The sequence below is a fragment of the Streptomyces sp. WM6378 genome, assembly GCF_001279695.1.
Lineage (GTDB): Bacteria > Actinomycetota > Actinomycetes > Streptomycetales > Streptomycetaceae > Streptomyces.
Map to the genome: position 1 here is coordinate 1 of NZ_LGDD01000326.1, position 57671 is coordinate 57671.

Sequence of the window (57671 nt, forward strand, 5' to 3'; positions counted from 1 at the left end):
GTGGACTTCGGCAACTACCAGCCCATCCATCTCGGTGAGCCGGTCGAGCACCAACCCGGGCACCTTCGGAAAGAGCGCCTGCTCCAGCCTGGACAATTCCCGCATGACCAGGGCATTCCCGTTCTGATCCGTGATCGCTACGGGCGGCGATCGTGACCGTCCCGAGATTTCGACCAGACCCGTTTCCAGGAATCGTCATCACCAGCTGATCGTCCGCTCAACTCGCCACCTCCTTGGCAGCACCTTGAACCCCTTCTGTCCCTTCGGCTTGGAGACGACCTTCACGGTGAGGTGCAGGAAGGACTTCGCCCAGTCGATAAGTGTGCCTCCGTAGGCCGAGTCGCCCCAGATCATGGTGAGTTGGGGGTGCATGAGGCGGAGGAGGAAGTCGCGGGCCGGAACACTGTCGTGCGGGCTGGCAGGAGTGACCATGACGGTCAGCAGAAGCCCCCGGCTGCCGACCGCGAGGCGGCGCTTGCGCCCGTTGATCAGTTTCCCGCCGTCGAAGCCGCGGCTGGCTTTGGCGACGGTCTCAGCGGCCTTGACCGATTGGGAATCGAGGATCGCGGTCACCGCGCGCGGGCTGCGGCCCGCGCGGACGCGGACACGGTGCCTGAGCTGGTCCCGGATCCGGGCGACCGCCCCGGAGGCGGCCCACCACTGGTGGAAGCCGTAGATCGTGCGCCAGGGCGGGAAGTCGGCCGGCATCGCCCGCCACTTGATCCCGTTGTCAACCAGATAGCGGATCCCGTCGACGACCTCCCGCCTCGGGTGTTTCTCCGGCCGGCCGCGCCCGGTGTCGTGGGCGGCCGGCGGCAGCAGCGGTTCCAGGAGAGACCATTCGGCGTCGGTGGTGTCGGAGGGGTAGTGGCGTCGGCGCATGGCAAGAGTGCCGGGCCCGGCCAGGCAGAGTGTGGGCGGCCGCCGCGCCGGGCCCGGTGGCTCCTTCATCGCCTTCCAGCACGGCGGCCGCCTCGGGGTAGGGCTACTCGTACTGGTCGCGCAGGTCGAGGTTGGACTCGATCGCGTTGAGCTGGGTGAGCGTGTACTGGGCCCAGCGGCTCTTGGGGAACATCGTCAGGTGCCCGGCGCGCTGTCGCCAGAACCTCACGGCTGAAGACGTCCGTGCCGAAGTCGGCTGCCCACAGCGCCTGGCGGCCCAACCGGCGCAACCCCATCGCCAAGGTGAACGCCCCGCCGGGCACCATGTCCAGTCCGCTGGCCCACACCTCGGTCCCCGCACGCACTGGACCGCGCAGATCCGTGAGGACCAGGTCGACCGAGTAGGCCCCGTCGACGAGCACCGCGTCCTTCGCGCGCTGATACGACACGGGCGTCACCCGTTCAGTCGGTAGGCCACGTATTCCACCAGTCGGCCGTCGCGCTCGCGCTCCAGCCGGTCCACCACCGTGCGCCGCAATCCGCTGCGGTCCATCAGCATCCGAGCGAAGTCCAGATCACCGCTGCTGCCGAAGAAGAAGAGAAACCGGCCCTGGCCCCCTTCCACAAGATCCGCGCCCTCGCGACCCTGCTTGACCGACAACCAGAACTGCGCGGACGACTGCGCTTTCGGCTCGTGTGTCCGCCACCCGAGCCCGGAATCCGCTCCTACGAGACAACCCGCGTCGAACTCGAACAAGCCATCACCACACTTAACGCCCGCTGGAGCGCCGGTGAATGGCAGCCAGTGGAATACATCCCGCGATCGCTCCCCTTCACCGAGGTCATGGACCACTACCTGGCAGCCGATGTCTTCTGGGTGACGTCCCTGGCCGACGGGATGAACCTCACCGTCCAGGAATACCTCACCGCTCAAGCCGCCTCCGGACACGCTGGCATCCTCGTCCTCTCTCGGCATACTGGTGTCGCCCAGCGGCTCGGGAACGCGGCAGTGCTCACCGACCCCTGTCACCCGCAAGACCTCGTAGATGCCTTGCACACCGCGCTGACCATGCCCCCATCTCACCGCAGGGCAAACACGGCCAACCTGATCCGCCTGCTCGACGCGGCACCACCCTCCGACTGGGCCCGCGCCGTCATCGCGGCCATAGCCGACCAGGCCGGACATCCGCCAAGCCCGCGCTCCCGGCAGTGAACCGGGCTTCGAGGTCTCGGATCTGGGTGGCGGGGAGCTTTGGAGGAGGAGGTGAAGCCGAACTCCTCCAGGGGGCCTGCTGCGCGGATGACAGCGCCGTAGACGGCTCGCACGTACGTACTCTCCGGAGGGGGGAATCATGTCGGCCCTTCGCCTGTCGACCGGGCCCGTCCCGGCTCCAAGCACCACTTGATCGTCGACCGTCACGGGACACCGCTCACCGGCGGCAACCGGCACGACGTCACCCAGCTCCTGCCCTTGCTGGATGCGGTCCCGCCGATCCGGGGCCTGCGGGGCCGCCCTCGCCGCAGACCCCGGCGGCTGTACGCCGACCGGGGCTACGACTTCGACAAGTACCGCCGCCTGCTGTGGAAACGCGGCATCAAGCCCGTGATCGCCCGCTGCGGCGTCGCTCGCGGCTCCGGACTGGGCAAGGTGCGCTGGGTGGTTGAGCGCGTCTTCGCTCACCTGCACTGGTTCCGCCGCCTACGGATCCGCTGGGAGATCCGCGACGACATCCACGAAGCCTAATTCCTCACCCTGGGAGGTGCGTTCATCTGCTGGCGCCGCCTGTCACAACAGGCCCGCACTCGCGCTCTCCCGCAGTAGCCACAACGTTCCCTGGGCTGGCCCGGCCAGGCATTCCGAGCCGCGTTTCCGTGCGGGCGCCGTCGCTCTGGCGTCGGGCTCGGCCTGCTGGTCAGTGGTCGAGGAGGGCGATGCGGATGGCTCGTTCGACGTGGGCGGCGGTGTTGGCGTGGCCTTGGGCGTTGGGGTGGACCAGGGTGACGCGCTTGCGGATGAGACCGCAGTTCAGCGGGGTGCCGGGGAGTTTGGCGGGCCAGTAGTCCGCGGCGTCGCCGCAGATTCCCTCGACCCACTTGGTGCCGGCGGGCTGGCAGGCGTCGTGGCCCACGCTGGAGGAGTAGACGTCGACGTAGCGGTCGCCGAAGAACGACGTAACCCGCTGGATCGTGCTGTTCAGCGGCTTGAGGACGTTGTCACGGAGCCAGTCGACGTCGGCGTGCTTGATCGAGCTCAACTCGGTGAGGGCGAGGCGGTTGCAGGCACTGCCTTCCTGCGGCAGGACGGCCGGGTAGCCGACGGTGATCACCTTGGCGTTGGGTGCGGCCTCGTGCACCTTGGCCAGCATGGCGATGTACTCGTCCTGGACCCGGGCGAGCTTGTCCTGGACGCTCTCCTCCCCTGCGGGCGGGTTGGTGTAGTGCTCGCGGCAGGACTTGCCGGGCGTCGCGCCCAGTTCGAGGCACTTGAGGAGCATGCCGCCGAAGGGCAGGCTGTTGCCGCCGACGCCGATGGTGACGACGTCGGTCTTGTCGTTGAGCTTGGCCCGCTTGATCTGCGGGTCGACTGCGGTCCAGCCTCCGGCCGGGGGCTGGACCGGGCTGATCGGCGTCTGCTTGGCGTCGGCGATGTCGGCGATGGTGGCGTTGCCGCAGCTGACGTTGGTCAGGTGGACGGGCTTGCCCGGCGGGAACTCGTCGAGTTCCCGCTCGACCACGCCGGGGTAGGCGTCGGTGGTGCGGTCACAGCCGTCCCGCGACGCATCACCCAGCGCGGGCTGCGGGGTCCCGACGAACCCGCCGGCGGTGTACGAGTCACCCAGTGCGGCCCACTGATACTGATCAGCCGCACCGGCGGAGCCCGAAGGCACAAGCGCGGACATCGCCAGCGTGAGTCCCACGGTCAGTGCGCCCGTTCGCAGGTGGGAGCCGGGCCGCCGCACGGCTCTCCCAGGACGGACCCGCAGAGCCGTCGAGGCGAGGGCTGCCAGTCGGCCCATAGACGTCGAACGCATCCACAGTCTCCATTCACTCTTCGCAGTCATGTGACTACGGAATGAAGCTAGGTGAGGGCATGTGACCGTCGGACGGGTGCGCCGGGTAAACCACCCGAGCGTGTTGTGCTGAGGTTCTGGGCCACGGTGAGTGCGCCGGGTGGCCGCCCCCCTGACAGCGAAGAGACGTGCCGCAGACAGCTGACGGCGTCGGACCGCACCTGGAGGACACGGGTGCCAGAGGGCAGCCTCATTCTGAAACGATCAGTGACTGAGGACGAGGAGCGCCTCTCGTGCGGAACCGCCGCCGACGACTGGCGGACACACCTGCCTGGCGGCAGCACGAAGCCCCAGGCGATGCCGCCTGAGGCTTCGTGTACTTCACCTGACCGCCAGGTTCAACGACCGGCCGTACGCCGTGTCACGCCCATTCAATTCCCAGCCTCCGCAGCGCATCCAATTGCTCGTGGTGAGCTTGTCCCGCCTCGTGTTGGTGTTGGAGATCCATGCGCCCAGCTTCACGGCCACCGGGTCCGTCCTGTCGTCGACAGTGATGGTCTCGCTGTGGCCGCGTGGTATCGGCCGGTGGGCGCCTTCCCGCTCCACCCATTGGGCGAGGGCCGCCAGGCCCCGCTGGAACGCCTGTTGTGACCTTGCTCGGGCCCCTTCGCCGCACGGCCGGCCGCCGGGGCGGGAGACGGCGTCTCAACTGGCTTGATGCCCAGCAGGGTTAGCCGTTCCTGTTACTCGGTGGAGAGTTGCGCCCAGGTGGCTGGCTGTTTCTGCTGTGCCAGCCATGTGCCGAGGTCGTCGCCGTCCATGAGGACGCCGGGTGCGATGTCGGGCAGGTGGCCGTCGGTGTTGACCAGGTCGGCGAGGACGCGGTGGTGGCGCTGTCAGTCCAGGGCCACGGGCAGTCCCAGTCCGGGTCGATCGCCGTCAGTCGCGCCGCGCGCTCCGCTGCCCGCTCCGGGTCCTTGCCCAGGCCGTTCTTCTCGCCCTTGCTCCGGAGGTTGGCCAGGTGTTGCCCGATGGGCACCATCGCTTCGCCTTCGCCCCAGACGGCGTCCTGTCGGGGTGCGAGGTGGCCGGTGGCGCGCCGGTAGGAGCGGAGCGTGGCGAGCTTGCTCTGCCACGCCTCTTCGCCCGGTTCCCAGACCATTCCGGCTTCCGGGGCGTCGAGCAGGGTCTTGCGTCGTTCTTCGAGTTCCCCGGTTCGTAGGGCTTTGCGTTGCTGGTGCACCCACCGCCCGAGGGGCAAGTCCTTGGTGACGCCGACCTCGGTCTCGGTGTCGTACGGGACGGCGTAGAGGCCGGTGATCTCGTTCTGCTTCCGCCAGAGGATGAAGGCTCGGTAGCCCTCCAGCCACACCAGTGATTCGGGCCGGTAGCCGCGGGTGCGCAGGAATGCCGCGATGGTCGCGGCGTCGCGCGGGCTGGAGAAGTGCAGCAGCGTCGACTCGGCTGCCGTGTCGGCGCCGTCCTCCTGGTCCTCGCCGTCGCCCTCGCCTTCGGCGCCGACGATCCGCCCGTCCTCGTCGCGCCGGATGTGGACTTTGCGTTGTCCGTGGGTGAGGGCGCGGGAGGCGAGCTGTTCGACCAGGCGCTCGTCGTGGGAGCGCAGGCTGGAGTACGGCTACGAGGGGTTTGAAGCTGGCGGAGGCGACTCATGTCGGTTGGGTCCTCGCTGGCCTCCAGGAAGACGGGCACGATGATCCTGGCGACCTTGGTGGAGCCGTCCTTGTTGGGCCGGAGGGCACGGCCGATGCTCTGGACGATTTCGACTTGGAAGCCGCGGGTGTCGGCGAAGCAGATCGCGTCCACCCCCCGCTCGCCCGTGATGTCCACGCCCTCCCCGAGCACGCGTACGGAGGCGAGGAATGCCCGGTGTACACGCCGGTTGTTGGCGTCGATGCCGCCTGCGAACTGCCGTAGAACTTCGCGTCGATCGAGGACTTCGGCAGGCTCTCCGCTTTCGTCAGGGCTTCGTCGGATGCTTCGGTGCTGTACAGCTCGGCGGCCGTCTTGGGCAGCTTTGCCGCGAACGCTTCGGCTTCCTCGACCCGTTGGTGGAACGTCATCACGGTCTTGAGGTTGTGGCGGGCGGCGTGTTCCAGGAGGGCGGTCTGCAGGAGCGCGAGGCGCCGGCCCCGCAGCGCCTCCTCGGACAGGCCGAGGACGGGGGAGGGGGCGCGGATCTCCAGGCCGTCGATCTCGAATCCGGCGAGGATCTCGCGCTCGATCGCCTCGCTCAGCCCGATGCTCGAAGCCGTTCCGCCGGTGCGAGGCAAGCGCGGCCGGCCCCGGCGCCGCCCGGACCTCGTGCTTGGTGACCGCGGCTACGACCACGACAAGTACCGCCGACTCGCTTGGGGACTTGGGGTGAAGCCGGTGATCGCCCGCCGGGGGACCGAGCATGGCTCTGGACTGGGAGCTCAACGTTGGGTCGTGGAGCGTGCCTTCGCCCATCTGCACTGGTTCCGCCGCCTGCGGATCCGCTGGGAGATCCGCGACGACATTCACGAAGCTTCCCTCACCCTGGGACGCCATCCTCGTCTGCTGGCGCCGGCTGTCCGTTCAATCCCAGTAGCTACGGGAACGCGGCCTGGTCACTGCCTCGTTCGGCCAGGCCAGACGGACTTGCCGGAGCTGTTCGTGCAGTGCGTCGATCCAACCGTGTCCGGCATCCAGCCAGAGGCGAATCGAGGAGATGGACTCGTTGCTATCCGTCACGGTGACGATGGGTACGGGTACGGAGAAACTCCGGTCCAGCTCGATCTGGAACTCGCAGCCGCTGGATGCCTTCCACTTGATGTCGCGATAGGCAGCAAGTTCGTTCAGAGCCGTGGACCAGTCGTCCAGGTCCTCGGGCGACAGGTACAGCTCAATACGCCCGTTGGCGAAGCTGCTGGTGACAGTGAACTCGGCATCGAGGTAGTCGTTGTACGGCGTCGCCCCGGGACGCTGACGCCCCAACACCCGCAGCCGGACACTACTGCCCAGCTCAGGGCTACCACCCGCCACCAGATGCAACAGATCCACTGCGCCACCGCCAACCATGAGTCCTCCCAGCCCCCGTCTGCCCCGCTATCATGCACGAGCCACCAAGGCCCCCACCTGGCATTTCGCTAGGGGTTGTAAGAAGCCCGTCGAGCCGCCCCCCCCCGCCCAGATGGCGCGACGCCCGGCGATGGATGGAGTGGGGCGGTGTCCGGTCCGCGGTGGCGGTCTTGCGGCCTGCTGTCCGCCGACAGCGTCGATGGTGGCTGTCAGCGGCTGCCGGGGGCCGGCTGCTGCCAGGGCCTCCGCGGTCACCTGCCGCAGTGCACGGCCGGTAATCCAGCGGTTCTTCCCGCCGGCCAGGTATGCCGCGGCGCGGCCCACCCATTCCGGGTCGCCGAGGAGATGTAGCTTTCCTTCAGTGGTGAGCTGCCGGAGCAGGGACTCCAGCCGGAGGGCGTCCACCGCCCGGTACGGGCGCGCGTGCTGGTCGAAGCGCAGCTGGTGGTCCTCGTACGGGTGGCGCAGTGTCGTGTGCATCCAGCCGCCGTTTCGCGTGGCGACCCTTCCCCTCAGCGTGTACATGCCTCTGCTGTTCGTGTTCCAGGAGTGCTTGCCCCAGGAGATCCCGATGCCATTCATGATCCTGGACCACGGGATCAACTGTCCCTCGGAGTCCGGCTCGTGCTGGTAGAGCCCGTCCGGGCGGAACTCCACCCAGTGGGTGTTTGGGCGTGTGGCGTCTCCGACTCCCCAATGGCCGCCGGTCAGTTCCAGCGGTCCCAGAAATGTACGGTCCTCCACCATGCGGTCATTGAATCACGCGTTCTGTGAAGGGTTGCTCTGCCTTTGGCCGTAACTCCCGTCCCGCCGCCGTGCTGGGGCCAGGGTGGCGTCCCGTGGTTTGGTATTGCGGCAACTACTACATAGCCCCTGGCCGTGAGGCGGCCATCACGCAACTCTCTGAGTAGTGAAGCCCGTTGTGTGAGAGGTGTGCGATGCCTTGTTCGGTGTGGCTCATTCCGTGTTGAGTTTGTCGGAGGTTATGCGGGCGAGTAGTTCGCGGGTTTGCTGGGTTCGGCGGTGTCCTGGGGGCAGGAACTGCTCGCAGTCCGCGAGTACCTGGCGGGCTTCTGCTTCGGCTTCCGTGCGGCGGCCCAGGCCGTGCAGGGCGGTGGCGGCGCCGAGGCCGACGGCCCCGGCGCCGCCCCGGCCGTGCTCGGGGGCAGGCTTGCGGGCCTCGGCGAGGGCTTCTTCGTGGCGGCCCTGGCCGTTGAGGCTGCGAACCAGGCCGCAGCTCAGAGCCATGGCGGCCTCTCCCTCGGCACGGGACAGCGTGCCGCGGGCAATGGTCTCGGCCGCTTCGTGGCGGCCCTGGTCATTGAGGGCGTGCACCAGACAGAGGAGTGCAGCCAGTTCCACTTTCACGGAGGGCTGGGTGATGCGGGCCAGGGCGTTCAGGACGTCCCGGCACTCGGTCTCGGCCTCGCTGGGCCGCTCCAGGTGACACAGCGCCAGTGCACGGTTCACCCGGACCGCAAGCGACGTGGCGTAGTGGCGCATGCTCGGCGGTTCGGCCAGCTCGGCCAGCAGACCATCCAGCTCGCACAGGGCCTGCGCAGGGCGCCCCTGGGCAAGGACAGCGCGCCCGGCGAGCATCGCGGCTGTCACGTTCGTCAGGTCGCCCCGCCCCGAGGCGCGCCCCGCAGCACCTTGGAAGGTGCGCGCTTGTGCCTCGGCTTCCTCGGCGCGGCCGGCACGCAGGAGCTCGCTGATTCCTCGCAGCACCAGCGCCGTGGCCTGGTCGGCTCCGCCCGTGGTCGGCGCAGGTCTACCGCGGGTCAGGAGAGTTCGTAGGGACTTCACAGACCGGGAGGCTACGGGGAGCGGCTCATCGTTGATCGTCGGGGTGCTGCCGTGTCCCAATCATCCGTATCTGCCGGGCAGCCGCAGTTCTGCCTATGACGGGCGCCGAGATGCTGGCTGCCCGCGAGTATCCGCCCGCGTGGCTCGTACAGCCCTGGGGGGCCAGGGCCTGTCAACGGGAGGCCAGGGCCGCGCCAGGAGCAGCGGGACCATGCCGCGCCCGAGCAGAAGGCCGGCCGCTGGTTCTCGCGCCGCTTCTGACGCGGGCAAGCCTCCCGCCGACGGCGGAGCGATGGGTACATGGAACACCGGCTTGACGGGGTGTGGGGCAGCGCTGCCCCCTGGCTGACCTGCCACTAGGACGGATCTAGGACGACCAAAGGACCCGTGGACATAGCGTTTCCTCGGGGGTGGTTGGCCGTGCCGGCGACGTAGCGCAGAGGACAGGGACGAAGCGTTCGGTCAATGCAGCAGCGGTAGCGACGGCGGTGGCGGCCGAGGAGAGCACATACCGCCGCCCATCTTGAACGACTGAGGAGTTTTCGTGAGCGCAGCGCTCTCGCCCTTTCGGCACGGGGCGCCCAGCTCATACCCCCGGATCCCACGGATTGGCCTCGCCAAGCCTTATCGAGCGGCTGAACCCAAGCGTCTGGTGAACGTCGGGTCGGCGTCATGGCGAAGCACTTACCTGCCAGCCGAACCTGGCTCGCGGAGGGCAACGAAAGCACGTGCTCGGAGTCGTCCTCAAGGGGTGTTGTCTTCGCCTCTACGAGAGTGCGGGCGGCCGATTCCACGGATGCGGCGCAAGCGCATGAAGCACATGGCATTGCATCAGAGAACCACGAAGAGGAGCTGGACATGAGCGTACGGATGAGGACTGCAAAGCGCGCGGCCCGGGCCTTGACCGTGTCCGGGATGCTGATGGCGAGCCTCACACTCGGGAGCGTCGCTACCGCGGTGGCGCAGCCCACGTCTGAGAACCTCGGGGCAGAGAAGGCAGTGCTGGGCAAGGTTGTTTCCGCCAAGGACCACAAGGCTGCCCCGGAGGTAAAGCAAGGAAACCGCATGTCGTCGGCGGAGGTCTCGGCCGCCGTCGCCAGTGGCAGGCTGGCGGCGAAGCCCGCGTTCGCGGCCATGAGAAGTGAGGGCGGCGGCTGCTGGACCGCCTTCGCCTACGACACGTGGAGCGACTTCACCATTGCTGAGGGCAACACCTGGTTCAACCTCAACTGGTGCAGCGACGGCTCGAGGATCACGACCTACGACTACCGCAATGTGGGTGCGCAGGGTCTCCTCGGCTTCCAGTACACGGGTATCGCAGGCAACTTTGAGTACAACGCAGGTTGGGAGGCGCGCGAGGCGATCGAGTACCGGTTCAGCTTCGAAGGTAAGCGCTTCTACGTCTGCGAGCAGCTTCGCGGCGGTGTCACCGGTCTGTACTCACACCGGCAGGACTGCAACCTGAGCTGACCCAGGCCGGGCGGATCGACATGCACGGGCCATCTCGGCAGCTTGCTGGTGCGCCTGTCGCGTAGGCCTGTCTGGTCAAGCTCGCCGCCACTGGATCCCTCTCGCCGAATTGAAGGCAGAGAGAGGTACCTCCCCACCTACAGGTGGGGAGGTGCAAGTGTTCGAATCATTGGCCGCAGCGCATCCCCGCCCTGGGGACTGGTACCCGATCATCGATCGCCATCCTGGCGTCCAACGTCCTGAAGAGGAGACCCTCCATGCGCAAGATCCGGCGCACCATCGCCATGACCGCCGCCACCATCGCCCTCGCCGGCGGAACCACCCTCACCGTAGGAGGCGCCGCCCACGCCGCACCCGCGAGCTGCCCCGGCACTGCGGCGCAGATTCTCTCTCAGAACGGAAACACGAGCTTTTCCTGCAAGGGGTACTACTTCGGTTCCTGGTACGGAACCAAGTGGGTGCTGGCAAAGAGCCACAACCTCACGGTCCTGTGCAACGACAACGGGACCTGGTACAACCTCGTACTCACGCAGGGCCAGGAGAAGCAGCCGCGGCAAACGAACGACGAATGTACCGAGGTCGCTGTAGACGAAGGCTGACACGCTCATCCGCTCGCCGGTCCAGCCCGTCGGGCGGGCCGCCGGAGGAGTTTTCCAAGACCAACTGGCAGGGAGCGTCATTCCGGTTATGCGGTATTCCCCTCGGCGAAGGTCGTACGGCCGCTCATCGTCCAGCTTGTGAACGCCCTTGAGCGCGCCCCGTTGCGCTGACCCGCGACCGGACAACGAGGTGGCGTGTGGTGAACCTGGTGCATACGATCCCGGGATGGCTGGAATGTCGATCACCGTATGCCTGCCCGGTTCGGCTGCGAAAAGGGTGGACGAGGCGGTCGCGGAAGCGATGGCGCCGTTTGCCAGTGACGGTGTGGGCGCCGTGGAGCGGGATGTGTGGGACAGCTATCGGATCTGCGGTTCCGTGGGTCTGCCGGTGCTGGCGGGTCATGAGGGTGATCTGCGGTTGGTCGCTGATCGCCCCCGCTGGGACGGTTCGTTGGAACCCGCGGTGCCCGGGGAGTGCGCGGGAGGGCCGCGGGGGCTGATCGACTTCCGCGACGTCCTGCGGGCGGAAGCCGCTGGTCACGCGGGTCGGGTGTGGGATCGCTGGCAGGAGGTGGTTTCCCACCACCTGGCCCCGGACGACGAATCAGTGTTTTTCTACTGTCACCTGGCCGCCGGAGGGGCCAGGGACTCGTACGAGACATCGCGGGAAGCCGCCGATTACCGGGCGCAGCCGGCCGTCCGTGCCTGGGTGGATGTAGCGCCGGGGCTGGCCCGGCCCGACATCGCGGACCACTTTTCTTTCGGTTGGGATCCGGTCGGAATCGGACAGCGCAGCCGCGAGGAGTACGTCGCGACCTACGAGTTCAGCCTTCTGCCACTGCGCAACGTGCTGACGCTCAGTGGATGGTGGTACGAACTTGGCGATGCTCCCCTGCACAGCGCATGCCACGGTCCCCTCGAGTGCGTCCACCAGCCGAACTTCGGCATGGAACACCCGGGGGTGCAGTCCTATCTCATCGCGCTGCCCGCCGACACTCTGCTCGTCAACGTGCACTGCCACGTCTGATCTGCCCACCCACATAGCCGGTCGACGCCACCTCGCAATGGTGATCACGGGACCACCTCTACCGACAGCCGTGCGGTGAGGGGTTGTTGGTCACCCAGTCGATTGCGTGCCCCGCCCGGAGTTGGCGCAGGAACGACCGGAGGGCTCAGGTCGTCCGGCTACTGGACCGGCGGGCTGCGTAAGCTTGACTCTGTCGGGGATCTTGGAGGTACCGAGGTCAGGTGCCCAGGGTTCGCCAGGACTTCGGCCGGGGGATCTCGCGCTGGTCGAGGTAGTCCTGGAATGCGGTAGGCCGACGGGACTTGGGGGCCTCCTCGGTTGGTGGCAGTCCACTGAGGCGCTCGATGTTGACGGCGATGGCCGTCAGAACGTGCTGGAGGTGGGCCTTTGACTGACTTCGGTAGCGGCACCGGCGCATGCCGTGTCCGTGGGCGAACTCGTTGACGGTGCCCTCAACTCCGGAGCGGACCGCATAGCGGGCCTTCCACTCGGGCGTCTGCTGTTCAGTACGGACGCGAAGTTGCAGCTCGCGGAGCTCTCGCGGGGGAAATCCCACGGTGCGGACGTTGTCGGCCGTGCTGGTGCACTGAGTGCGAACCGGGCAGGGGCGGCACTGGCCCTTGGTGAACCGTGCCACGATCAGTGGGGCCGCGGTGGGCGAAGAGGTCGGGTAGGGGCCGTGCCAGCCCGCGCTGACCTGGCCTTGAGGACAGGTGACCTGCTGGTTGTCGTAGTCGATGTGGAAATCGTCCCGGGCGAAGCCCTCGTTTTGGCGGTGCTGGCGGGTGGGGTTGCTCTTCAGCGGCCCGGAGACGGTGACCTTGTGTTCGCGGGCGGCTTGTTCCAGGTGGGGCAGGGAGGTGTAGCCGGCGTCGACCAGGTGCTCGGCGGGCAGCAGCCCGCGGCGGGCCAGACGGGTGTGGATGCCGGGCAGGACCTGACTGTCGTGGGTGGTGGCCGCGGTGGTGACCACGTCTGTGATCACGTTGGGGCCGTCGGGAGCACAGGTCTCGGTCAGATGTGCGGAGAACCCCTTCCAGCTGATGATGTGTCCGTGCCGTGCGTAGCGGGCCGACGTGTCGTAGGGAGAGACGATGGCCCGGGACGAGGGCGGCAGCCCGGGCCCGCCTTCCTTCTCGGCCGCGCGCCAGCGCAGGCGGCCCGCGGTGTCACGGTCGTAGTTCTGCACCATGATCTGGCGCAGAGCCTGGATACGGGGACCGGACGTGCGGTCCGCTCCGTGCCGGTAGAGGTGTTCCAGGAGTCGGAGGGCGTCGTTCCCGGTGGCGAAGATCCGGGTCTTGGGCTTGGTGGGGTTCTTGCCCAGGCGGACCGGCCGGCCGTAGCGGAGCCCCCAGCCCTCATCAACCAGCTCGTCCAGCAGGTGAGGGGAGACGCTGGCGACTTCTTCCAGGGCGGCGCGGACCGCCTCGGTGATCAGCTCCAGGCGGGTCAGGTCACGCACTGCGGCCAGGACATGAGTGGAATCGGTGCGCTGAGTGGTGCGCTCGTGCACTAGGCCGGCCTCCTTGAGGCGGGCCAGCGCGAGGTCGAGGAGGCAGTCAGCACGGTCCCCTTCGGCAAGACGATCGCGGAAATCGGCCAGCACGCTGTGATGGAACCCGGGGTCGTCCAGCCCCATGGCCATCGCGTACTTGAAGTCGATGCGGCAACGGACCGCCTCGGCAGCCTGCCGGTCCGAGAGACCGAGCAGGAACTGCAGCACACTGACAGTGGCCAGCTGAGCAGGCGAGAGACCCGGACGTCCGTCCCGCGGGTACCAGTCGGCGAAGTCCTCATCGCGCCACAGCCCATCCAGCCGGTCTCTCACCCACATCGCCGTGGTGCCACCTGGGTTGCTCGCCCGCGCGATCTGTGCGGTCAGAGAGGGGACTTGCTCACCGGAACGGGGGCGAAGGGACAACGGGCACCTCGACGACTGCATCGGTCACTGGAACAGCCCGAGCATGACCGTTGATCACGCAACCGCACCGGAAAACTCCAAGATCCCCGACAGAGTCAAGCTCAGGCCACACCCAACTGAGATTATGGCCGGTGGGGGCGGGTGGCGCGGGCATCGTAGCGGGCAGTGGTCGCTCCCCATCCGTAGTTGCCTCCCAGCCAGAGCAGGAGGAGGTCGGCCCATGTCAGGGCTTGTGTGATGTTCTGGGGACCGTGCCCGGTATCGGTCAGCAGGCCGGGCAGGGTGTCGCGGAGGCGGTCCACTAGTTGGAAGCGCGCCGTCCACAGGGCCACCAGCACATCCTGGGCCTGCTGCGGCGTGCTGGCGAGCGCGTTCTCCAGGACGGTCAGCATGTTGGCGTCATCCGCACCGGCCGTGGGGTCGAAGGACACCACGTCGGCAGCCAGGTCCGCGACGTCCCCGGCGGCTGCGGACATCACACGCAGTACATGACTGTCCATGAGGGAGTCGGGGGCCGGCTGCGGGAGCAGTAGCTCCAGGAATGTCCTGGCGACCGTGCTGAACGACGAGTGTCCCTTGATCAAGGGATAGCTGAGAGGGTCGGGCATGAGGCCGTGCCGCCGGTTGTGCAGCTCCCATTGCTGGCACTCCTGATACAGGCGCATGGCGGCCAGGAACCGCCGTCGCCATCCGATGCTCGACCATTGACGAAGCGACAGGTCCCACAGTGAGCAGAATGCCTGAGCGTGGGGTGATCTTTTGGCGAGGGTGCGAGCTTGATGTCTGTCAGGGCCCAGGAGACGATCCAGTTCATCCAGAAGCTGGCGGCTCTCTGCGGGCAGGGCGCTCACCGGCTGGTTGTCCAGGTGGTCGTCCCACAGGAAGAACAGCAGCGTCCATTGCGAGATCAGTAGCAGATCGTCTGGGTCAGCGGTCGGGTAGGTATGCCCGCCGTAGGTCGCGTAGTCGAGGATCGCGCGTGTGGTGTAGCCCTCGGCAATTCCCACCTCACGCGCCCAGCCATGGGCACTGGATGCGATGGCGTCCACGTGCGGGCTGATTTGTACGGTCAGATCCGGCACGTCGGCGGCGAGCAAACGGGCGAACAGTTCTTCGTTCACGGGCTGATGTCCTCCTGTAGCGACAGGGCGCGGTTGGCAGCGGTCAGTCGTGGTTACCGGGGTCTGCTGCGGGACCAGATGGGCCGGCGTGCCGGCTCGGCCCCGGCGGGCAGCATCATCAAGCGCCTCCCATCGGATCTGGTCGGCGGTCACGCGATCGCCCGGCCGCCCCGCCCTCGTCGGTGGGAAGGCCCTGACCGGGGTCATGCCGTCCGGATCGCCAGGGCATCGGCGAACGCGGCCAGTGCCCTTGTGCGCGCAGGAGGGAAAGGCGCGGACGCCAGAGCGTGGACGGCGGCTTGCTGCCGGTCAGCGATCATCTGGCGGACGGGGACCGAATTCTGGGCCACGTTCGAGGCCGTCAGCGCCGGCGGTCGGCTGCTGACGCGGCCAGTTCGGCGAGCCGTGCAGAGCCCGGCAGGCCGGCGATTTCGGCGCGTGCCTGTTCGGCGCAGGAGGAGGCCATACGCGCCCTTGGTGAGAGCGCCGGTGCGTGTCAGGACGGCGAGGGCGTCTCGGTGTGCGGTGACGGGATCGGTGTCGCCGCGGAATGCGGTGGCCAGGCGGTTGCGGTCGGCTTCGTCGGCGGCTTCGTGGGCGAGCAGGACGGGCAGGGTGGGTTGGAGGTTGGCGATGTCGCTGGTGGCTGTCTTGCCGGTGACCTGGTCCTCGGCGGTGTAGGGGAGCAGGTCGTCACGGATCTGGAAGGCCATGCCGAGCTGTTCTCCGTACTGGCGCAGGGGCTGGTGCTGCTGTGGGGTTGCTCCGGCCAGGATCGCCCTGGCCTGGCAGGCGGCGCCGGTCAGCGCGGTGGTTTTGTCTTGCATGATGTTCAGGACGGTCGGCACTCCGCAGGTCAGGTCGCCGCGGATTTCCGTTTCACGCATGGTGCCCTGGCACATGTGGCGCAGGGCCTCGATGGTCACCCGCGCTGCGTGCAGCACGCGCTCGGCGGGGCCGCCGCTGAGCAGGGCCGCGATTCCGGCCATCGACAGTCCGTCGCCTGCTGCCAGGGCTTCGGCGAGGCCGAACTGCTCGGCGGTGGAAGCCCGCCCGCGGCGTACCGGGTCCTGGTCGATGATGTCGTCGTGGACGAGGCTGGCGACGTGCAGGCATTCGATCCCGGCCGCGAAGGTCAGCACCTGGTCGGCGGTGCCGCCGACGGCTTTGGCCGACTCCATGCACAGGACGGGGCGCAGGAGTTTGCCCGGGGGGAACAGCGCGTCCAGGCAGGCCAGTTCCAGCAGGCTGTCGCCGCTGCCCACCCAGCGCAGCAGCTCGGCCTCCAGGAGTGGAATGTATGTGGCGCCGGCGGGGGTGTCGGCAAGAGACATGGCGCGTCCTTTCACAGGTCAGGGGGATCGCGGCGCGCATGAGGGGCGCCACACGTTGAGCAGCGTGCCCAGGGGCGGCTGTACCCGTCGGTGGAGCACGTCCTGGCCCGCGGCCAGCACCGCGGCGACGATCAGGGACATGTACTCGCGGTGGGCGTGCCAGAGGGCGCTCAGGGGGCCGTGGTCCACTTCAGCGGTCTGGTGCAGTTGCCGGGTGACACGCTCGGCCTCGAAGGCGATGAGGTCGGCCACAGCCGGTGTCCAGCGTCTGGCCTTGATGTCCTCGGCGCGCACGTTGAACCGGTCGAGGTCCTCCAACGGCAGGTAGAGGCGCCCGTCGTCGAGGTCTTCCGACAGGTCGCACAGCACATCCGTCAGCTGGGAGGTCACGGAGAACTCGCGCACCAGCGGCTCGTCCGCGGGTCCGGACGCGGCACCCATCACCCGGTAGACCATGGCCATCAATCCAGCGGCCAGCTGCGCGCACCACTGGCTCAGTTCCTCGAAGGTGGCGAAGTCACGAAAGTCGAGGTCGCGCTGCATCGCGCTGAACATGTCCTCGACCAACGACAGCGGGAAGCCGAAAGCCTGGTAGGTGTGGACCGTGGCGTGCAGGACGGGGTCGTGGGAGCCGCCGGCGGCGAACGCTGCCCAGGTGGCCTCGACAAACTGGGTGAAGCGGCTCTGGCGGTCTTCGACCGGGCCGCGGTCCGCGCGGAGATCGGCACAGTACCCGTGTGCGAGCAGTGCCGCCGTATGAGGCCGAACCGCTGAGGGAGCGCTGCGCAGGCCCTGCCAGCGAGCGCTCCCTCCGTCGGCGTCGGCCAACTCCCGCACGCACACCGTGTAGCAGTGCCGAAGGACGGGATCGGTGATACCCGCCGCGTCCAGCCATCGCCTCACCAACATCCGTGAACCCTTTCTGCTCAACCGGCTCCCACCGGAGCCGGGCCCCCGCTCCGCGGTGAGGGCGCGAGATGTCTCTCGTAGGGCGCCTTGGTGACCCGTCGCACCGGGGCGTCGCTCAAAGAGGCGTTGACGTGGTCCGGGCAGGACGCGCAGGTTGTCGCGGCCAAGGCATACGCCAGAGTGGTCGTGTGGTCAGGGCGTCTTTGGTGCGGCGGTGAAAGGCGAGCAGGGAGCGCGGCGCCGGTGAACCACAGGATCTGGATGGCCAGGTCGCCGGGCAGGGATTTGTGGGTGAAGCCCGCGGCGGTAGCGGCCTGCATGGTGCCGTAGGTGGGCAGGAACTGCACGGCCGCGCTTTTGGTGCCGCTGCTGGCCAGGGGGCTTTGCAGGCCGACATCGACGATGCTGGTCATGACCAGGGCGAACATGCCCTCCACCTCCCGGCGCAGCAGGGAGCCGAAGACGACACCGAGCGCCCCGTAGGTCATCGCTCCGCAGAACAGGGCCGCAGCGAGCTGCGCGGGCTGGCGCGGGCTCCAAGCAGTGCAGATCACCACGGTGGCATAGCCGGCGATGGCACCGGAGGCCAGAGTCAGAGAGGTGGTCTTGGCCAGGACGAGATGGATGCGGGGGTAGCCGGCCATGGCCAGACGGCGGTCGAAGCGCCCGCCGTTGAACGTGACGGCGAACATCATGAACCCGGTGATTAGGGTGACGGCGTTGATGGCACCGGTGATCTGCGTGATCTGGTTGCCGGCGGGTGTCAGGAGCCGTCCCGTCGCACGCAGCCTGAAGGCCAGGGCGCTGCTGGGGATGACGACGTAGGCCAGGCTGATCCAGGAGGGGATGAACAGGGCGATCAGGACCATCGCCAGCCTGTTGCGGGCGTGCTCCACCAGGTCGAAGCGGGCCGCTGTGACGAACAGACGCGGGTGTCGCCTCACGCCGCTACCGCCGTTGCCGGGTGCAGGGCGCCGCCCTGAAGCCGCCACAGCTCGTCAAGGCGCGCGGCATCGTAGGTCAGGTGGGAGACAACAAGAATCGAACGGCCCGCATCACGCAGCTGTGCAGCGAAGTCCCAAAAGCGCTGGTAGGTCTCCCAGTCGAAACCCTGGTACGGCTCGTCAAGGAGCAGCACCTGCGGGTCGCGCATCAGCGCCAGGGTCAGGTTCAGCTTCTGGCGGGTCCCGCCACTGAGCAGGCCGGCCCGCTCAGTGGCGTATGCCGACAACCGCAGCGCCTCCATGACCTCCCCGGCATGCCGCAGATCGGGCAGCGCCCGCGCGACGCGAAAGAACTCCAGATGCTGACGCATCGTCAGAGCGTCGTTGAGCACCACGTCCTGCGGGCAGTAGCCGAAATTGCCTCCATGACGGACCGTGCCATGCTGCGGGCGCAGCTCGCCGGACAGAATCTTCAGCAGCGTGGACTTGCCCGCACCGTTCTCCCCGACGATCCCGGCCAGCACACCAGGCCGCAGATCAAGGTCCAGGCCCCGCAGGACCTGACGGCGACCGTACGCGTGACGCACGTCCCTGACCTCCACCGCACCCCCGGGCTCGTAGACCGTGCCACGCACTCGCTGCTGACCACTGCCGTCACGGGCAAGGCTAGGCATCACGCCAGGTCAAAAACACAGCAAACGGTTGCTGGTTAGCCCGCACGAGTGAGGAGCCAGTTGTCCATGGCCGGACACATTCCAGGCGCTGCCGTCGAGTTACGGACACGCGAGCGGGAGTTCCGAGGGGCCATGGACAACAGGGAGAATGAACAGCAGGGAGAACAGAACGGAGGGGCAGTGAGCGATCTGCACGAGGCGTTCGTGGCACGTCTGCTGGAATGGGCCATGGATCGTACGGACATCGAGGCTGTGGTGCGCACCGGGTCCCGTGCTCGCCGCGACGGCAAGGTCGATGCCCTGTCCGACCACGACATCGAGCTGTACACCACCGAGCCCGACCGCTACCGGGAAGGCACCGACTGGCTGGGCGAGTTGGGCGAAATCTCTGTCGCCGTCGGTCTGGAGGGCCCGTGGGACAACCCGGCACACCTGGTGTTCTTCGCCGACGGCCTCAAGGCCGACTTCCAGGTGGTGTCCGTGGAGCAGTTGCACGACCTCGCCGAGAACGGCCTGGACGAGCTGCACGAGCGCGGCTACGAACTGCTCCTGGACCGCGGGGACTGGGGCAGGAAGCTGCCTGCGGCCAAGGGGTCGGCGCCGGAGCCGGACATGCCCAGCGAGGACGAATTCCAGGAGCTGTGCGCGGAGTTCTGGCATGAGATCGCCCATCTGCCACGGTACCTGGCCCGCGGGGAGCTGTGGGTGGTCAAGGCACGTGACTGGACCACGAAGGAACTGCTCCAGACGATGATCGAGTGGCACGCCCAGGGCCGCTTCGGCCCCGGGCACGATGTATGGCACCTGGGCACCGGCATGCGCGCATGGGCGGCCCCTGGGGTGTGGGAGCGCCTGCACGACGTCTTCGCCGCGTTCGGCCCCGAGGACTCGCTGCGGGCCGCACGGGCGACCGCGGACCTCTTCGCCGAACTGGCCAGGGAAGTCGCAGACGGCCAGGGATTCACCTACCCGGAAGCAGCCGAGCGGGCGATCCGGCCCACCCTCGACCGACTCCCCTCCCTGGAGCCCCAACGCCATCCCCTCGGGCCGCGGAGTTCTTGCGGGCGGCCAACTCCCCGGTGGGGTGGCTGAACTCGGTCCTCTCGCCCTACTTCGACGACGGGACCTGGGAGGTGTACGGGCTGAACAACGACCTTCCCCGGTCGGGACTTCTCGGTCGGCCGAGGAGGCCGAGGATGCGGGTGCGCAGCGGGTCGGCATCGGGCAGGCCCAGCTCGTGGGTGATCTCCAGCGCCCGCGTCCAGGGCTCGCGGGCGGCGTCGGCGTGGGTGGCGGCGCGGTGGGTCTCGGCGAGGCAGGCCAGTCCGGCGGCCTCGCTGTGGCGGTCGCCGGTCTGGTGGAACAGACGTTGACGATTTCCCGCATCGCGTACCGGCCCTCGTGACCGCTGACCGAGGGATGCTTCGCCTTCCACACAGTGATGACCGGCCGGAGCAGCTCCCAGGCTTCACCCGACAGGTCACTCGGGTACGGCTCCCACACGTCACCCGTCTGAACCAACCGGCCAACATCAGGGAGCACAAGGCTCTTCAAGTCCCGTCCGGGACTCCCTAACGGATGCATGGACGGAAGCTAGCAGATACCCCAACTGACCAGCAGAAACTTCTAAGTTAGTTCAGTCAACAGCTCCTCAACGCTGTACCAGTCGCCCACGATCGTGTACTTCACGGATCTTCCTCTCTCTGAACTGTCTTCCGGGGACCCGGGCCCCGCACACGAGGCCCGGCGGGCAGGCACCGGCAGTGGTCAGCAGCCGAACTGGCGGGGGATCAGACCCGTGGCCACATGGTCGAGATAGGTCTCCACCAGCGCGCTTGCCTGATCGGTGGTCAGGCCCAGGAGTTCGCCGCTGGCGGTGGTGGAGCCGGTGAACACCACATCGCCCCAGTAGTGCAGGGCGCCGGGGACGTAGAGGCTGGTCAGGGTGTAGGCCGCGCGGTTGGCCCGGCGACCGATGACCCCCGTGTTGCCCGACGCTCATGGTGAGCATGTTGGCGAAGTTCACTGTGGGGGCGTAGAGGCGGCTTTCGTTCACTCGCCGGGGTGACGTGTCGTCATCACGGTGTCGGCTTCGTGTGCTTGCTGTCGCGGGTGGTTTACGCGGGTGTGAGGAGCCGGCGACCGGTGACCAGGGTGACAACGCCCTACGGGTCGGTAGCCGCCCAGTCGGCGTTCTGCTCCTGGGCGGCGCGGCCAGCTTTGCCCAGGACGTCGAGAGCCTCGGCCAGCTCGGTGGCCCGGGGCTGCAACGGCCCCGCGTCCGGGGTGAGGTGGTAGGCGTAGATCATGCCGTGGCGGCGCCAGAACGCGGCGCGTGCGGTCGCTCGGCGGAGCCAGCCGCGGACCGTCGCGGCGGGCCGGTGCAGCCGCTCGGCGATGCGGCGGTGGCTGTGCCCGGCGACGTGGTCCAGGAGAGCGGCGGTGATGGTGTGGACGCTGTCCGCCCGCCGGAGCAGGCAGTACGGCGGCAGCAGCACGTGCGTGGTGCGGCAGGAGGGGCAGCGAACCCGCCTCGGACGCAGCCGCCGTAGGCCGCCTTCGGGCAGCCCGATCGCGCGCTCGCGGGCGTAGCCCCACGCCCGCAGCGGCGCGTCGCAGGCCGGGCACGACGGCATCACACTCGTCTCGTACTCCGCCACAACGATCACGGACAGGTTCCTCCCGGAGCCCACCAGCGTCACCACGGCCACGCCGCCCGCACCAGGGGCAACTCGTGTTGCGGGCTCCCTGGCTTCGTTCACGTTCAGCAGCAGCGTTTGTCGGTGGGTTTCGACAGCAGTTGGCGATCAACGCGCTCGGAGATGTTCACGGGAAATGACGGCACTGTCGTCAGTGAGGGCGTTCGCGCGGACCACTGAGGCGACCAGCGACTCCGGAAGATCAGGCACGGTAGCCTCTGGCCATGCCTGAGACATCGGTGGCGCACTTTTACGATGAACTGGCCGACGACTACCACCTGATCTACTCAGACTGGGACGCCAGCATTCGCCGGCAGGGGGACGCCCTCGACGCCCTTATCGGTCAGGATCGCGTCGAGGTGCTCGACTGTTCCTGCGGCATCGGCACGCAGGCCATCGGCTTGGCGCTGCGCGGGCACCGCGTCATTGGCACCGATCTCAGCCCTCGCGCCGCCGCCCGCGCTGGCCGTGAGGCCGCCCGCCGGAGCCTCAGCCTGCGCACGGCAGCCGCCGACATGCGACGCCTTCCGTTTCCCGATGGCCGGTTCGACGTCGTCGTCTGCGCTGACAACTCGCTGCCCCACCTGCTGACAGAGCAGGATGTGCACGCCGCCCTGGCCGCGATGCGCCGCGTGCTGCGCCCCGACGGCCTGCTGCTGGTCAGCACACGCCACTACGACGACCTGCTGCGCGACCACCCCGTTTCGATGCCTCCACAAGTCCACCGGACCGCCGACTGCGCCGACGTCGGAGAACGGACCGTCACCTTCCAGCTCTGGCACTGGCACGACGACGGTGAGCACTACGACTTGGAGCACTTCCAACTCCTTCCGGCAGGCGGAGAATGGCGCGTCAAGGTCCGCCGGACCACCTACTGGGCCCTCAGCCAGGACCGGTTGGCCGGCTTGGCAGCCGAGGCCGGCTTTGTCGACGCCCGTTGGCGGATGCCGCAGGACACAGGCTTCTTCCAGCCGCTGCTTGTGGCCCGAGCCGACGAGTAGGTGATTTCACCGTCCGGCTCGACCGTCGGCCGTGAGGGCAGCGGTCGAGCCAGAACCGGCAGGTGTCAGCCGACCTTGGAGGGTTGCTCGGCTCGTGCCCGGGTGCTGGCGAGGCGGTAGGAGTCGGTGCCGGTCTCGATGATGGTGCCGTTGAAGGTCAGGCGGTCGACGATGGCCGCGCAGAGGCGGGGGTCGGTGAAGGTCTTGGTCCAGCCGCCGAAGGACTCGTTGGAGGCGATGGCGACGCTGTTCTTCTCCTCACGTTCGGTCACCACCTTCTGCATCCCCGGCTGCCGCTTCGCCCAAGCACCAGCGCGTCGATCGCGGTCTGCGCCGGGGCCGTAGGTGCGTTCACGGTGTCTGCGGTCATCGCGGGCCGCTGAACTGGGGGCACGCTTCCCAGAGCACCCGCCCCTCGGACAGGGCCGGGGCAGGAGCGCGGGCCGCCGTTCACACCACCGGGTCACCGGGTCCCGGGACGCGTTCAGGTGGTCATCTGGTGGATGGTCTCGTCGAGGGCGGAGACGATGTCGTCGGCGCGTGCAGCGCAGTGTGCGGTGGCCAGTTCGGCGCTGAGCCGTCCGTCGAAGGTGGTGACGATGTAGGTGGAGGTGGGGGCAGGAGGTTCGCCGGGAGTCGCCCCCGCAGGCGGCCTGAGGCGTTGGCTGAGAATGGCGCCGCGGAAAGGCGTTGGCTGAGAATGGCGCCGCGGAAGTCCTCAATGGTCAGCCTCGCGGGTGTGCGCAGGTCCGGAATGCGTCCCCAGTTCGTCAGCATGGTGGTGTCCGCCGAGGCGGTGGGCGGCTTCCTGGACGGTCTCGACGGCCTGGTCGGTGGGCAGGATCATCTCTCGTTCGACGTTGCGCAGGCCGGCGATGGGGCCGGGGCGGCGGCAAGGATTGCGTTGGTCAGCCCCGGGCGACAGGCTGCGCTGAAGCCGGAGCGAGCCGATCATCCGGCCAGATGCGGATCAAGGCAGAGTCCGCGGGAGGCGCTGCACGACTATCCCGAGCAAGTCATCGGCTTTGCTGAAACTCATCGACATTTCCGGGACCGAACCTGCCCGACCGCTCCCGGAGCTCACCGACAAGCGCTGGAGCCCATCATCGACATACTCACCCCGATCCGGCGAACGTACGCGGTCACGGCGCTAATGACAGCCGTCCGCAGGCGTTAGGGATGCGTTGGCGCGATCTGGAAGGTTCGTGCCCTCGCCCGCGGGAGTGGCCACTGGCCTGCGCCCATCCGCTCAGATTCCGGGCGCGCAGCCCGTGAGAGGATCCGATGCACGCCAACGAACAAGCCCACATGGCAGACCGCTCGCCGGCCAAGGCTTCGTCCCCGGCCAGAGGGGGCGCGGCTAGCCTCTTGGCCCTGCAGGCCAGTGCGGGTAACGCGGCCGTAGTGCAGATGCTCCGCCAGGCCGGACACCCCTGGGCCCAGCCCCAATTCGAACAGCACCAGCACAACGCCGGATGCGGACATCAAGGCGAGAAGCCCGCCGTGCAGCGATCCGCCGTCCACGACGTCCTGCGCACCAGCGGCCGTCCGTTGGACGACGCGACGCGCGGGGATATGGAGGCTCGGCTCGGTGCGGACTTCTCCGACGTCCGTATCCATGACGACGGTGCGGCCAAAGCCTCCGCCGCTGAGGTCGGTGCCCGCGCGTACACCTCAGGCAGCCACATCGTGGTCGGAGAAGGAGGCGCTGACAACCACACGCTGGCGCACGAGCTCACCCACGTGATCCAGCAGCGTCAGGGGCCCGTCGCCGGCACGGACAATGGTGCCGGACTTCGCGTCTCCGATCCCTCCGACCGATTCGAACGCGAGGCGGAGGCCACTGCACAACAAGCGATGGCCCTGCCCACTGCCGTGCAGCGCCATGCCGCCCGGACCGCACCTGGGCCCCTCCCGGCCCCGGCGTCGCCGGCGCAGCCCGTGGTGCAGCGAGCATGGACGCAGGGGACCATGCAAGGTGACGATCCCGTCTTCCAGCCGGACGGCGGGCGGGCCGGCACCGTGAGAGTCACGAACCTGCGCGGCATCCCCCTGGGCGACGGCGCGAACCACCCGACCAATGCCGGGGATCCGATCGGCTGGGCCGCTCTCCTCAGCCAGGGTCTACAGCTGGGGGGCCAGATGCCTCAGGGAAATCACTACAATGCCGTTCGTATGCATCTGTGGAACGGGCGCCTGGGCGGACCTGGAAACAATCGCTTCAATCTGGCTCCGGGGCCCGCGCTGGTGAATTCGCAGATGTCGGCCCAAGCCGAGAACCCGGTGAAGGATCTGGTGGCGTACGGGTACACCGTCGACCTCATGACGCAGGTCACCTACCAGAACGGCCCCGGCAACCCGCTGGATCTGTCGACTGTCGTACCGAACCACATCTCCATGACGTGGCAAGGGCGAAAAGCCCAACATGCAACGGTGAACGAGACCTGGTCGTCCCACATCACGCTGCCAGTCGCCGCGATCGCTGCCGCGGCCATACAGCACTACCAGAACCTTCCAGCCACGCTGCCGGCCGCCCAGATGCTGCTCACCGACCTCGCGACCCGCAGCGACCAGTTCCGCGGAGAGGTGCTGACTCTGGTCCAGCCCTTCCTGAAACGGCACATCATGGAGGCATACCCCCACCTCTACCGAGCTCAGACGGCGGGGGACAAGGGAGCGTTTCTCATGCTCCTGCCTGCCGCGGACAGGCATGCTTTCCTGAACCTGGTGCTGGCGGGCGATGAGAATGCATGGCTTGAGCACTGCTTCGGGCCGTTGATAGCGGTCGGTCACAACGCGGCCGTCCAGGACGCCTTCGCGACCAGAGCACTTCCCCAGCAACGGGAGTGGATCGTCCGATGTGTCACCGATCGCCACGTGTTCCTGGCTGCTCTCGGCTTCCGGGCGGATGCGATCGCTTCCCAGGACAAACTTGTGTACGACTACTACCCGCCCGCCGAACGGGCCCGTCTCGCCGAAGCGATGCATGGACAAGGGCTGATCAACGGGTTCTTGCAGAATGTCTGCCGCACTGATCCGGAAAAAATGCAGGTGCTCACCGATTGGGCCCAGAGCGGCTCAGCACAGGACCCTGTCGGGTTCCTCGACGCCCGGGCGCACCTGGACCAGGTTTACAAGGATGGGTTCAGACAGCGCATGAACACGCTTGCGGCAGCGGAAGCCGCAAGGACGGCCAGGCCGACCAGGTCCCAGAGCAGGTTGGGCGGATTCTAGACGTCACGAAAGGAGAGTCAGCGATGAACGGTACATACAGGGACCGCATAGAAGCACGCATCGGCGAACTGGAGGCTGTTCCGGGCTTCTCGGTGAAACGGTGTGACGTGGCTGCCCCCGCCTCGCAGGGCCTCGTCGACAGGGTCCGGTCGGAGGCCGGCGGACACCTCCCGGCGGGAGCCGAGGAATTTTACCTGCAGGTGAACGGTTTCAGGCTGGAGTGGACCTATCTGGCGTCGGGAAGCGACGGCGAGGCGACCGACGAGGGATCCGTGAACATTCTCCCCGTGGAGAAGGTGTTCTCCGAATGGAAGGACGCCGTCTGGTTCGACAGCTTTGAGGGGGGCGACCGGTTCAGGGCGGTGAAGCCATTCGATCTATACATCCCGGAGGCGTGCGGTGCCTTCTTCCAGCCCCTGGGGGAGCGGCCGAAGAACACCGTCTACTTCCACTACCTCGGGGAGTCTCTGACCGAACTGCCCCTTTCCTTTACGGACTATGTGGACCAAGCACTGAACACCTGCGGATACCTCGGATGGCACACAGCGCTGACTTCGCTCGACCCTGAGAGCGATCCCGTGCTGACCCGCATGCGCGACATCGTCCCCAGCTTCTCCGACCGCCTCTTCATCGCACGCCCGTGAACGCGGCGTCGAACAGCCATCGTTGATGCCGCCGCATGCCCGCTCCCAACGCGCCGCATACCGCATGGCCCTGGACGTGACTCGGGTGCGCCTTGCGGCACGCGAACGGCAGTCGAACGCCACCTGGTCCCAGCGCCGCCGCGCCCGTCTGCCACCTGAGCAGCGGCCGGGCGCCGTCTGCCCTGTCCTCAACGGCGGTCAGCCCCAGCGCCCACGCGAGCATTGCTCCAACACGCCGCCAGCCGATCTGCTGCCCAGGTCAGCGTCCTGAGCCGGACCTCACTGTCTCAGGCTGATGCCACAGCCGTGAGGTCTTACAAGCGTGGCTTCTTCTTTCGCCTTCGCGGATGAGGGCAGTCACATCAGTCGAGCACGGCCATGCTGGCGGAGTCGGCCACTGGCGAGTTCTGCTCCCACCCGGAGCCGTCAGCGTCGAAGAAGCGCAGTCTGGGAGTCTCCGGTTGCTTGTCCGGGGTGGTTCTCGGTTGGGTGTCCGGTGAGTTGTTGGCGCATGTGGGGCTAACTCATTTGTGTGTGTGAGGGGAGTTGGCTGGGTGGTTGCTGTGGTCTGGTCGTGGACAGGTGATGAGCATCGGCTGGTCACTGGGTGAGAATTGCCTGGTCGGTGGGGTGGGGGTTCTGGCCTGGCCGTCGACGGTGATGCGTTCGGTGTGCTGGCACGGGATGACGGTGCGCTGTTCCCGCTCGACGTGCTGCGTGAGCGCCGCCAGGCCCCGTGTGAACGCCTCCTCGCCGCGCCCCCTTTCTTCGCCTCGCCGGGCGCCGGTGCCTTACGGGCCTGCATGGCCGGTTGCACACCGCACGTGGCGAGTCGCTTCTGCTGCTCGGCGTTGAGCCGGCCGAAGTCGCGTTGCTGGCGGGTGAGCCACCGGCCGATGTCGTCGCCGCGGTAGGTGACCCCGGGCACGACGCTTGTCAGCAGCGCCCCGTCGTCGAGGAGCGCGGCCAGGCCGACGTAGTGCCGCTGCCAGTCCACCGACCACGCCAGCACCGCCGGGTTCCGGTCCGGATCGACCGCGGCGAGCTGGGCAGCGCGCCGTTCGGCGCGTACCGGGTCCTTGCCCGGGCGTCGGGTTCGGCTCCGGCTGCTGCGGCGGTCCGGTCGACGGCGGGCTGCCGGGCTTCGGTACGAGTGGTGGCTGCTCACCGGGTGCCGGCTGTCCTGCGGGTTGGGCGGGCGTCGGTGGGTGGCCGGTGGAGCTGCGCCCGCTCAGGCGGACATCCCGCCAGTAAGAAAGGCGCGAGAGCACAACGACGGAGCATTGACGCGGTGCACTTCCAGTGGCACGGGAGACTGAGGCTGGTGGACTTCTTCCGATCACTCGGTGTGTCAGCGAGCCCACCGGTACCAGGGGTGGACACGGAGAACTGCTCCGCGCGGGAGACACCGAGTGCAGGGTCGGGCGGTGGTCCTCCCGGAGTCGCATCCGGCCGGGGAGAGGCCAGTCACGCCACCGCCTGCGATTTATCCTCGGTAAGACCGAGCCGGGCGTGCGCGTTGCGTAGGGGTACCGGGCACCACCAGTTCGCCCTACCCGCCATCTTCATGATCGCGGGAACCAGAAGCACCCTCACCAACGTGGCGTCGACGACAACCGCGAGGGTCAGCCCCACACCCAGGAGCTTCAGCGGGGTGAGGTGAGAGGTGGCCATTGACGCCATGGCGATGGCGATGACGAGGGCCGCGGCCGTGAACAGGCGACCGGTTCGTTCCAGCCCGACGGCCACGGCGGCGGCAGTGTCGCCCGTACGGCGGTGCTCCTCCACGATCCTGGACAGCAGGAACATCTCGTAGTCCATCGACACCCCGAAGGTAAGGCAGAACATCAGCACGGGAAGGAGAGTGTCCGTGGTGCCCGTGACTAGGAAGCCGCCGACCAGCCATTGCAGATGGCCATCCTGGAACACGTAGACGATCGCCCCGAACGTGGCAGTGAGGCTGAGCAGGTTGACCAGCAGGGCCTTGATCGGGATGAGGACACTGCCGGTGAACAGGAACAGCAGGACGAAGGTGACCAGCCCGATGATGGCGACGGCTTCGCCGAGCCGGTCGCCGACGGCCGCTTTGGTGTCCACGAGCGCGGCAGCGTCGCCGCCCACGAGCGCGGGCACCGGAGAGGGCACCGCCCGTAGTGCGCCGACGAGCTCGCGGCCTTCGGCGGAGTAGGGCTCGGCATCGGTGGCAACCGAGAGCCAGTCGCCGCCCGGGCCGGAGAAGCGGGCGGACAGCGGTGTGGGCGGGGTCCGCAGGATTCCTCCGATGTAGGAGCCCGTTGCGGTGTCCACCCTGAGCACGTGCGGCGCCAGGGACACCTGGCGGGCGTAGTCGGCCAGCTCGGGCGACGACGGCGAACCCGTGAGGCCGGGCAGCACGATGCTCGCCATGGCTGTCGCCTGGACGTCGAAGTCGTTGCGCATCACCTCGGTGGCCTGGTGCACAGGCGAGGAGGCCGACAGCACACGGTCGTCCGACAGGCCGAATTCGACACGCTGGAACGGACTGGCCATGGACAACAGCGCAAGGGGCACCAGGGAGACAGCGACGAGGGGACGACGCATGACGATCCGTGCGGTGCGGTAGAAGAAGCCGTGCCCGCGCTCAACGGCAGCGCTGTCCCGGCGTTTCCCGGCGGGTGACAGCTCGCCGCGCCGCCGGTTGACCCGATGTCCGGCGGCCAGCAGGCACACCGGCAGGACGAGTACGGCGGTCAGCCCGGCCAGGGCCGCCACGCTCATGCCCGCGTATGCCAGCGAGCGCAGGAAGTACATCGGGAAGACGAGCAGCGCCGCCATCGAGAGCATGACGGTCAGGGCGGAGAAGAACACGGCCCGGCCGGCCGTGCGCAGGCTCTCCAGGACGGCCTCCTCGACATCGCGTCCCGCGGCCAGTTCCTCCCGATGGCGAGTGATGATGAACAGGCCGTAGTCGATGGCCAGTGCGAAGCCCAACGCCGTGGTGAGGTTGACCGCGAAGATCGACACCTGGGTGAACTCGGTGAGCGCGCGCAGGATCGTCAGTGTGCCCACCACCGCGATGCCGCCGACGGAGAGCGTGAGCAGAGCGCTGACGACGTTACCGAAGATCCGGACGAGGACGAACAGGATGAGCGGGGCGGCAACGAGTTCGGCACGTACGAGGTCCAGCTGGCTCTGGTCCTCAAGCGCACGGTTGGCCATCGCACGGCCGGCGACGGTCGTCGTCAGCGGCGCCGTACCGGAGGCGACTTCCCTGCCAATGCTTTCAGCTGCGTTCGTCACTTCGTGTTCGTTGCCGAGCAGTCGCAGGCTGATGAGCGCGTTGCGACGGTCGCGGGAGCGCAGTGCCGGTTCGTGCTGCGGCCAGTACGAGTCGAGGTGCTGCACCCGGGAATCGGTGCCAAGCCGTTGAGTCAGGCGCACACCGGCGGCCGCTGCCTGCGGCTCGTCGACGGACCGGGGTGCGGTGACGAGCAACACGAGGTCGGGGTTGCCCGACCGGAAGTGCTCTCGCAACATCGCGTCCGCGCGGGCCGAGTCCGAGGTCGCGGGAGTCCAACCGCCACCGCAGAGCCGGCCGAACACGCCCAGGCCGAAGATTCCCAGAGCGATCGTCACCAGCACCATCAGAGCCAGGAACGCGTTCCGCCTTCTGGACAGCATGCGCACCAACCGCTCCGAGCGGGGAGCCCGGAGCGGGCCGACGACCTTGTTGAGTGTGCTGGTCATCGCGCACCACCGGAGCACACGGTGACCTTTTCCCCAGTGCTGTCGACCGCCACCAGGTGACACTCTCCGGACGCGGTGCGGGCGGAGCGGAGGTCATGGCTCACCTCCACGGTGGACGGGTGTACGCCGGCCAGTCGGCTGACATGGCCCTTGACCGCGATGACAGCCAAATGGTCCCTGCCCCGGGACCCGGGCGGCAGGCCCAAGGCGTGCGCGACGGTGCCACGTAGCCAGTCCACCGCGTCGATGTCCCCGGCGACGACTTCCGTCGCTCCGTCGGCGGCCAGGGACAGCCCCACCCCTTCGACCGGACGACGGTGGGCGAGGAAGTCCCGCCGCTCGACGAGCGAGGCGGGGGACAGTGGCCCGACGGGCAGCAGGACGCTGATCAGCCGGAGCGCGGCAGCGACCCTCCCGTCCACGCAGAGCTGGAGGTCGATCGCCACTGTGGGACCGAGGCTCGCGTCTGCGGAGTCGAAGCCTGCGAAGCGGGCCTCGGCTTCGACCTCACCGGTCTGAGGCAGGGCTTCGAACAGCTCCAGAGAGGCCACCCGGAGGGGATAGGCGACCTTGGCGTATCCGACCTGCGGTGCCCATCGCCACAGGCTTGCCAACGGAATCACCTGGACCAGCGCGTCCAGTACCCCTTGGTTCAGGCATCCCTTCGGCACTGTTCCGCGTGCGGTGTCGAGGACGCCGGAGGACCCGGTCGCCCCGATGGCCAACGACGTCAGGTACTGGAACGCCGGCCCGTGGAACAACTCCGCCGCCGCGTACGGGTCGGGCTGGTCCACGGCGTCCGGCAGCGGGGCGAACCGCCCGGGGCGGTGCCCCGGACGGGCGCCCACCAGTACGGTCCCGGTTGCCACTTCCTCGAATCGGGACAGCGTGGGTGTCGCCGCCTCCCGCCACATCAGCAGCTTCACTTCCAGCCCCGCTTGTGAGGGTGCCACCTCGGTCCGGAGCCGGACGGCTTCGGTGAGCGGAATCCAGCGCCGGAGCCGAACGTCATGCGCGGCGAGCACGCTCTGGCCGGTGTGGTCTGCCGCTGCCTGCGCCAGCCGGTCGACGACGGACATCAACGGCAGCGTGGGGAGCGTCCAGGTCGGACAGTGGTCGTTGACCCAGATGTCGACGGCGGGGTCGAGCGTCTCCTCCGCCACGGGCGCCTACCTCTCTCCGAGTACGACGCGGACGCCGAGTCCGCGGGCGTGGTAGATGCAGGCGTCGTCCGCCCAGAGTCGGGCCTCGGCGATCGCATAGGGTCCGCGTGCGTCGTCGCCGACCTCCAGGATCTCCAGGTCCACCCTGATCAGGCGGTTGGCCGGTGTGATCTGCCCGCGGTACTTCCAGATCACGTCGGGGTCGAGCGAGACGGGCTCGAACCGGGGATGCGGCACCCCGTCGGTGAGGCCGCGCTCGATCAGGTAGAACTGGAGCAGCTGGCACATGGCCTCGATGCCAAGTGAGCCCGGCTGGACGGGGTCCTGGAAGAAGTGGGCCTTGAAGAACCACTCGCCCGCGTCGACGTCCTTCTCCGACCGCAGTCGGCCCAGCCCCGCGCTGCCGCCTTCGGGCCAGTATCCGGTGATCCGGTCGAGCATCAGCAGCATGGGGCCGGGCAGCCGGGCCGCACCGGCGAAGTAGCGGACGGGGCTGGTGGTGAGGTCGACCGTGCGCTCGCAAGGTGCCTCCAGTGCGGCACGGTCACCTTCTGAGACCGGTAGGCCGACCTGGTGGCCGAAGGCAGATGACGGGAAGAATCCGAACACCGTCGAGAGCGCGAACACCTCTTCGTCGTCGGCGAAGCACCGCACCGCGAACGACACAATGATCATCTCTCCGCTCTGCGAGATCGTGGTCAGCTCCGCCTCGGTGCGCACGGTCCGGGTCGTCGGAGTGATCTGGCCGGTGACCGTTCCGGTTCCGTCGAGGTTGCGGAACAGCAGATCGGTCTCCGTGGTCAGCGGGCCACCGGCGTAGCAGGCCAACCACCCGCACGGTTGCAGCGCGATCTCCATCAGCACGGCGAACGGCATGACCTGGTCGCCGTTCTGCTCGAAGTACCACACCTGGTCGGGCACGTCGTACTCGGCGATCACGCTGCTGCCCTGCCGCATCCCGCACGGCGGCCCGGTCACGGAGACGATGCGGGTCATGAAGTGGTAGGGCGGCCCGGGCAGTCGCGCGATCCTGCGGGTGCCGTCGAAGTCCTGGGCCCCGGCACCGAACGCCTCGCTCGGCCTTCCCCACGCGCACGCCAACAACGACGGGTAGCCGAAGGCAAGCCCCTCATCGGACACCGCAACCGCCTTGGACTCTCGATGGCCGACCAGTCCGCCGAGGGAAGCGAGCGGCACCGGGGCTCCGCCGATCTGCTCCCTGTGCCCGCCGAGCTGCCGCCACTGCGAGAGCGGCCAGTCCGGCACCAGCTGGAGCGCGATGTTCTGGCCATGGAACGCCTTCACGCCATCGACGGTGCCTAGAATGTCGGCGTAGAGCGTCGGCTCCGGGCCGGCCGAGACCCCGTGCACAAACACCTCGTACACCACCTTCTTGCTGGCCCGTGTGGCTTGCCCACGGCATTGGGCGGTGTAGGGCCGCCCGCCTGCCGCCTCGAAGCGCCAGCCGTCCCTGGCGACGGTGAAGCCCATGGCCGCCAAGTAGAACGCCATTGCCTGCAGCCCGCCTTGAAGCATCAGGGTGCCCGGCATGCACGGGTCGTTCTTGAAGTGCCCCTCGAAGAACCAGTCGTCCGGCGAGACGGGAGTCTCGGCGCGGAGATAGCCGCGTCCCCAGGGCCCGCCGGCCGGGTCGAACTCGGTGACCTCGTGCAGGAGCAACAGGCGGCCGTCGTCGAGGCGGGGTGGGCGCACGTGTGACCTGGTGATGTCCCAACCCGGGCCGAAGCAGTCCGCCGGCCGACCGTCGGCGAAGGCCCGCACCTGCTCGGCGGTGAAGGACGATCGTGTGCAGTGCACTGCCGGGGCATCGAGCGGGACGTCCTCGGCCGGTGCGACGGTTGCCGGATCCCAGCGCACTCCATCGGTGTTGTCGAGCTCTGCCTTCGTAAAGAAGCCGGCCTGTCCATTCCGGACGCTCAACCGGAGTTCGTCGCCGACGAAGCAGTCGTAGTGGAAGAAGAACAGGCGGACACCATTGTGCTCGGCGTGTCGGTCGATATGGATCTCGTACCGCAGTGTCTCCCCGGCCTGGGGCCGGCCGCCGTGGTAGGTCAGTTCGCAGCCGAGCAGCCGATAAGCCCGTTCGCCGCGGTTGAGCAGGTCGATCCCGAGCCAGCTGATCAGCAGCAGATCTGCCTGTCCCGCCTCGATCATCAGGCCCGCCGGGATGCGTCCGGTGGCGTCGAGGTACCAGCTGTCGAGGCGGACGTCGGTCTCGGTGCAGATCGTGCCGGTGGCGTGCTCCGGGCCGAGTTCGGCCAAGGAAGCGGGTACCGCATCGATGTCGGTGACCCGGTCGACGAGGAGCATCGGCGGCTCGGGCATCCTGGTCTGCACCTCGTACGCGTCCTGCCCGGCGAACTTCGGCCCGAACAGGGTGGAGACGGCTTCCGAGGCCAGGTGTTCCAGCTGGGACCGGTCGAACACGGGCCCCGGCAAGCGGTTCGGCCGGCCCGCGTCGGTGGGTGCGGGCGGGGCGGGCTCGGCCGGATGCAGGGCTGGCGGCGGCAGCGATGGCGCCCCTGTTCCCGCCGCCTGGATGAGCGCGGCGGTGAGGCGGGCCCTGGTCTGCAGGAAACGCTGGTGCGACCGCAGTTGTTGGGCGAGGGCATCCTGATGTACGGCGATCACCCTGTGGGTCTGTCGGGCGACGAGCGTGCGCAGGTCCGTCGCCGGTGGCTCGGTTGCGGCGACGGAGGGAGGGAGCAGGTTGCCGGCGACGGGCTCTGCGGCTCGGCGTGCCGTGGTCGGTTCCAGCCGGGGGGCCCTGGGCATGATCATCGCGGGTTGGTCGAGGGACGGCAGCGTGATCTCCCTGTGGGCGGGCACCGTGATGGTGGGGACGTCCTCGGTCTGTACCGGTGTGGCCTCCCGCAGTTGCTCGAAGAGGGCCTCGGCGTGGACGGGCACGCCTGCGGCGACAAGTTCGGCGACGGCGAGGTACAGCTGCCGCAACCCCCTGTCCTGGGCGTCGAGTGCCACGGCCACGTGCTCGCGGTCGCCCAGGGTGCGCTCGATCCACCCCGTGCACAGGCCGCGCGGCCCGTGCTCGACGAAGACACGGACTCCGTCGGACCACGCCCGCTCGATCGTCCCGGCGAAGTCGATCATGCCCACGCCCTGCGCGGTGACGGCATCGGCGGCACGGACCGCCGTCGGGGTGTACCAGTGTGTGGAGGCCCCACTGTAGAACCGCACCCCTGGCACCGCGCTGGTGGGACGGTGGTGGAGGTTCCACCAGCGGTCGCGGACCTCGGCCAGTTCCGGAGAGTGGGCGGCCAGGTCGTAGTCGACCGGAATGACATGGGCGGCACCGATGCGCGCCATGACGGCGGCACACGCCCGTGCTTCACCGCCGACCACGCATGCGTCGGGGGCGTTGACCGCCATCAAGTGGACTGCACGTTCGTCCGCGAGTTCCGCACGGACCCGGTCGATGGATGCGGTGACCAGGTAGCTCGACCATCGCTCGCCATCGACACCGACCTGTGCCCAGGCCCGGCGAACGCCCCGGAGCTCTCCGGTGAGCTCGTGGGTGAACAGGCCGCTCTCCCGGGTGTCGTGGTGCAGGGCCGCGACATCCTTCCACGCCCCCAGGGCGACCAGGGCGGCCGACTCGCCGGAGGAGTAGCCGATGGCGGCGTCCGGTCGCAGTCCGAGCAGGCCCCGGGTCAATTCGGTGTGGACGGCGGCCAGCTGGGCCGCACCCCAGATCTGGTCGAGCACCGTCGCCTCGGAGCCGGCTTGGAGCCTCATGAGCGCAGAACGGTGCCTGGCCGCGACCGCGTCGCCCAGGGCGGGCAGGGCCAGCATCAGCTCGCGGCCCATGCCCGGGTGTGCGGCTGATCCGTTGGTGAAAACGAAGGCGACCTCGCCCGTCACCGGCGCGTCGCGGTAGGCCACGCCGGGTGGTCTGACGCCGCCCTCGGCGAGCCAGCGGTGCACGGCGTTCCGCTGCTCCCGGGGATCGCCGTCCGACACGACGGCCAACCGGGCCGGGCCCGCTCCGGACTCGGTGCCTGTTTCCAGCGCGGCCAGGACCTCCCGCCGGTCCCGGCCGGAGTACACACGCAGTCGTGGCGTCGGCCCAGGGGCCCAGGGGCCGGTGTCAGCGGCCCTCAGCCGTACCCCCGTCGGGGGTGCTTCCATCGGCGACACCACGACGCGCGCGGTACGCAGGCCAGGATCGGCGTCGGCGGGACCTCCCGCGCGCGGGAGTGCGCGGTGCCGCAGGGCGGTCGCCGCGACCGCGACCGCGAGCAGGCCCGAAGCGGCGTGGGGACGGCCGAAGAGTTCGGCCGGGTCGAACGCGGTGTCCACGCCGTCGCCGAGAACGAGGTCCGGCTCATGGGCGGCTGCGTCGTCGAGCAGGGCGAGTACGGTGTCGCCGTCCTTGCGGGCGTCGGTGAGGCGTTTGAGAACGACCGCCACGGCGCCGTCCCCGGTGATGTCATCACGTCGGAGCTCGCGCAGGGCCGCCTGGTGGACCGGTTCGCAGGACAGGTCGACGGCACCGACGAGCGCGGCGTCGGCCTCGCCGGCTCTGAGCGCGCGTGATGCGAGCTCCAGTGCAACGAGGCCGGAGGCTTCCTCGGCCGAAACCACGTACCCGGGACCGGCGAGGTCGAGTTGGGTGTTGATCCGGTTGGCCACGAGGTTGGGCAGGGTGCCCACCACATGCTCCGACACCGTGGGCTCGTCGAAGGCGTCTCGGAAACGCGCGACCAGTCCAGAGTCGGCGGACTTCCCGGCCTTCTGCAGCCAGGACGGCGCCCGCCAGCGTGCGGTGGCACGGCAGAGCACCGGATCCACTCCCGCCCCGATGACGACCATGGTCCGCTCCCGCGGCGTGGTGACGTCCCGCACCGCTTCCCGTGCCACTTCGAGCATCAAGATCTGCTGGGGCAGCGTCTGTTCGACCGCTCGCGGGGGAAAACACAGACCCGCCAGGGCCACGTCGATCTTCGTTGCCGGGCTGCTCCGATGACCGTCGAGCACCGCACGGCGGAAGTCGTGGGTGCCCGCCCCGTCCCCGACCCGGGCGGCGATGGCCACGATCGCTACCGGCTCGATCGGTGGGCGCGGGGGTGCTGTCGCCGCGACGGCGCCGGTACCGTCCCAGGCGTCCACGATGAGGTGGGCGTTGGTGCCTCCGAAGCCGAAGGCACTCACCGCTGCCCGGCGAAGCCCGGGCCACTGTTCGGAATCGCTCAGTACCCGGAGCGGTGTGCCGTGCAGCTCGGCCAGGGGCTCCTCAGCGGCGAGCGTGGCCGGTCGGACGCCCGCCTGGAGTGCACCGAGCACCTTGAGCAGCCCGCCGGCGCCGGCCGAGGCCAGCAGGTGCCCGACGTTGGATTTCACCGAACCGATGGGTACATCGGTGCTGCCTGCGAAGACGCTTGCCATGCTGCGGACTTCCACCGCGTCCCCGACCGGAGTGCCCGTAGCGTGGCATTCGACGAGCGAGACGCTTCGCGGTTCGACGCCCGCCATAGCGTAGGCCAGGCTCATCGCCCGCTCCTGGCCCTCCTGCGCCGGGCTGAGCAGCCCTTTGCCGCGCCCATCGTTGGACAACCCGATTCCCCGGATCACCCCGAGCACCGGCGTCTTCTGCGCGAGTGCGTCGCGCAGGCGCATCAGGGAGACGAATCCGGCGCCCTCGCCGTGCAGCAGCCCATCGGCGTCCCGGTGGAAAGGGCGGCTGCGACTGGTGCGGCTCATCGCGGACAGGCCGCAGAACCCCACATGCAGGAACAGGTTGTCGACCCGGTTGACCGCGCCGGCCACCATGACGTCCGCCGTGCCGTCGTGCAGACGGTCGCAGGCCAGCTTGATCGCGTACAGCGACGAGGCACAGGCGGCGTCGAGCGCGAAGGCACCCGCGCCGAGCCCGAGTGCCTTGGCCGCGAAGTGCGCGGGAAGCCCGGAGGAGAAGCGGTTGCGCGGGTCGGGCCTGGTCCGCCCCAGCCCGGACAACAGGGACGGTGCCCCCTCGGAAAGCCACACGTGCTCGGCGAAAGCCGTGCCGGCGCTGGTGGGATAGGACAGGTTCCCCAGCACCAGTCCCGCACGGGCCGACGGTCCTTCGTGTCCGGCCTCCCGCAGCGCCTGCCGAGCGCCGTACAGCACCCAGTGGAACAGCGGGTCCAGGCCGAGAATCTGATCAGGAGCGACGAGGAAGCCGCTCGGGTCGAACGCCGAATCGAAGTCCCGGACGTAGCCGCCGACATCGGTCCATGTGCGGTCTACGTGGTCGTCGACGGTACCCATGGCCCAGTGGTGCGGCAATCGCCACCGGCCGTCCGGGACCTGCGACAGGCTGCAGCGGCGTGCGGCGATGTTGTCCCAGAAAGTGTCGGGGTCGAGCGCGTCGGGGAATACGCAGCCCCGGCCGACGATGGCGATCGGTTCGAATCCCATACCAGTCTTCTCATTTCACGAACACGGACGGATCCGAGTGAGGAGGGCTCAGGAGGGGCGTCGCACGAGTTCGATGCCGAGCAGCTCCACCCTCGGAACTCCGTCCGGGTCGATGAGCGCCGCATCGCAACGCGCGCCCATGTCGTGTACCTTCGTGGCCCTCACCACGCACCGCACGGTGCCCTCGACCGGGCCGCGCCTGTGCATCCGGCATTCCGCGACCGCCATCGGCAGGGTGGCGTCGCCGAGCACGCTCTCGGCCCAGAGCAAAGCGAGTTGCAGACCGCCGTCAACGGCGGCCACGTCGAGCTGCCAGTGGTCATCACCCCAGCCCAGTTCTGTCAGGCCGGTCACTGTCGCCTCGGCCCCGTCCGTGCCGATCCCGTGGACAGAGCGGATGGCCTGGAAACGCGGCCCGTGGAAGAGCACACGGCCGTCGTAGATCTCTGTGTGCCGCGCCGCGGCGAGCCCCTGCGGGGTGCCCCAGCTCGCCGGGCTCGGAGGGCTCGCCTCGAAGTCCAAGTGGGTCCGGAAGTGCGGCGTACCCTCCTCGCCCAGCAGTTCTGCCTCCAGCGCCGAGGGCGATCCGATCATGGCGCCACGCCCACGCAGAGTGAGCCGATGTCCTGCGCCACCCAAGTGCGGCAAGGCGATCTTGCTGTAGACGCGGAGGTCACGCAGCACCAAATGACCGGCGTTCGGCCGCCAGACCGCAGCGGCACGAACGAACCAGTCCAGCGCCGTCGCCACCGGCAGGACCGGCACGCCGGCGATGTCGTGGTCGGCAAGGTACGAGTGCGTGCGCGCGCCGATCAGCAACTGCGCGGCGACCGGTTCGGCCCCTGCCGCCATCGAGCCCGGGCCGGGACCGGCCGCGATGACCACGCGAGCGTCGACGCCCGCAGCGCTCAGCTCAGCGGTGAAGGCCGCGGCCCCCTGACCGGTGGGGATGAGGGGGACACCGGACCGGCCGAAGTGCGCGGCCAGCGCGGAGGTGACCATGCCTCCGTGCCAGGGGCCCCAGGCGATGGACCGCACCAAGCAGTTGGGGCGCCGGGCGTGCTCGGCGCTGGCCACGTGGTTGAGCACCTCATTGGCCATGGCGTAGTCGCTCTGCCCGGCATTTCCGAAGACGGCGGCCACCGAGGAGAACAAGACGATCATGGTGAGCGGGTCGCCCTCGGTAGCCGCGAGCAGTGCGCGCATGCCGCCGGCCTTGGTGGCCAGCACCCGGTCGAACTGCTCATCGGTCTTTTCGGCGATCAGCTTGTCCGCCAGCACGCCGGCGCCATGGACGATCCCGGTGATAGGCCCCCAGTCCCGGCGCACCTCCTGCAGTACGTCGTGCAGCCTCCCGCTGTCCCGGACGTCCGCGGGCACGTACCGAACCTTGGAACCGGCGCTCTCCAGGGCTGCCAGTGTGGACCGGACCTCGCGGGCCGCCAGGATTGCGCGGGCCTCGGCGCCGATCGTGGCTGGAGAGGAGGTGCCGGAGCGCTCGGCGAGGATACGGGTGAGCGCGGCCTCGTCGGTGGCCGTCGCCAGCCCTGGTGGTTCCTGGGCTGGCTCGGTGCGGCCGAGCAGAACGATGCGGGGTCGGTGGGTCCTGGCGAGGTCCAGCAGGGCGGCCGCGGTCACTCCGCGGGCTCCACCGGTGGCCACGATCACCGAGTCCGGTCCGATGTCCGCCTTCGGGCCGGTCTCGGCGGACGCAGGGGCCAAGCCGACGGTGGTGCGGGTGCCGTCCGCACGCAGGCCGACCTCCGCAGCTGGTCCGCCGCTGAGCAGTTCCCCGACGATCGCTTCGGCGACGGCGTCTGCGTCGCGCCCGCCGCGCTCGCAGTCGATCGCCTTGACCGAGGCGGTGGGCCACTCCTTGGTCGCCGTCCTGGTCAGGGCAGCGATACCTCCCAGCCAGGCTCGGTCGGGGTGCCGGCTGGCGAGCCCGAAGTCTCCACCGGTGTCCTGCACGGTTACGAACACGCCGCCCTGGGTGGTGAAGTGCGGGGCTACTGAGCGCGCCGCTCGGAACACCTCCCGCTGGACCTCCAGCGCTTCCTCGGGCGAGCCGATCCGTGCGAGGCCGCCGAGGTGCACGACCGCGCGAGCGTCTGGGGGGACAGTGGTCACGACGGTGGCGTGGATGCCGTGGTGGGTCAGTTTGGCTGTCACCAGTTCGGCGGTTCCGCAGCCGTCATCGGTCACCGCTACCGGCTGGTCTCCGAGGCCGGCCATCGTCAGGCCGGGTGTGGGAGTCTCCAGCATGCGGATGGCGAGCCTGCCGAGTTCCACGTGCTCAGCCGGCTCGTGTCGTGGGACGGGAATCCCGTGGTCCTGGTCCTGCTCCGCGACGGGACTGGCAGACGCAGTGTCAGTGTCAGTGGCAGTGAAGGCTTCGACGATCTGCCGCAGGGTACGGAGCTTCAGGAGCTCTCCCACGTTTCCGTCAGCGTTGCCGTTCGGTTGGTCACCGACCCGCTTCCGCAGAGCGGACAGGATCTCCACTCGCTTGATCGAATCCACCCCCAGATCCGCCTCTAGGCCCATGTCCACGTTGAGCATCGAGACCGGGTACCCCGTCCGCTCCGCCACCACCGCCAGCAACAGTTCCTCGAACCCCGTTGCGGAGAGGTCCTGGGGCACATTCGGAGCGGGTGGAGCAGGTGGCGCAACGACCGCTGGTGGTTCCGGAAGTACGAAGGGTGCGTCGGCCGGTGTCGGCACCGCCGAGGGCGTCACGACCGCGGGAGCCACGGCTGCCGTAGAGAGCGGGGCGACCGCAGGAGACTCGGATCGCGCTACCGGCAGGTTCGGCGGCGCGAGCACCGGGGGAGGGGCTGCACCTTCGCCACTTCGTGCTCCCAGCATGGCGGCGAAGGTCGTCTCCGTCATCTGCAAAAAGGCTAGGTGGCTGTCGACCAGCATTTGCTGGCAGGCCGTGTGTGCCTCCGCCGTATGCCGTTGCGCGTTGTCGATCAGGGCGAACCAGTCGGTGTCCGGGCTGGACATTTCGGGAGCCGCAGGCGCGGCAGGCGCGGGCATGACGTGAGCCGGGACAGCGGCAGTCATCGGTGCCGGCTCCTGCGCGGCTGGTGCGGAGGTCTCAAGCGGGCGAGCGGGATTCGGCGCGGGCAGTGCATCGGCCCCGCCGGCGGGCGGGTAGAGCCGACCGTGGTTCTTGCCGTTGATCTGTACGGTCATCCTGGGCTTGCCCTCCTTGGCAGGTGCTGCGGGCGGCGCGTACGGCGCCCACAGCTCGTCGTGTTCGAGTCGGACGCCGTGCGCGGCGAGCCGCCCGAGTGCGTCCTGCAAGGCGGTGATTCCGTTGCGTCCCTTGCGGTCCAGGCTGATTGCTAGGTGCTCGCGGTCGCCGAGGGTCTGCCCCACGAGGCCCGTCAGGGTGTCGCCGGCACCTACCTCGACGAACGTCCGCACTCCTGCGGCGTACATCGCCTCGATCTCGTCGCGGAACAGCACCGGCGAGGTGAGGTGGTCAGCGATCCTTCGACGGATCTCTTCGGGTGCTGCCGGATATGTGGCGGCGTCGGCGTTCCCGTAGACGTCGAACCGGGGCTCGTTGACCTCGACATCACGCAGGTACGCGAACAGCGGTTCGCTCGCCTCGGCGACGAACGGGCTGTGGAAGGCCGTCGCGGCCTCCAGCCGTCGGGTGACGATGCCTTCGGCGGCGAGCTTCCCCTGAACGACCTCGATGCTCTTGATCGCGCCGGACACAACGCTCTGTGCCGGAGCGTTGTGGTTGGCCAGCCAGACGTCCGCCGCGCCGCAGTCGGTGATGGCCGCCTCGACCCGGGCGCGTCCAGCCGCTGCCGCCAGCATCGCGCCCGGGGCGGCTGCGGCTTCGCGCATCAACTCACCGCGCTTGCGGGCGAGGCCCATCAAGGACTCCGCATCGAGCGCCCCTGCGGCGTGCAGGGCCACCAGCTCGCCGAAACTGTGCCCTGCCACGCAGTCCGGCCGCAGGCCAAGACCGCGCAGCACTTCAAGCAGGGCGAGACTATGCGCTGCCAGCGCGGGCTGCGCCCACTCGGTGCAGGTCAGCAGCGCCTGCTGAGCGGCCCGCTCCTCATCGTTGAAGGCCGCTGGCGGAAAGACCACACGGTGCAACGCGCGATCGCCGAACTCCACGCTGCCCATACGGTCCCAGACCGTCTGGGCAACCGGGGACAGCATGGCCACGTCCGCACCCATGCCGACGTACTGGGCTCCCTGCCCTGGAAAGAGGAACCCGATCCGGCCGACGCTGGCTCCGCCGGTGGCGTAGTGGATGCCGCTCGGTGTGGAGAACGCTGTGTTCGGCTGCCGGCCGATCAGCGCTTTGGCCTGCGCAAGCTTTTCTGACAGGTCGTCGGAGTGGGAGGCGACGATCGCCAGGCGTACGGGATCGCTCGCCCGGAAGTCGCGCTGGCTCTCCCGTGCGATGTCGGCCAGGGCGCGGCCGGTGTCGATTTTCCGGTCCAGCAGGGCGGCTGCGGTCGGGCTACTGAACAGCACCAGCTCCGTGGGCGCGCTACGGGTGCGCCAGGCCGTACGGCCGCCGGATCCGGCGGCGGGTGCGTACTCCTCCAGCGTGACGTGGAAGTTGCTGCCTCCGAAGCCGAAGCTGGACGCCGAGGCCCGGCGCGGGTGGTCCGCGGAGCGCACCCACGGACGCAGCTGGGTGTTCACGTAGAACGGGCTGTCGTCGATGCCCATCGCGGGGTTGGGTCGCGCAACCTTGATCGTCGGCGGGAGGACCTTGTGGTTCAGGGCCAGGACGGCCTTGAGGAGCCCGGCGGCGCCGGCGGTGCACTTGGTGTGTCCGATCTGCGACTTGACCGAGCCGATCGCACACCACTGTTTGTCCGCCCGGCCAGGATCCTCGTACACCTGGCGTAGTGCGGCGAACTCCGCGGCGTCCCCCGCGCTGGTCCCGGTGCCGTGCGCCTCCACCAGTTCCACGGTCCCCGGGCCGTAGCCGGCCTGCTCGTAGGCACGCCGCAGAGCCCGGGACTGCCCCTCGGGCAACGGCGCGTAGATCGCGGTGCCTTTGCCGTCCGACGAGGTACCGATGCCGCGGATGACGGCGTAGATCCGGTCTCCGGCACGCTCCGCGTCGTCCAGCCGCTTCAGCGCGTACAGGGCGATGCCCTCGCCGAGCATCGTGCCGTCGGCCGCATCGGAGAACGGCCGGCAGTCGCCGCTGGGTGACAGGGCGGGCGTCTTGGAGAAGGCCATGAACATGCCGACGTCGTTCGAGGCGTCGACGCCCCCGCTGATCACCAGGTCGGACCGGCCGAGGGAGAGCTCTGCCACCGCGGTCGAAAGCGCCGCGAAGGAGCTCGCACACGCGGCGTCGGTGGTGTGATTGGTGCCGTGCAGATCGAACTTGTTGGCGATCCGACCGGCGATGACGTTTGTGAGCATCCCCGGAAAGGTCGACTCCTGCCAGGGCGTGTGGTGGTCGGTGATGGTGTTGCAGACGGCCTGCGCCTCGTCCTCGGGGATGCCGTTCTGCCGCAGGGCCTTGAGCCACACAGGGCGCTGGTTCCGCGCGCACATGTGGGTGAGCAGTTCCGTCGAGCTGGCTCCCAGGATGACGCCCACGCGGTCACGGTCCACTCCCGGGAGTCCGCCGGCGTCGGTGAGGACCTGCTCGGCCACCATGAGCGCCAGCAGCTGTGTGACGTCCGTCGAGGCAAGGATGTTCGGCGGGATGCCGAAGGCCAGCGGATCGAAGCCGACCTTCGGCAGGAAGGCTCCCCGGCGGGCATAGGTCTTGTCCGGTGCGGCGGGATCGGGGTCGTAGTAGTCCTCGACGAGCCATCGATCGGCGGGGACGTCCGTGATCAGATCGCGACCGGCCACAACCGTACGCCAGAAGCCGTCAGCGCCCGGCGAGCCGGGCAGCAGCGCGCCGATACCGACCACGGCGATCGGAACCTGTGTGGGGCGGGTGACGGACATTCTCTCAACTTCCTTGGCAACTAAGGCAGTCAGCGTGGACAGCGGCTCAGGCGAGGTGACGGGGGGCGAAGGCGAACGCCGAGGAGGGCACCGGCAAGCCGTACGTACGGAGTTGGTGCGCACGGGTGGTCACGGCCGCACCTTCGAGCAGATTGAGCGCGATCTGCACCACGGAACGGTGGGTTGGATCCGCGAGGAAGCTACCGGCGGTCCACCGGTTGAAAGCGCCCATCGCCGGTCCGCACCAGATCTGGTAATCGCCGCGCCGAGTCGTATCTCCGGTGATCGCCCAACGGCTGGAGCTGCCCAAGTACCAGCGGAAGACCAGCGCCATGCGGTGCTTGGGGTCGTTCTCCGCGCGAGTGATCTCCCCCGGGTCGCGCTGCTGCCAGAACTGGCGGGTCTGCGCCCAGACTTCGTCGATCGAGGCTCTCAGCACATCCCGTTCGATCTTGACCCGCAACTGCTGGGGCAGCTCCTCCAAGGACTGATGGGTCTGGTACGCCTCGTAGAGGCGCCCGGCCCTCGACGCAAACATGGTTCCCCGGCGCAGGACTTGGAGTTTGACGCCCAGCTCGAACATATCGGCGGACGGGGCCATGATCACGTCAGCGACGTCGGCGTCGGCCAGCATCGCCTTCGCGTCGTCGGAGATACCGGCCTCCACAGCCACCTGGTTCACCGACCCCGTCACCACGTAGGCCGCCCCCAGCGCGAACGCGGAAGCGACTCCCTCGGGCGTCCCCAGCCCTCCGGCAGCGCCGATCCTGACCTCCCGCGCGTAGCCGAAACGCCGCGTCAGTTCGTCCCGCAGGTTCAGAATCCGTGGCAGCAAGGCGCCCAGCGGCCGGTTGTCGGTGTGTCCACCACTGTCGGACTCGACCGTGATGTCCTCGGCCACCGGCACCAGCGCGGCCAGTGCGGCTTCCTCCGCAGTGAGCTCGCCCCGCTCCACCAGCAGACGCAACAGCTCCGGCGGTGCCGGTGAGAGGAATCGCTCGGCGACCTCCGGTCGCGACACCTTCGCGAAGAGCCGGGTGCGTCGCACGATCTGCCCGTCCGCGCCGCGATTCAGCCCGGCGGCTGAGCACAGCACCACAGCCGGGGTGAGTGCCATGTACGCCGACGCCGAGACGCAGGGGACAGCGTGACGCAGAAGCAGCTTGGCTACGCGGTACTCCAGCTCGGGCTCGTTCGGCGAGTGGATCAGGTTCACACCCCAGTTCGGCACACCGGAAAGCTCCCCGGCCAACTCGTGTACGGCTCGCTCGACCTCGGGAAGGCCGAGGCCACCGGCCCCGAAGAAACCGAGCATCTCGGCCCGGGCCATCGCCGTCACCATGCGCGTCGTCGCGATGCCGTTCGCCATCTCCCCGGCCACATAGGGGAAGCGGACGCCATGTGCCTCGCAGAAGGTCCGCCCGCCCAACCACTCTGGATACAGAGGCGGCAGCGTGCCGACCACATCGCCCGCCGGCCTCGCCCCCATCGCCAGGCCCAACCCGCGCCCTGTGGGTCCGGCGACGATGTGCGCATGCTGCCGGACTTCCCGAACGCAGGCCGCGATCTCCTCGGGTACGAAGACCGGCAGGGCAGTAACGCCTTCATCAGGACATGCCAGTAGGGACAAGGGTCGGCTCCCCATCAGGTGCGAGTGGCGGAACGTGATGTCGTGAGGCGCAAGAACCCCTGCCGCATCATCGGCATCGAGAAGTACGGGTCAGCGGACTCCGGCACTGGAAGCGGTCGCATGGTTCGTGCTGACGCCGGCGGTCAAGTAGTCCAGATCGACACGGATCTCGGAGGAAGCCGGGCCCAGCTGAGTCCGTACCCGGGTGTCGTCAAAACGGCGGCGGTGGCTGAGGTACGGCGTGAATCCGGGGTAAAGGTCCGCAGCTGCCTCCAGCGGGGTCGGATCGACGCGTCTCGCCTCGACGAACTCCACGCGCACCGGCATAAGACGCTCCGCCAGTGCGGCAAGCACCGGGACCGCGACATCGTGGTCATGGACGACGTGGTAGGTGTCGACCCGCCCCGAGGGCGGCTTGCTCGCCAACTTGGCCATGATCGCGGCGGCGTGCTCCACCGGCATCAGGTTCAGGTGCCCCTCGGGGTCACCCGGCAGCCGCACCACCGGCCGGCCCTCTTTGGCGATGTCCACGCCGGCGCTGAGATGCCGAACTGCGTTCTGCGCGATCTGATCGATGAACTGCATCGGATGGGCGGGTAGATCGGGGTGTGGTGGCAGGTCGGTGACCAGGATGCTCGGCCGCATGACCACGACAGGCCGGCCATGGGCCCGCGACCATTCGCGCACCAGCACTTCGGCCTCGTACTTGGACCGCTCGTAACCGTTCTCAAAGCCGTGCGTGTCATCCAACTCGTCTTCGTAGACGACGCCGTGGCGTCGAGCCCCGCCGACGAAGGCAGTGCCGATGTGATGGACCATCGGCTTACGGACTCCGGCGGTGGCCAGCTCCAGCACGTTCCTGGTGCCCCCGACATTGGCCTGGCGCAGCTTCGCCAGGTCGTCGTCCAGCTTGATGTTGCCCGCACTGTGCCAGATCACGTCCAGTTCGTCGGCCAGTTGCCGAAAGGCGACGCCTGACAGTCCCATCCGCGGCTGCCCCAGATCGATCTCCACCACGCGAAGCCTGCGCGGGAGCTCCGCGATCAACTCGCGGGGTCCATCCGTCAGCTCCAGAAATCGTGTGATCCGACCGAGCGCCCCCTCAGACCCGGCGTGCGCGAGAACCGTCAGTGAGTCGTGGCGCTCAAGCAGCTCGCGTACAAGGCGCAGTCCAAGGAATCCGGTAGCGCCGGTGAGCGCGACGTGCACCTTCAGTGGCTCCCAAGCTGAGAGGAATGAGGATGTGACTGGCTTTGCGGTGGAGCATGAACCTGCTGTGACCCTCCACGCGAGTCACATAAATTCGACCTGCTCAAGGAGACAACGGGCAGGCTTTCGGCATGGAAACGGCGTGGCTGGCGGAATCGTAGAATTCACCCGGATGGATCCCAAAAATCGATGCGTTTAACAGTTCGCATGGGTTTGAGCGGCCCTCTGGACCAGCTGGCCCTGGGAACCTTGGTGTCGTCAACGTCGTCCGATTCGTTGCCCGAACTGCCCTGCCCAGCATCGTTGCCGCCGCGTCCCTCCAGGCGGAGCTGGACTGGTCGCAGGTAGGCGGTCCTCATGCGCGCATATGCGTTTGGTGGTGAAGCGGGACCGGATGTACGTGGCGACTGGTCTCAGTGCCGAGCGGTCAGCTCCGCTGCCGCGGGGCAAGGCCGCCGACCAAGGGGTGGTCAGCCAGCGCCCTTGGGCGGTCTGGAGCAACCCGGGCGCAGGCGGGCTGGGCTCGGGCGGCTTGGTGGGCGCTGTGCTTGCGGCTGCCTGGCGGGCGGGCTGCTTCGGTCTGGCGCAGGCCATGTTGGTCCGGGACGGGATCTACACAGAACAGCACACCGCATTAACAAGACGCCCGTTCCGACCAGAGCCCAACGACCAGGACTGGGTATCCATGCTCATCGTCACCCGTGAGGACCGATCCTGATCACGTCCTGCTCGACGGGACCCTCGCCGAGTGCGACCGCGTCGGCGACAGCCGGACGGACTTTTCCCAGAAGCACCGCCGTCGTGCAGCTCGACGACATCATCTGGCCAGTGAGCGACTCTGTCGGGAATCTTGAAGTGGCGGGTCATTTTCCTTGCTGCCACCATGGCGGGCGGCGGAAGCCGTGGGAGTCGAGGTACTGCTGGAACGCTGTCGGTCGGCGAGGGCGGTGGGTGGTGTCCTGGGGGTCTTGCTCGGTGAGACGTTCGATGTTCACGGCGATGGCGGTCAGGACGTGCTGGACGTGGGTCTTGGGCCAATGCCGGGAGTTTGAGTCCGGGGCCTGTTGTCAACCTGTTCGGTGAAGTCAGCCTGGTGGGGCGGGGCTCCGCGTAGGACGGAAGTCGACCAAGACACCGTTCTTCGAGGAGCCCCTATGGTTCAGTCTGGCACGCTGGTGCGTGCACGTATGGGTGGTGAAGTGTCTTTCGCTGCCGGGCACTTGGGCGAGCTGACGCGGGTCACCGTCGCCGGTGGACGCGGTGCTCGCGAAGACCGGACGGGTGCAGTTGCGTGTCCGCAAGCTCCCCTCGCGGGTGGTGGTGTACTTCGTGCTCGCGATGGCACTGTTCACCGAGCACGGATACCGGGGCGTGTGGGCCTGCCTGGTCGCCGGGGCAGGGCTGCCGGATGTTGATCCGTCGGCGGCTGCCTTGCGGCAGGCCCGGCGGCGGATCGGCTCAGCACCACTGGCCGCACTGTTCGACGAGGTGAAAGGGGCCGCCGCGGCCGCGGACACACCGGGCTCGTGGTGGCAGGGGCTGCGGGTAGTGGCCTGGGACGGCACCGGCCTCCAGGTTCCCGACAGCCCCGAGAACCTCGCGGTCTGCGGCCGGGCAGCCGGGAAGTTCGGACTGGGCGGCTTCCCTCTGATGTGGCTGACCGTGCTGGTCGAATGCGGGACCCGAACCCTGATCGACGCGATCATCGGCCCCTGGAAGCAGTCCGAGAAGGACCAGGCCCTCCTGCTGTGCCGGGCGCTGCGCCCGGGCATGCTGGTGCTGGCCGACCGCGGCAGCAAGGGAGTTCCACTGGCCTGCGCGGCCGCCGCGACGGGTGCGCACCTGCTGTGGCGGACCAGCACCGACCGTCTGCCGCCGGTACTCCATCTGCTGCCCGACGGCACCTACCTGTCCATGGCCACCAGCCAGAACGAACGCGCCCGCCTGGCCCGTTGGACCCGTCACCGCCAGGGCGTCCCGCCGCAGGCACAGGGCCTGGCCCTGCGGGTGATCGAAGCCACCGTCACCGTCCGCACCGCCGGCGGGAACCGCCACACCACCCACCTTCGGCTGGTCACCACCCTGCTCGACCATGAGCAGTACCCCGCCACCGAACTCGCCGAGCTCTACCACGAGCGGTGGCAGGTGGAGACCGCGTACCTCGGTTTGAAGGTCACCCTCCGAGGTCCCGGGCGCGTCCTGCGGTCGCAGACCTTCGACGGAGCACGGCAGGAACTCTTCGGCCTGCTCATCGTCTACCAGGCTGCCCGGCTCATCGCCGCCGACGCGGCCGGCCAGGCCGGCATCGATCCCGATCGCATCTCGCTGACCGTGACGCTGCGAGCAGCCCGCCTTACCGTCCTCAGCGCGACCGGGTCCACAGCCACCTCCGTCACCTCACCAACTCCCCGGATCCGACGGGCCATCCTCCACCCCCGAGAACTGGGGCCGGCACACCGCGGACCCCGCATCCTGCCCCGCCGCGTCAAACGCCCGATCTCCACCTTCGCCTACAACACAACGAGAAAAGACCCGCCCTTCCTCGACCCCCGAGATCGTCATCACGATCGGCGTACCAGCCGATCTGCCACGTCGACCTGTCTAACTTCCCGGCATTGGGACTTACCACGCCCCCGGCGCACCGAAGGTGTGCTGAGTCGCTGAACTGCCGTGACGGCTGGAATCGCCTGATGACGGAATTGAGTTGGGCCCGCCCCTCGATCCTGCCGCGACGTCTGCGAACGTCTCCTCCAGGGCTCACAACGGGTGCCGTCGTGCGGCCGCCTGGTCGACCCGAATGCCGGCCCGTCGGCGACCGGAGCGCCACGGTGAGCGTGAACGCCCATGCGGAGTCCTCGAGAGCGCGGACGATGGCAGCCCGCGGCAGAGGACGAGGGCGGCACACCCCATGACGGGAAGGGGCTGGGGCGAGAGGGCCGTGAGGCGATCCAGGTCCGGCAGAGCACGACGCCGATGCCGTTGACCGCAATCGCCTTCCCCTGGGTGTGTCCAACGGATCGCGTGACTGGGCCGCGCTGATGTCGTCCCGGCCGACATGGGTGGCAGAGCGATCTGTCGGATCGGGAGTGGGCCGGGACTGAACCGCACCTGCCGAAGAACATGGGACACGGCGGGCGCTGGGCGTGCCACCGCAAGGTGATCGACGGGATCTTGTTCCGGCAGCGCACTCGTATCCCGTGGCGCCACCTGCCGACGCGGTCGGTAAAGGGAAGACCTGCCATGACCGGCATCGGAGGCGATCGGCCACTCGCGGGGCAGCGGCTGTGTCGCCACCCCCGCCGTGCTCCGGCGCTTCGTCGGTGCCGTCGAGGGCGGCGTGTACCTCGTGCAGTTTGGCCCTCTAATGCGCGTTATGCCCGAACCCAATAATTAATGAGTACGCAAAAACGCGCCCTTCCTCTTGACTTGTGATCTTGCTCGATGTGTATGGTGAATTCTCTTGATCCAACAAAGATTGGAGTCCCCATGGAGACCATTCGCGAGGCTTTCACCGCCAACAGCGACGAGGCTCTGCTCGACGCTGCCGGCCTCGACGAGCACTTCGAGGTCGAGACGCTCAGCCCGATGGTGATCGAGAACATCGACTTCGCCTGATAGCGCGCGGTTGAGTCGGGTCCGTCAGGATGTTTCTGGCGGACCCGAGTGGTCTGCTGGAATATTTTAGTAAGCGGGGAGTGACAGTTCATGTCCGCCATTGATTCGCTGAGTAAAATCCTTGACGGACCGGATGGGCTGCGGTCACGTTTCGGTGGCGCAGAGATAGCGATCATCCGGAACTGCATTGCTCCCGGGGATTTCATTACCCGGAACGCGATCGACTCCCTACTGCATCGCAGTTTGCTCAGATGGCCTTATTTCTCTGTTTTCAAGGAGGGTGTCAAGCCCGCCCTCGGCGAATTGACAGAATCCCGTAGCGTCAACGGCCGCATATCTTCCGGGTATGCTTCCGTCGGGGTTTCCAGGCACCTTGACAATGGTGCGACATTGAAGCTCAATCAGGTCGAGGACTGGCACCGAGGTACGCGGGACCTGCTGAGGGGGATCGAAGCCGCCCTCCCTGTCGAGGCAAAGGCATTCGTTTTTCTGACGCCACAGGACAATACGGGGATGCTGCCGCACCGGGACGGTTCCCATGTGCTGGTCATCCAACTGGAGGGCCGGAAGGAATGGCATCTCTACGATCCCGGAGTGGTTCCCAGGAGTGACTCGGGACTGGACGTGGACATCACGACTCCGCCCCGGATCGAGGTACTGGAGCCGGGGGACGTCATGTACCTGCCGCATGGTTACCCGCACGCTGCGACGGCAGTCGGCGGCTGGTCGCTCCACCTCACCTACACGCTCACGGAACCCACGCCCCAGGCGTTGGTCCGCGCCGTCGTGGACTCGTGGTTGTCCTCGCCCGCCGGGGAGGACCTTGCGGCCCGGAGTGCCGGGCTGACGCCCGAGCGGCGAGTCGGCGAAGTCTCGGAATCGGTTGCGGCCCTTCTGGACACTCTGGACGACGCCACGGTTGTCCAGAACGCTCTGGCGACCATGCGCGGCAGGCGGGTCACCTGACAGTCGGCGCGCGGTGCCGATGAACTGAATGATCTACCTGGCGGGAGCTACCGTGCCTTTCTGTCTGGACAATCTGGTCGAAGACCGGTCGTCCTTTTTCGCTGCTCATTGGAACAGCGCACCTGCGGTTTTCGAGGCAAGTGATCTACCTACGGAAATGCTGACGGAGTGCGAGATCGCCGATATGATCGACTGCGGTCTCCTGAGCCACCCGTACTTCTCCGTCATCAAGGACGGGAAGCTGGTGAACCCGGCGGCCACAGTAAGGTCGCGGGTCGTCGTCGGAAACCGATTGAATGACCTTGTCGACCCGGATGCCGTCCGTCGGGCATTTTCTGATGGTGCGACACTTCAACTGAACCAGCCGGACCACTGGCAAGAATCCGTGCATCGACTGCTGGAAGTATTCGCAGAGGAATTCAACGCGACCGTCGAATCGTACGCCTTCCTCGCACAGGCAGGCAGTCAGGAGCAACGGAAGCGGTCGGCCGGTACCCACACTTTCGTCATCCAATTGGATGGCGCGAGCGAGTGGACGATCGGCGGACGAGCAACGCCGGAGGCCCGTAGGTACGGTTTGGCCGCCGACACCGTACTGTACATTCCCCAAGGAATGTTCTGCGCAGTGGAAGTTGCCGGAAAGAGTTCACTTCACCTCGAATACACGGTGATCGAACCGAATGCAGAGGAAACCGTGCGGGCGATCTCCGAGGCAATCATCGAACTGATCGGAAAGGACCCGCGAAGCACCTCGCATCACCTTCTGCCAACAGCCGAGAAGGCGGAGTGGATTCGCACCGCAATGGGCCGATTCCTTGGCGAACCCGATCTGCAGGACCTGATAGCGCGTGCCGCCGCGCTGCAGGCACGCCGCCGATGACGGGCGACGGCCGCCGTTTCGAGCTCCCGGGTACGGTACGCGCGCGTATGCCGGAAGAGACCTGGCGTGTGCTGGCACCGCGCCTCGCGGACTACGGCATAACCCGCGTCGCGGATGTCACGGGCCTCGACTACTTCGGCATCCCGGTCTACGTGGCTGTGCGTCCGGCGGCCACCACGCTGACGACCAGCCAGGGCAAGGGAATGACACCGCTGCTGGCCAAGCTCTCCGCGGTCATGGAAGGAATCGAGGTCGCCGTCGCCGAGACGTACGAGCCCGCCAACTCCGTGACCGCATCCGCTGCGGAGTTGGAACTGCCCTACCAGGTCACCGACCTTTCGTTGGCCCGGCCCAGCATCGTGACACCGTATTCGGCCGTCACCTGGTGCCAGGCCGAGACCGCCCTCGGCGGGAAGCCGAGCTGGCTCCCCGTCGACCTGGTGGCACTGGACGGCCGCGCCGGACTGGGCTGGGCCCCGAAGTCCTTTGTCAGCTCCAGCAATGGCCTGGCCGGCGGGAACACCCTTGCCGAGGCTCAGGTGCACGCACTGCTGGAGTTGATCGAGCGCCACTGTGTGGCCGAGCTGCCCCGCCTCGATGTCACTCAGCGGCGGTACGTCGACCCCGACACGGTCGACGACACGCTGTGTGCCTCGCTCATCGACCGGTTCCGTGCAGCGGGGTGCTGGGTCGAGATCGTGGAGCTCGCCCGGTTCACCGGCATTCCGGTCTTCGCGGTCTACCTCTGGGAACCAGGCATGCCGGACCTGTACGGCGGTTCGGGTTGTCACCGGGTGCCCGGGCTCGCGCTCTCCCGCGCGCTGACCGAGGCCGCCCAGAGCCGACTGTCCGTCATCTCCGGTACCCGTGACGACATCGAACTCGGCGCGTACCGCGATCGGCGGCGGCACGAGACCGCGCCCAGGACGCCTGCCGCCGGCGCGCGCACCTGGCAGGACGTCACAAACGGCAGCCGACCGGAGCGTCACGTCTCCTTCGAAGAGGAATTCTCTTCGCTGGCACGATCGGTGACGGCCCTGACGGACCGACCGGTGCTCTCCGTCGACCTGACCCCTGCAGGCGAGGACTTCGCCGTCTGCCGGGTAGCCGCACCCGGCCTGGACTTCGAGGCCCGCCACAAGTTCCAGCGCCCCGACGGGCTCCGCACGGATGCGGAGGCGCGCGGATGAAGCCGCTGCACGTGTTCGTGGGCCCCTCGCTCGCGAAGTCCGATCTGTCGGCCACGCTGACCGAAGTCCACTGGCACCCTCCGATCCAGCACGGCGATCTCTTCCGCCTCGCACCCGGGCCCGGGGACCGCATCCTGATCATCGACGGCGTGTATCAGCACCGCGCGCCGATTCGGCACAAGGAGATCATCGGTGCGATCCGAGCCGGCGCCGACATGTCGGGCGCCGCGAGCATGGGCGCACTGCGCGCCGCGGAACTCGGTGAATTCGGCATGCGCGGGCTCGGCACTGTCCACGAGTGGTATGCGTCAGGCCGCCTGGAATCGGACGCCGACGTGGCAGTGGCCCACTCCTTCGAGGACAGCCGCTTCCACCCCGTCTCCGTGGCCCTCGTCAGCCTCATTCACAGCACGGACTGGCTATGTGCCCAGGGAGAACTCACCCTGACGCAGGCCGATTCCCTGCTGCGGCTGGCTGACGAGCTGCACTTCGCCGAACGGACCGAGCAGGCCCTTCGGCGAGTGGCCGCCGAGCGGGGCATCGCCGATGAGATGGACCGTGTGCTGCGTGCCGTCGCGGCCGACGATCCCGGCGACGTGAAAGCGCGCGACGCAGAAGCTGCGGTGCGAGCGCTGCTTGCCGACGACACTGCCGGCGCTCACCGGCCCACGAGACGCGTGGACACGGTCGCGACCAGCAGCTACGAATGTCAGTGGCGCCTCGACTACTCGCCTGGTGATTCTGCCGGGACGGCCACGCTCGGCGAACTGCTCACCTTCGCCCGACTGTTCCTGCACGACTATCCCGAGCGACACCGCCGCTACGTGCTGGACACAATCCGGCAGACGGCGGCCGGGGCGGACGAGGACCACAGCGAGGCCGGTCCGTGCGCCCTGGCAGTCGCCGTGGGGCTGTGGCCCGCGAGATTGAGCGAGCGCGCTGAGCTGTTGACGCGTTTCTGCTCCGACCGGGAGCGCGTCACCGCGTCGGAGCCCGAACTCGCCGGACTCTTGCTCGTCCGGTCGTTTCGTCTGCGTCCCGGCAACCTCGTGTACCAGGACTTCCCGCACCGGCTCTTCGAGGACAGTGAACGGGACCGGCTGGCGGCGGATTGCGAGAAGGCGCTGCGCCTGGACCGCTTGGCACACCAGCGTGTGGCCCAGTACTCGGCCGCGCAGATCGTGGGTAGTGCCGTCGACGCGGTGTTCCTTCGGCTGTGGGGGGTCGAGGACATCGAGCCCGCCGTCCTGGACCGCGGATTCCGCGACGTCCAGGAATTCCGCCGCCGTGCTCGACCGTTCATGGTCGCGGCCCGGGCCATGGCGGCTGCCCACCGCACCGCGGAGCAAAGCTGATGGAGAAGCACATGACCACAACGGCCGACCCTCTGCTGGCCGCCGGCTATCGAGCCCGCTCCCTCGCGGAGACGGGCGAGCTGGCTATCGCGTGCCTCGAACGGTGCGGTATCTCCCGCATCGCCGACGTCACGGAACTCGATGTCCTCGGCATCCCTGTCTTCCACAGCGTCAGGCCGGGAGCCGCGGCCGGTCTCAACACGGTGACCAGCGGCAAAGGCGTCACGGCTGCTGCCGCATGGGTCTCCGCGGCGCTGGAGGCCATCGAGCGGACCTTCTGTGAGGTCCGCGGCCGTACCGTACTGCGCACCTCGTACGAGGAGGCCGACGGCCGAGGGCTGGCACTCGACCCGCGCCGGCTGGTGCCACGCCGCGGGCACGGATGGCGTCCGGACAGCGTGATCGGCTGGTGGCCGATGCGGGAAGTGCTGCGCGATGTCGAAGTACTCGTCCCGGCCCTGGCGGTGTTCACCCCGTACCCGTACGAGTGTGAGATGTTCCGGTCCAACACGATCGGCCTGGCCTCGGGCAACACCCATGACGAAGCATTGCTGCACGCGCTCTACGAATTGGTCGAGCACGACTGTACGGCGTTCGCGGAAAAGCTCAGACTCGGATTCCGGATCACCGAGGCCAGTCTGCCTGGGCAGGCCCGGGCCCTCATCGAGCGCTTCAGCAGGGCCGGAATCGAGGTGTCGGTCTTCGCCTGTGACAGCGGGCTCGGAATGTACTCCTTCTACGTGACCGCCGAGGACACCCACGCCCAGGACGCCATGCTGATCAACGGCGGGGCTGGATGCAGCCTGGACCCGACGGTGGCGCTGTACCGGGCACTGACCGAGACCGCCCAGTCCCGGCTCGCCGTCATCGGTGGCGCACGCGAAGACCTCGACACACAGGCCTACCGTCGGCACGCCTCGTACGACTCCATGAAGGACATCCTGCACGCCTGGAGCGCGGAACGGCCGACGCGTTCCTTCGACGACATCCCCGACCTCAGTACCGGTTCGGTCGACGGCGATCTGACCACTGTGCTCGAACGGCTGCGTGGTGGGGGTCTGGATGTCGTCCTCAGCACCGAACTGAGCCCACCGGACCTGCCGTTCTCTGTGGTGAAGGCAGTGGTACCGGGGATCGAGTTCACTCACGTCGACCATCGAAGGGTCGGCACCCGTATCACCCGGGCGCTCGCGAAGATCCGTGCCCGCGAGACTTCCGGCGGTGACCTGTAAATGCTCGTTGTATATGCTGGCCCTTCACTGCGGGCCACCGATGTCGAGCGGCTCACCTCGGACGCCCTGGAGCGCGGCCTCGACCTTGAACTGCGGCCGCCCATCATCCGTGGCGATCTGGAGAAGCTGACCAGGGAGCTGCCGACGTCTGCTGAAGTCCTTCTGCTGGACGGCGAGTTCGGGCAGAACATGTCCGTGTCGGTGACCGAGGTACGGGCCTTTCTGCAGACCGGTCGTCGTATGTCGGGAGCCTCGTCGATGGGCGCGCTGCGTGCGACCGAATGCCGTGTCCTGGGCATGGCCGGGTACGGCTGGGTAACGCAGCAGTACCTCGATGGCGTCACCGACTCCGACGCGGACGTCGCTCTGCTTTTCGAGCCGGAGACCTACCAGCCGGTGACTATCCCGCTGGTGAACGTACGCTGGCTGCTGGACCAGTCGCTCCGCGCAGGGCTTCTGACGCCTGCTCATGCGCTGCTTGCGCTGGAAGTCGCCCGGAATGTGCACTACCGCCTGAGATTTCCCTCCGCCCTGGAACGCGCCTGGTCGCGGGAGCTTCCCGGGGTTGCCGCCATGGTCCTGCTGCCCTTCCTGGACGAGGACCGGCTGGACGAGTGGGACCGCAAGCGCACCGATGCGCTGGAGGCGCTCGACCACTGTCTGGGGCTGCGAGAGCTGAGCCCCGCGACCCCGACGGCAGGCCGCTTCCCCGCCCGCTTCCCGGTCAACGCACAGCTACCACCCCACGAGGCAGGCCGATGAGCTCTGCCCGGAATACCGACGTGCCATCGGACCGCGTCCCGCGATGGTCGATGTCGAAGATCATGCTGCCTCCCGGGCAACAGCGCTCGCTGGCCTGGATGACGCTGATCGACGCGCTGGGCACAGGCATCTTCCTGGCTGGCAACGTCGTGTATTTCACCCGGTTCGCCGGACTATCGGCGGGACAGGTCAGCCTGGGGATCTCGGCGGCCGGGTTTGCCGGTGTGGTCGCCCTCGCAGTCATGGGGAGAGTCGCCGACCGGTTCGGCTCCCGTCGGGTGTTCATCGCGCTGAGCATCGTCCAGACGATCGGTTACGCGGCCTATCTACTGGTTCATACCTTTGCGGCCTTCTTCGTACTGGTCAGTGTTCTCGGCTTCGTCGACTTCGGGAAGAGCCCGGCCAAGCAGGCCCTCGTTTCACTGATCGCGGAGGCGCACTCACGAGTACGCGTGCGCGCCATGATGCGGTCGCTCTTCAACGGTGGTTGCTCCGTCGGCTCCGGACTGGCCGCGTTGCTGCTTTCCTTCAACAGCCATCTCGCCGAATACGCCTTCGTCCTTGGCAACGCGTTGTCGTTCCTGGCCTGCGCCCTGTTCGCGATGCGTTTCCCCGCACCTGAGCCTGCCGCGCACCACGCAAAGCCGAAGCGGCTCGCGGCGCTCAGAAACCGGCCGTTCCTGGCGATTACGGCAGTGACGGGGGTGATGACACTGCACGCTTCGGTGCTCCTCGTCGTCTTCCCGCTCTGGATCGTCGAGCGAACGGTCGTTCCGACGTCGCTGATCGGCGTGCTCATGGTGGTCAACACCGTGATGTGCGTATTCCTCCAGGTCCGTCTGGCGCGCGATCTGGAGAGCCTGGCCGATGGTTCCCGGGCCGCGCGCAAAGCCGCCGTACTGCTCGCGGTGAGCAGCCTGCTCATGGGCCTCGCCGGCAGCCGTCACCCATGGCTCGCGATCGCCATGGCCTGCTCGGGAGTGGTCGTGCTCACGTGGGGCGAGATCGTGCAGGCGGCGAGCCGTTCGGCACTGTCCTATGCTCTTGCACCCGAGCACGCGCAGGCCGAGTATCTCGGTGCCTTCAGCATGGGCATGGCCGGGCAGTCCTCGGTCGGGCCGTATCTGTGCACCAGCCTGGTCATCGGCCTGGATAGGATCGGCTGGGCGATCCTGGCAGCTGTCTTCGTTCTCGCG

General features: G+C 68.1%; 41 protein-coding genes and 8 pseudogenes (1 of these 49 running past the window's edge). 22 read left to right on the forward strand and 27 right to left on the reverse strand.

Annotation, left to right across the window (positions count from 1 at the left end):
- Positions 1 to 201 precede the first annotated feature (201 nt).
- The 3 genes and pseudogenes from ADK54_RS34630 to ADK54_RS47930 form a co-directional block, all read right to left on the reverse strand.
- Positions 202 to 882, reverse strand: a pseudogene (locus tag ADK54_RS34630) (IS5 family transposase); the annotation flags it as partial.
- Positions 883 to 985: 103 nt separating this feature from the next.
- A complete protein-coding gene (locus ADK54_RS48395; protein ID WP_267887063.1) occupies positions 986 to 1111 on the reverse strand; it encodes a hypothetical protein in 126 nt (41 codons plus the stop codon).
- 225 nt (positions 1112 to 1336) lie between these two features.
- Positions 1337 to 1639, reverse strand: a complete 303-nt coding sequence (locus ADK54_RS47930; protein WP_053729763.1) for a hypothetical protein — start codon at positions 1637 to 1639, stop codon at positions 1337 to 1339.
- Between ADK54_RS47930 and ADK54_RS44110 the strand changes: the two genes are divergently transcribed.
- Complete coding sequence (locus ADK54_RS44110; protein WP_234392338.1) at positions 1562 to 2095, forward strand: trehalose-6-phosphate synthase; 534 nt, start codon at positions 1562 to 1564, stop codon at positions 2093 to 2095. The two genes, ADK54_RS47930 and ADK54_RS44110, sit on opposite strands and share 78 nt — an antisense overlap.
- A 92-nt stretch (positions 2096 to 2187) precedes the next feature.
- Positions 2188 to 2626, forward strand: a pseudogene (locus ADK54_RS34645) (transposase); the annotation flags it as partial.
- A gap of 169 nt (positions 2627 to 2795) precedes the next feature.
- Here ADK54_RS34645 and ADK54_RS34650 read toward each other — a convergent pair.
- Positions 2796 to 3914: an SGNH/GDSL hydrolase family protein gene (locus ADK54_RS34650; protein ID WP_234392335.1), complete on the reverse strand. Its 1119-nt coding sequence runs from the start codon at positions 3912 to 3914 to the stop codon at positions 2796 to 2798.
- Between the two features lie 709 nt (positions 3915 to 4623).
- Positions 4624 to 5265 carry a helicase associated domain-containing protein gene (locus tag ADK54_RS48970; protein WP_420717457.1) on the reverse strand — a complete coding sequence of 214 codons (642 nt, stop codon included), beginning with the start codon at positions 5263 to 5265 and terminating at the stop codon, positions 4624 to 4626.
- A 72-nt stretch (positions 5266 to 5337) separates the two neighbouring features.
- Here ADK54_RS48970 and ADK54_RS48975 point away from each other — a divergent pair, with 72 nt between their 5' ends.
- Complete coding sequence (locus tag ADK54_RS48975) at positions 5338 to 5544, forward strand: hypothetical protein (protein WP_420717458.1); 207 nt, start codon at positions 5338 to 5340, stop codon at positions 5542 to 5544.
- A gap of 16 nt (positions 5545 to 5560) precedes the next feature.
- Here the strand turns inward: ADK54_RS48975 and ADK54_RS48980 are convergent, their stop codons facing one another.
- Positions 5561 to 6184 (reverse strand): hypothetical protein, encoded by a 624-nt coding sequence (locus tag ADK54_RS48980; protein ID WP_420717459.1) that lies wholly within the window; start codon positions 6182 to 6184, stop codon positions 5561 to 5563.
- Here ADK54_RS48980 and ADK54_RS47935 point away from each other — a divergent pair.
- Positions 6153 to 6413 (forward strand): annotated as a pseudogene (locus ADK54_RS47935) (transposase); the annotation flags it as partial. The gene ADK54_RS48980 and the pseudogene ADK54_RS47935 sit on opposite strands and share 32 nt — an antisense overlap.
- A gap of 57 nt (positions 6414 to 6470) precedes the next feature.
- On the opposite strand, the gene ADK54_RS34665 reads toward ADK54_RS47935, so the two are convergent.
- From ADK54_RS34665 to ADK54_RS45320, 3 genes and pseudogenes are all read right to left on the reverse strand, one after another.
- Complete coding sequence (locus tag ADK54_RS34665) at positions 6471 to 6935, reverse strand: DUF5959 family protein (protein ID WP_159047991.1); 465 nt, start codon at positions 6933 to 6935, stop codon at positions 6471 to 6473.
- Positions 6936 to 7175: 240 nt separating this feature from the next.
- Positions 7176 to 7700: pseudogene (locus ADK54_RS44120) on the reverse strand (hypothetical protein); the annotation flags it as partial.
- A gap of 210 nt (positions 7701 to 7910) precedes the next feature.
- Entirely contained in the window at positions 7911 to 8759 is an 849-nt protein-coding gene (locus ADK54_RS45320) for a hypothetical protein (protein WP_159047992.1), read from the reverse strand.
- A gap of 858 nt (positions 8760 to 9617) precedes the next feature.
- Here ADK54_RS45320 and ADK54_RS34680 point away from each other — a divergent pair.
- The 3 genes from ADK54_RS34680 to ADK54_RS34690 all read left to right on the forward strand — a co-directional run bounded on the left by ADK54_RS34680 (position 9618) and on the right by ADK54_RS34690 (position 11855).
- Positions 9618 to 10229 carry a hypothetical protein gene (locus ADK54_RS34680; RefSeq protein ID WP_159047993.1) on the forward strand — a complete coding sequence of 204 codons (612 nt, stop codon included), beginning with the start codon at positions 9618 to 9620 and terminating at the stop codon, positions 10227 to 10229.
- Positions 10230 to 10486: 257 nt separating this feature from the next.
- The gene (locus ADK54_RS34685) at positions 10487 to 10828 is read left to right on the forward strand and encodes a hypothetical protein (protein ID WP_053729771.1); all 342 of its coding nucleotides are present in this window, start codon (positions 10487 to 10489) and stop codon (positions 10826 to 10828) included.
- A gap of 235 nt (positions 10829 to 11063) precedes the next feature.
- Complete coding sequence (locus tag ADK54_RS34690) at positions 11064 to 11855, forward strand: hypothetical protein (RefSeq protein ID WP_053729772.1); 792 nt, start codon at positions 11064 to 11066, stop codon at positions 11853 to 11855.
- A gap of 217 nt (positions 11856 to 12072) precedes the next feature.
- On the opposite strand, the gene ADK54_RS34695 is transcribed toward ADK54_RS34690, so the two are convergent.
- The 6 genes and pseudogenes from ADK54_RS34695 to ADK54_RS34720 all read right to left on the reverse strand — a co-directional run bounded on the left by ADK54_RS34695 (position 12073) and on the right by ADK54_RS34720 (position 18689).
- Complete coding sequence (locus ADK54_RS34695) at positions 12073 to 13692, reverse strand: IS1182 family transposase (RefSeq protein WP_234392336.1); 1620 nt, start codon at positions 13690 to 13692, stop codon at positions 12073 to 12075.
- A gap of 209 nt (positions 13693 to 13901) precedes the next feature.
- The gene (locus tag ADK54_RS34700; protein WP_053729773.1) at positions 13902 to 14900 is read right to left on the reverse strand and encodes a terpene synthase family protein; all 999 of its coding nucleotides are present in this window, start codon (positions 14898 to 14900) and stop codon (positions 13902 to 13904) included.
- Positions 14901 to 15103: 203 nt separating this feature from the next.
- Positions 15104 to 16234, reverse strand: a complete 1131-nt coding sequence (locus ADK54_RS34705) for a polyprenyl synthetase family protein (protein ID WP_234392337.1) — start codon at positions 16232 to 16234, stop codon at positions 15104 to 15106.
- An 18-nt stretch (positions 16235 to 16252) separates the two neighbouring features.
- Complete coding sequence (locus tag ADK54_RS34710) at positions 16253 to 17143, reverse strand: phytoene/squalene synthase family protein (RefSeq protein ID WP_053729774.1); 891 nt, start codon at positions 17141 to 17143, stop codon at positions 16253 to 16255.
- Positions 17144 to 17258: 115 nt separating this feature from the next.
- Positions 17259 to 18087: pseudogene (locus tag ADK54_RS34715) on the reverse strand (ABC transporter permease).
- On the reverse strand, positions 18084 to 18689 hold the full coding sequence (locus ADK54_RS34720) for an ABC transporter ATP-binding protein (RefSeq protein WP_053729803.1): 606 nt from the start codon (positions 18687 to 18689) through the stop codon (positions 18084 to 18086). The pseudogene ADK54_RS34715 and the gene ADK54_RS34720 overlap by 4 nt, the downstream one beginning before the upstream one ends.
- 252 nt (positions 18690 to 18941) lie before the next feature.
- Here ADK54_RS34720 and ADK54_RS34725 point away from each other — a divergent pair, with 252 nt between their 5' ends.
- Positions 18942 to 19853: an aminoglycoside 6-adenylyltransferase gene (locus ADK54_RS34725; RefSeq protein ID WP_063802116.1), complete on the forward strand. Its 912-nt coding sequence runs from the start codon at positions 18942 to 18944 to the stop codon at positions 19851 to 19853.
- 16 nt (positions 19854 to 19869) lie between these two features.
- Here the strand turns inward: ADK54_RS34725 and ADK54_RS34730 are convergent, their stop codons facing one another.
- The 3 genes from ADK54_RS34730 to ADK54_RS34735 form a co-directional block, all read right to left on the reverse strand.
- The gene (locus ADK54_RS34730) at positions 19870 to 20196 is read right to left on the reverse strand and encodes a hypothetical protein (RefSeq protein WP_053729775.1); all 327 of its coding nucleotides are present in this window, start codon (positions 20194 to 20196) and stop codon (positions 19870 to 19872) included.
- Positions 20197 to 20528: 332 nt separating this feature from the next.
- Positions 20529 to 20660 (reverse strand): hypothetical protein, encoded by a 132-nt coding sequence (locus ADK54_RS48400; protein ID WP_267887064.1) that lies wholly within the window; start codon positions 20658 to 20660, stop codon positions 20529 to 20531.
- 266 nt (positions 20661 to 20926) lie between these two features.
- Complete coding sequence (locus ADK54_RS34735) at positions 20927 to 21430, reverse strand: DUF6431 domain-containing protein (RefSeq protein ID WP_159047994.1); 504 nt, start codon at positions 21428 to 21430, stop codon at positions 20927 to 20929.
- A gap of 254 nt (positions 21431 to 21684) precedes the next feature.
- Between ADK54_RS34735 and ADK54_RS34740 the strand changes: the two genes are divergently transcribed.
- A complete protein-coding gene (locus tag ADK54_RS34740) occupies positions 21685 to 22461 on the forward strand; it encodes a class I SAM-dependent methyltransferase (protein WP_053729777.1) in 777 nt (258 codons plus the stop codon).
- 65 nt (positions 22462 to 22526) lie between these two features.
- Here ADK54_RS34740 and ADK54_RS34745 read toward each other — a convergent pair.
- The 3 genes and pseudogenes from ADK54_RS34745 to ADK54_RS46990 form a co-directional block, all read right to left on the reverse strand.
- Positions 22527 to 22739: pseudogene (locus ADK54_RS34745) on the reverse strand (ATP-binding protein); the annotation flags it as partial.
- A 214-nt stretch (positions 22740 to 22953) separates the two neighbouring features.
- Positions 22954 to 23238, reverse strand: a complete 285-nt coding sequence (locus ADK54_RS48985) for a phthiocerol/phthiodiolone dimycocerosyl transferase family protein (protein WP_107090688.1) — start codon at positions 23236 to 23238, stop codon at positions 22954 to 22956.
- Positions 23180 to 23416: a hypothetical protein gene (locus ADK54_RS46990; RefSeq protein WP_199827100.1), complete on the reverse strand. Its 237-nt coding sequence runs from the start codon at positions 23414 to 23416 to the stop codon at positions 23180 to 23182. The genes ADK54_RS48985 and ADK54_RS46990 overlap by 59 nt, the downstream gene beginning before the upstream one ends.
- A gap of 329 nt (positions 23417 to 23745) precedes the next feature.
- On the opposite strand from ADK54_RS46990, the gene ADK54_RS47940 reads away from it, so the two are divergent.
- Both ADK54_RS47940 and ADK54_RS34760 read left to right on the forward strand, forming a co-directional pair.
- The gene (locus tag ADK54_RS47940; protein ID WP_420717460.1) at positions 23746 to 25695 is read left to right on the forward strand and encodes a DUF4157 domain-containing protein; all 1950 of its coding nucleotides are present in this window, start codon (positions 23746 to 23748) and stop codon (positions 25693 to 25695) included.
- Between the two features lie 23 nt (positions 25696 to 25718).
- Complete coding sequence (locus ADK54_RS34760; protein ID WP_053729780.1) at positions 25719 to 26339, forward strand: hypothetical protein; 621 nt, start codon at positions 25719 to 25721, stop codon at positions 26337 to 26339.
- Positions 26340 to 27806: 1467 nt separating this feature from the next.
- On the opposite strand, the gene ADK54_RS34765 is transcribed toward ADK54_RS34760, so the two are convergent.
- The 6 genes from ADK54_RS34765 to ADK54_RS34790 form a co-directional block, all read right to left on the reverse strand.
- Positions 27807 to 30065: an MMPL family transporter gene (locus tag ADK54_RS34765; protein ID WP_053729804.1), complete on the reverse strand. Its 2259-nt coding sequence runs from the start codon at positions 30063 to 30065 to the stop codon at positions 27807 to 27809.
- Positions 30062 to 31228, reverse strand: coding sequence for a polyketide synthase dehydratase domain-containing protein (locus ADK54_RS34770; RefSeq protein ID WP_053729781.1), 1167 nt, complete (start codon positions 31226 to 31228; stop codon positions 30062 to 30064). Before ADK54_RS34770 ends, ADK54_RS34765 begins: the two co-directional genes overlap by 4 nt.
- A gap of 6 nt (positions 31229 to 31234) precedes the next feature.
- Positions 31235 to 37669, reverse strand: coding sequence for a type I polyketide synthase (locus ADK54_RS34775; protein WP_053729782.1), 6435 nt, complete (start codon positions 37667 to 37669; stop codon positions 31235 to 31237).
- Between the two features lie 48 nt (positions 37670 to 37717).
- Positions 37718 to 43759: an SDR family NAD(P)-dependent oxidoreductase gene (locus ADK54_RS34780; protein WP_324610216.1), complete on the reverse strand. Its 6042-nt coding sequence runs from the start codon at positions 43757 to 43759 to the stop codon at positions 37718 to 37720.
- Positions 43683 to 45266: a PfaD family polyunsaturated fatty acid/polyketide biosynthesis protein gene (locus ADK54_RS34785; RefSeq protein ID WP_053729784.1), complete on the reverse strand. Its 1584-nt coding sequence runs from the start codon at positions 45264 to 45266 to the stop codon at positions 43683 to 43685. The genes ADK54_RS34780 and ADK54_RS34785 overlap by 77 nt, the downstream gene beginning before the upstream one ends.
- 90 nt (positions 45267 to 45356) lie before the next feature.
- Complete coding sequence (locus ADK54_RS34790) at positions 45357 to 46475, reverse strand: SDR family oxidoreductase (RefSeq protein WP_053729785.1); 1119 nt, start codon at positions 46473 to 46475, stop codon at positions 45357 to 45359.
- A gap of 710 nt (positions 46476 to 47185) precedes the next feature.
- Between ADK54_RS34790 and ADK54_RS45330 the strand changes: the two are divergent.
- The 11 genes and pseudogenes from ADK54_RS45330 to ADK54_RS34835 form a co-directional block, all read left to right on the forward strand.
- Positions 47186 to 47275 (forward strand): annotated as a pseudogene (locus ADK54_RS45330) (IS5/IS1182 family transposase); the annotation flags it as partial.
- A gap of 451 nt (positions 47276 to 47726) precedes the next feature.
- A complete protein-coding gene (locus tag ADK54_RS34800) occupies positions 47727 to 49139 on the forward strand; it encodes an IS4 family transposase (protein WP_053729787.1) in 1413 nt (470 codons plus the stop codon).
- Between the two features lie 408 nt (positions 49140 to 49547).
- Positions 49548 to 49741, forward strand: a pseudogene (locus ADK54_RS47945) (transposase); the annotation flags it as partial.
- 220 nt (positions 49742 to 49961) lie between these two features.
- Entirely contained in the window at positions 49962 to 50090 is a 129-nt protein-coding gene (locus ADK54_RS48405; protein ID WP_267887065.1) for a hypothetical protein, read from the forward strand.
- 90 nt (positions 50091 to 50180) lie between these two features.
- Positions 50181 to 51056 carry a JmjC domain-containing protein gene (locus ADK54_RS44145; protein WP_078966857.1) on the forward strand — a complete coding sequence of 292 codons (876 nt, stop codon included), beginning with the start codon at positions 50181 to 50183 and terminating at the stop codon, positions 51054 to 51056.
- A gap of 28 nt (positions 51057 to 51084) precedes the next feature.
- Entirely contained in the window at positions 51085 to 51936 is an 852-nt protein-coding gene (locus tag ADK54_RS34810; protein WP_159047996.1) for a hypothetical protein, read from the forward strand.
- Positions 51937 to 51983: 47 nt separating this feature from the next.
- Positions 51984 to 53126, forward strand: a complete 1143-nt coding sequence (locus ADK54_RS34815; protein WP_159047997.1) for a YcaO-like family protein — start codon at positions 51984 to 51986, stop codon at positions 53124 to 53126.
- Positions 53123 to 54481: a TfuA-like protein gene (locus ADK54_RS34820; RefSeq protein WP_053729791.1), complete on the forward strand. Its 1359-nt coding sequence runs from the start codon at positions 53123 to 53125 to the stop codon at positions 54479 to 54481. The genes ADK54_RS34815 and ADK54_RS34820 overlap by 4 nt, the downstream gene beginning before the upstream one ends.
- An 11-nt stretch (positions 54482 to 54492) precedes the next feature.
- On the forward strand, positions 54493 to 55713 hold the full coding sequence (locus ADK54_RS34825; protein ID WP_159047998.1) for a YcaO-like family protein: 1221 nt from the start codon (positions 54493 to 54495) through the stop codon (positions 55711 to 55713).
- Complete coding sequence (locus ADK54_RS34830) at positions 55714 to 56475, forward strand: TfuA-like protein (protein WP_053729793.1); 762 nt, start codon at positions 55714 to 55716, stop codon at positions 56473 to 56475.
- 98 nt (positions 56476 to 56573) lie between these two features.
- Positions 56574 to 57671: the 5' portion of an MFS transporter gene (locus ADK54_RS34835; RefSeq protein WP_159047999.1), read on the forward strand. 111 nt of this gene lie beyond the right edge of the window; 1098 of the gene's 1209 nt are visible here — the first part of the coding sequence; it begins with the start codon at positions 56574 to 56576; its stop codon lies beyond the right edge, outside the window.

Bases quoted from the DNA above. Each gene is read 5' to 3' on its own strand.
- ADK54_RS34650 (WP_234392335.1), bottom strand. From the start codon at position 3,914: ATGCGTTCGACGTCTATGGGCCGACTGGCAGCCCTCGCCTCGACGGCT.
- ADK54_RS34680 (WP_159047993.1), top strand. From the start codon at position 9,618: ATGAGCGTACGGATGAGGACTGCAAAGCGCGCGGCCCGGGCCTTGACC.
- ADK54_RS34685 (WP_053729771.1), top strand. From the start codon at position 10,487: ATGCGCAAGATCCGGCGCACCATCGCCATGACCGCCGCCACCATCGCC.
- ADK54_RS34690 (WP_053729772.1), top strand. From the start codon at position 11,064: ATGTCGATCACCGTATGCCTGCCCGGTTCGGCTGCGAAAAGGGTGGAC.
- ADK54_RS34695 (WP_234392336.1), bottom strand. From the start codon at position 13,692: ATGTGGGTGAGAGACCGGCTGGATGGGCTGTGGCGCGATGAGGACTTC.
- ADK54_RS34705 (WP_234392337.1), bottom strand. From the start codon at position 16,234: ATGTCTCTTGCCGACACCCCCGCCGGCGCCACATACATTCCACTCCTG.
- ADK54_RS34710 (WP_053729774.1), bottom strand. From the start codon at position 17,143: ATGTTGGTGAGGCGATGGCTGGACGCGGCGGGTATCACCGATCCCGTC.
- ADK54_RS34740 (WP_053729777.1), top strand. From the start codon at position 21,685: ATGCCTGAGACATCGGTGGCGCACTTTTACGATGAACTGGCCGACGAC.
- ADK54_RS48985 (WP_107090688.1), bottom strand. From the start codon at position 23,238: ATGCTGACGAACTGGGGACGCATTCCGGACCTGCGCACACCCGCGAGG.
- ADK54_RS46990 (WP_199827100.1), bottom strand. From the start codon at position 23,416: ATGATCGGCTCGCTCCGGCTTCAGCGCAGCCTGTCGCCCGGGGCTGAC.
- ADK54_RS47940 (WP_420717460.1), top strand. From the start codon at position 23,746: ATGCACGCCAACGAACAAGCCCACATGGCAGACCGCTCGCCGGCCAAG.
- ADK54_RS34760 (WP_053729780.1), top strand. From the start codon at position 25,719: ATGAACGGTACATACAGGGACCGCATAGAAGCACGCATCGGCGAACTG.
- ADK54_RS34765 (WP_053729804.1), bottom strand. From the start codon at position 30,065: ATGACCAGCACACTCAACAAGGTCGTCGGCCCGCTCCGGGCTCCCCGC.
- ADK54_RS34775 (WP_053729782.1), bottom strand. From the start codon at position 37,669: ATGGGATTCGAACCGATCGCCATCGTCGGCCGGGGCTGCGTATTCCCC.
- ADK54_RS48405 (WP_267887065.1), top strand. From the start codon at position 49,962: ATGGAGACCATTCGCGAGGCTTTCACCGCCAACAGCGACGAGGCTCTG.
- ADK54_RS44145 (WP_078966857.1), top strand. From the start codon at position 50,181: ATGTCCGCCATTGATTCGCTGAGTAAAATCCTTGACGGACCGGATGGG.
- ADK54_RS34810 (WP_159047996.1), top strand. From the start codon at position 51,085: ATGATCTACCTGGCGGGAGCTACCGTGCCTTTCTGTCTGGACAATCTG.
- ADK54_RS34815 (WP_159047997.1), top strand. From the start codon at position 51,984: ATGCCGGAAGAGACCTGGCGTGTGCTGGCACCGCGCCTCGCGGACTAC.
- ADK54_RS34820 (WP_053729791.1), top strand. From the start codon at position 53,123: ATGAAGCCGCTGCACGTGTTCGTGGGCCCCTCGCTCGCGAAGTCCGAT.
- ADK54_RS34825 (WP_159047998.1), top strand. From the start codon at position 54,493: ATGACCACAACGGCCGACCCTCTGCTGGCCGCCGGCTATCGAGCCCGC.
- ADK54_RS34830 (WP_053729793.1), top strand. From the start codon at position 55,714: ATGCTCGTTGTATATGCTGGCCCTTCACTGCGGGCCACCGATGTCGAG.